This window comes from Candidatus Vicinibacter proximus, assembly GCA_016713905.1.
Taxonomy (GTDB): domain Bacteria; phylum Bacteroidota; class Bacteroidia; order Chitinophagales; family Saprospiraceae; genus Vicinibacter; species Vicinibacter proximus.
Genome location: JADJOE010000002.1, coordinates 1 through 57,671, shown reverse-complemented (window position 1 = coordinate 57,671; position 57,671 = coordinate 1). Strand labels below are relative to the sequence as shown.

37 protein-coding genes and 2 pseudogenes (1 of these 39 running past the window's edge) are annotated in these 57,671 nt (G+C 38.7%); 25 read left to right on the top strand and 14 right to left on the bottom strand.

Annotated features, from left to right (window positions below; translation table 11 throughout):
- A protein-coding gene (locus tag IPJ83_06675; GenBank protein MBK7880227.1) for an Rrf2 family transcriptional regulator crosses the window boundary here: on the top strand, positions 1-282 show its 3' portion. It extends 186 nt beyond the left edge of the window; only the last 282 of its 468 coding nucleotides appear in the window; the start codon falls outside the window, past its left edge; its stop codon occupies positions 280-282.
- Here the strand turns inward: IPJ83_06675 and IPJ83_06670 are convergent.
- Positions 275-604: a DUF4286 family protein gene (locus IPJ83_06670; protein ID MBK7880226.1), complete on the bottom strand. Its 330-nt coding sequence runs from the start codon at positions 602-604 to the stop codon at positions 275-277. The genes IPJ83_06675 and IPJ83_06670 overlap by 8 nt on opposite strands.
- A 119-nt stretch (positions 605-723) precedes the next feature.
- Between IPJ83_06670 and purH the strand changes: the two are divergent.
- From purH to IPJ83_06655, 3 genes and pseudogenes are all read left to right on the top strand, one after another.
- A pseudogene (purH, locus tag IPJ83_06665) lies at positions 724-2,210 on the top strand (bifunctional phosphoribosylaminoimidazolecarboxamide formyltransferase/IMP cyclohydrolase).
- Between the two features lie 10 nt (positions 2,211-2,220).
- Positions 2,221-2,952 (top strand): type III pantothenate kinase, encoded by a 732-nt coding sequence (locus tag IPJ83_06660; protein ID MBK7880225.1) that lies wholly within the window; start codon positions 2,221-2,223, stop codon positions 2,950-2,952.
- Positions 2,936-4,264, top strand: a complete 1,329-nt coding sequence (locus IPJ83_06655; protein MBK7880224.1) for a hypothetical protein — start codon at positions 2,936-2,938, stop codon at positions 4,262-4,264. The genes IPJ83_06660 and IPJ83_06655 overlap by 17 nt, the downstream gene beginning before the upstream one ends.
- A gap of 130 nt (positions 4,265-4,394) precedes the next feature.
- Here IPJ83_06655 and IPJ83_06650 read toward each other — a convergent pair whose 3' ends face one another.
- The 5 genes and pseudogenes from IPJ83_06650 to IPJ83_06630 all read right to left on the bottom strand — a co-directional run bounded on the left by IPJ83_06650 (position 4,395) and on the right by IPJ83_06630 (position 8,024).
- Positions 4,395-4,862 carry an SRPBCC domain-containing protein gene (locus IPJ83_06650; protein MBK7880223.1) on the bottom strand — a complete coding sequence of 156 codons (468 nt, stop codon included), beginning with the start codon at positions 4,860-4,862 and terminating at the stop codon, positions 4,395-4,397.
- Positions 4,863-5,108: 246 nt separating this feature from the next.
- A complete protein-coding gene (locus IPJ83_06645; GenBank protein MBK7880222.1) occupies positions 5,109-5,933 on the bottom strand; it encodes an energy transducer TonB in 825 nt (274 codons plus the stop codon).
- A 47-nt stretch (positions 5,934-5,980) separates the two neighbouring features.
- Positions 5,981-6,554 (bottom strand): annotated as a pseudogene (locus IPJ83_06640) (biopolymer transporter ExbD).
- A 30-nt stretch (positions 6,555-6,584) separates the two neighbouring features.
- Positions 6,585-7,187 (bottom strand): biopolymer transporter ExbD, encoded by a 603-nt coding sequence (locus tag IPJ83_06635; GenBank protein MBK7880221.1) that lies wholly within the window; start codon positions 7,185-7,187, stop codon positions 6,585-6,587.
- 18 nt (positions 7,188-7,205) lie between these two features.
- Positions 7,206-8,024, bottom strand: coding sequence for a MotA/TolQ/ExbB proton channel family protein (locus IPJ83_06630; protein MBK7880220.1), 819 nt, complete (start codon positions 8,022-8,024; stop codon positions 7,206-7,208).
- Between the two features lie 545 nt (positions 8,025-8,569).
- Here IPJ83_06630 and IPJ83_06625 point away from each other — a divergent pair.
- The 14 genes from IPJ83_06625 to IPJ83_06560 all read left to right on the top strand — a co-directional run bounded on the left by IPJ83_06625 (position 8,570) and on the right by IPJ83_06560 (position 37,229).
- On the top strand, positions 8,570-14,320 hold the full coding sequence (locus IPJ83_06625; GenBank protein MBK7880219.1) for a T9SS type A sorting domain-containing protein: 5,751 nt from the start codon (positions 8,570-8,572) through the stop codon (positions 14,318-14,320).
- A gap of 282 nt (positions 14,321-14,602) precedes the next feature.
- Positions 14,603-17,875, top strand: coding sequence for a carboxypeptidase regulatory-like domain-containing protein (locus tag IPJ83_06620; protein MBK7880218.1), 3,273 nt, complete (start codon positions 14,603-14,605; stop codon positions 17,873-17,875).
- Between the two features lie 344 nt (positions 17,876-18,219).
- A complete protein-coding gene (locus IPJ83_06615) occupies positions 18,220-20,688 on the top strand; it encodes a gliding motility-associated C-terminal domain-containing protein (GenBank protein ID MBK7880217.1) in 2,469 nt (822 codons plus the stop codon).
- Between the two features lie 73 nt (positions 20,689-20,761).
- Positions 20,762-25,111, top strand: coding sequence for a gliding motility-associated C-terminal domain-containing protein (locus IPJ83_06610; protein ID MBK7880216.1), 4,350 nt, complete (start codon positions 20,762-20,764; stop codon positions 25,109-25,111).
- A gap of 435 nt (positions 25,112-25,546) precedes the next feature.
- Entirely contained in the window at positions 25,547-26,890 is a 1,344-nt protein-coding gene (locus tag IPJ83_06605) for a sigma-54-dependent Fis family transcriptional regulator (protein ID MBK7880215.1), read from the top strand.
- A gap of 164 nt (positions 26,891-27,054) precedes the next feature.
- Positions 27,055-27,342 carry a hypothetical protein gene (locus IPJ83_06600; GenBank protein MBK7880214.1) on the top strand — a complete coding sequence of 96 codons (288 nt, stop codon included), beginning with the start codon at positions 27,055-27,057 and terminating at the stop codon, positions 27,340-27,342.
- Positions 27,343-27,507: 165 nt separating this feature from the next.
- Positions 27,508-27,585: a potassium-transporting ATPase subunit F gene (locus IPJ83_06595; GenBank protein ID MBK7880213.1), complete on the top strand. Its 78-nt coding sequence runs from the start codon at positions 27,508-27,510 to the stop codon at positions 27,583-27,585.
- A gap of 3 nt (positions 27,586-27,588) precedes the next feature.
- The gene (gene kdpA / locus IPJ83_06590) at positions 27,589-29,280 is read left to right on the top strand and encodes a potassium-transporting ATPase subunit KdpA (protein MBK7880212.1); all 1,692 of its coding nucleotides are present in this window, start codon (positions 27,589-27,591) and stop codon (positions 29,278-29,280) included.
- A gap of 10 nt (positions 29,281-29,290) precedes the next feature.
- A complete protein-coding gene (gene kdpB, locus IPJ83_06585; protein ID MBK7880211.1) occupies positions 29,291-31,327 on the top strand; it encodes a potassium-transporting ATPase subunit KdpB in 2,037 nt (678 codons plus the stop codon).
- A gap of 13 nt (positions 31,328-31,340) precedes the next feature.
- On the top strand, positions 31,341-31,892 hold the full coding sequence (locus tag IPJ83_06580) for a K(+)-transporting ATPase subunit C (GenBank protein MBK7880210.1): 552 nt from the start codon (positions 31,341-31,343) through the stop codon (positions 31,890-31,892).
- Between the two features lie 17 nt (positions 31,893-31,909).
- Positions 31,910-32,986, top strand: a complete 1,077-nt coding sequence (locus tag IPJ83_06575) for a porin (GenBank protein MBK7880209.1) — start codon at positions 31,910-31,912, stop codon at positions 32,984-32,986.
- The gene (locus tag IPJ83_06570) at positions 32,987-34,111 is read left to right on the top strand and encodes a sensor protein KdpD (protein MBK7880208.1); all 1,125 of its coding nucleotides are present in this window, start codon (positions 32,987-32,989) and stop codon (positions 34,109-34,111) included.
- Between the two features lie 2 nt (positions 34,112-34,113).
- Positions 34,114-35,841, top strand: coding sequence for a HAMP domain-containing protein (locus tag IPJ83_06565; protein ID MBK7880207.1), 1,728 nt, complete (start codon positions 34,114-34,116; stop codon positions 35,839-35,841).
- Between the two features lie 233 nt (positions 35,842-36,074).
- A complete protein-coding gene (locus IPJ83_06560) occupies positions 36,075-37,229 on the top strand; it encodes an aminopeptidase (GenBank protein MBK7880206.1) in 1,155 nt (384 codons plus the stop codon).
- Positions 37,230-37,319: 90 nt separating this feature from the next.
- Here IPJ83_06560 and IPJ83_06555 read toward each other — a convergent pair whose 3' ends face one another.
- On the bottom strand, positions 37,320-38,663 hold the full coding sequence (locus IPJ83_06555; GenBank protein ID MBK7880205.1) for an FAD-dependent monooxygenase: 1,344 nt from the start codon (positions 38,661-38,663) through the stop codon (positions 37,320-37,322).
- 35 nt (positions 38,664-38,698) lie between these two features.
- Complete coding sequence (kynU, locus tag IPJ83_06550) at positions 38,699-39,952, bottom strand: kynureninase (protein MBK7880204.1); 1,254 nt, start codon at positions 39,950-39,952, stop codon at positions 38,699-38,701.
- Between the two features lie 115 nt (positions 39,953-40,067).
- Here kynU and IPJ83_06545 point away from each other — a divergent pair, with 115 nt between their 5' ends.
- Entirely contained in the window at positions 40,068-40,988 is a 921-nt protein-coding gene (locus IPJ83_06545; protein MBK7880203.1) for a tyrosine recombinase XerD, read from the top strand.
- A gap of 142 nt (positions 40,989-41,130) precedes the next feature.
- Positions 41,131-43,089 (top strand): KUP/HAK/KT family potassium transporter, encoded by a 1,959-nt coding sequence (locus IPJ83_06540; protein ID MBK7880202.1) that lies wholly within the window; start codon positions 41,131-41,133, stop codon positions 43,087-43,089.
- Positions 43,090-43,138: 49 nt separating this feature from the next.
- On the opposite strand, the gene IPJ83_06535 is transcribed toward IPJ83_06540, so the two are convergent.
- The 6 genes from IPJ83_06535 to IPJ83_06510 all read right to left on the bottom strand — a co-directional run bounded on the left by IPJ83_06535 (position 43,139) and on the right by IPJ83_06510 (position 48,920).
- Entirely contained in the window at positions 43,139-43,912 is a 774-nt protein-coding gene (locus IPJ83_06535) for an AMP nucleosidase (GenBank protein MBK7880201.1), read from the bottom strand.
- Positions 43,913-43,962: 50 nt separating this feature from the next.
- Entirely contained in the window at positions 43,963-45,759 is a 1,797-nt protein-coding gene (locus tag IPJ83_06530) for a tetratricopeptide repeat protein (protein ID MBK7880200.1), read from the bottom strand.
- 106 nt (positions 45,760-45,865) lie between these two features.
- The gene (locus tag IPJ83_06525; protein MBK7880199.1) at positions 45,866-46,723 is read right to left on the bottom strand and encodes a TonB family protein; all 858 of its coding nucleotides are present in this window, start codon (positions 46,721-46,723) and stop codon (positions 45,866-45,868) included.
- A 56-nt stretch (positions 46,724-46,779) separates the two neighbouring features.
- Positions 46,780-47,193, bottom strand: a complete 414-nt coding sequence (locus IPJ83_06520) for a VanZ family protein (protein ID MBK7880198.1) — start codon at positions 47,191-47,193, stop codon at positions 46,780-46,782.
- Between the two features lie 8 nt (positions 47,194-47,201).
- Positions 47,202-47,594 carry a glycine cleavage system protein GcvH gene (gene gcvH / locus IPJ83_06515; GenBank protein ID MBK7880197.1) on the bottom strand — a complete coding sequence of 131 codons (393 nt, stop codon included), beginning with the start codon at positions 47,592-47,594 and terminating at the stop codon, positions 47,202-47,204.
- Between the two features lie 12 nt (positions 47,595-47,606).
- The gene (locus tag IPJ83_06510) at positions 47,607-48,920 is read right to left on the bottom strand and encodes a citrate (Si)-synthase, eukaryotic (GenBank protein ID MBK7880196.1); all 1,314 of its coding nucleotides are present in this window, start codon (positions 48,918-48,920) and stop codon (positions 47,607-47,609) included.
- A gap of 240 nt (positions 48,921-49,160) precedes the next feature.
- Between IPJ83_06510 and pckA the strand changes: the two genes are divergently transcribed.
- From pckA to IPJ83_06485, 5 genes are all read left to right on the top strand, one after another.
- Positions 49,161-50,762 (top strand): phosphoenolpyruvate carboxykinase (ATP), encoded by a 1,602-nt coding sequence (gene pckA / locus IPJ83_06505; protein MBK7880195.1) that lies wholly within the window; start codon positions 49,161-49,163, stop codon positions 50,760-50,762.
- Between the two features lie 291 nt (positions 50,763-51,053).
- Positions 51,054-51,599: a T9SS type A sorting domain-containing protein gene (locus IPJ83_06500; GenBank protein MBK7880194.1), complete on the top strand. Its 546-nt coding sequence runs from the start codon at positions 51,054-51,056 to the stop codon at positions 51,597-51,599.
- Between the two features lie 69 nt (positions 51,600-51,668).
- Positions 51,669-53,144: a T9SS type A sorting domain-containing protein gene (locus tag IPJ83_06495; GenBank protein ID MBK7880193.1), complete on the top strand. Its 1,476-nt coding sequence runs from the start codon at positions 51,669-51,671 to the stop codon at positions 53,142-53,144.
- Positions 53,145-53,347: 203 nt separating this feature from the next.
- Positions 53,348-56,641, top strand: coding sequence for a VCBS repeat-containing protein (locus IPJ83_06490; GenBank protein MBK7880192.1), 3,294 nt, complete (start codon positions 53,348-53,350; stop codon positions 56,639-56,641).
- A 4-nt stretch (positions 56,642-56,645) separates the two neighbouring features.
- Positions 56,646-57,671, top strand: a 1,026-nt coding sequence (locus tag IPJ83_06485) for a VCBS repeat-containing protein (GenBank protein ID MBK7880191.1), incomplete at its 3' end; no start/stop codon positions are given.

Sequence of the window (57,671 nt, the reverse complement as noted above, 5' to 3'; positions counted from 1 at the left end):
AACGGGGGTTTTGCATTCAATCCTTCAACCTTAAAAACCCCACTGGCTGAAATTATCGAATTAACCGATTCTAAGGATTACTTGAATACTTGTGTATTAAATTTTCATGCCTGCAATGCACGCAATCCATGTCCCATGCATCATATGATAGGTAATATCAATGCGGAAATCAGAAAGCTATTGGAAAAAACGTATTTTGAAGAATTGCTTTTGAATGACAGAAATCTATTGCTCAATCAAATAAAGGATAAAAATTATAAACCGGCTGTTTTGATCAGTTAACTGAAACCTGCGGGTAAATTTCTTCTACTACCTGAAGAATGGTTCTAAAGGCTACAAAGCTCCCTGCGTATTTTTCTATGTGTTTTTTTTGTAATTCCGGAGCACACAGCATCATGTATTTATTTAAATGATCCATTGACGGACAATCATATTGGAGTGCATAGGTATGTCCATCTTCTTCATTCAAGTCAAGCTTAGACAATCGGCACTTAACGAAAAAACCGGTATTGAGGACTTCAGGAATATGATGATGTTTCATCCAGTGTAGCCATTCGTCTGTTTTGTCCTTATCTATTTTTACGGTCACATTATAAATAATCATATATTTTTTATTTTTTTAGTTGATTGGAATCTGTAAAAATACATGGAATTGCCTTTTGGCTGTTAACTGAATCAACTTGCCAATTTGTTTATACCTTTGCACTCCTAATTCAAAATTACATGAGCGCTACCAGAATCAATTCTGCGCTAATTTCGGTATACAACAAAGAAGGTCTGGAGCCATTGGTCAGATTGATCCATGATCTCGGAATTGTCATTTATTCCACAGGAGGAACCCAGGAATACATTGAAGCATTGGGGATACCTGTGGTAAGTGTAGAAACCATCACCGGATACCCATCCATTCTTGGAGGAAGAGTTAAAACCCTTCATCCAAAGGTATTTGGTGGTATTTTGGCCATCAGAAATGAAGATCATTTAAGCCAGCTAGCACATTTTCAGATACCGGTTATTGACCTGGTAGTAGTGGATTTATATCCTTTTGAAGAGACTGTAAGAAATACAACAGACGAGGGGGAAATTATTGAAAAAATTGACATAGGCGGTATTTCCTTGATTCGTGCAGCGGCTAAGAATTACAAAGATGTAGTCATCATTGCTTCAAAAGAACAATACCAGCATCTGCAGGACATTCTAATGAGTAATGCCCTCAGCCGGATCGAAGAGAGAAAACTTTTAGCAACAAAGGCTTTTGGAGTTACAAGTCATTATGATACCCAAATAAGAAACTATTTTGAAGGGAAGGATAAAAGCCGAACCTTACGCTATGGAGAAAACCCACATCAAAAGGCCTGGTTTTCGGGAGATCTGAATCTGGAATTTTTACAGGGGAAAGAATTGTCCTACAACAATATTCTTGATGTGGATGCAGCGATGTTGCTGATGGAAGATTTCAGGGTTGGAAATCCTTGTTTTGCAGTATTAAAACACAATAACGTGTGCGGCATTTCTGTTCGCAATACGCTGCTGGCTGCCTGGAAAGATGCCTTAGCCGGAGATCCTGTCTCTGCATTTGGAGGCGTACTTATCTGCAACAAAACCTTGGACCTGGACACCGCTAAAGAAATCGATCTGTTATTTTATGAGGTGCTTATAGCCCCTGATTATGAAGAGGCTGCACTTGATTTATTAAAGGGCAGAAAAAACAGAATTTTATTGAAGATAAAGAGTTGGCCGAATCAAAATATTCTCACCAAGTCAGCACTGGGAGGAAAACTCTATCAGGAAAGAGATACACGTACACTCGTTATTTCTGATTTGAAGCCTGTGACCAAACTCATCCCTTCTGCAACCCAGATGGATGATTTAATTTTGCTGCACGATGTACCAAGCATTTAAAATCAAATGCGATAAGCCTGGTGAAATCTGCTCAATTAATCGGAATGGGTTGTGGTCAGACCTCAAGAGTAGATGCTACCGTTCAAGCAATCGAGAAAGCGAAAAGAATGGGTTTTGAAACAGAAGGAGCAGTGATGGCGTCAGAAGCTTTTTTTCCGTTCCCTGATTGTGTAGAACTTGCTGCAGCCGCCGGGATAAAGGCAATAGTCCAACCGGGCGGGTCCGTAAACGATCAAAAAAGTATTGACCGTGCCGATGAATTGGGTATAGCGATGGTTCTCAGTGGAACCAGACAATTTAAGCATTAAATAATTTATCTTGACCCTCGCTATAGACATCGGTAATTCCAGAGTGAAGTGTGGTATATTTCAAGGCAAAAACCTGGAAGAATTTAGAGTTTTTGATATCGGTGAAGAGGTGCTTTTTTTTGATTGGATAACTGAAATCAAATTCGATAAATCAATTCTGGCCTCCGTCAGAAAAAATACGGACCCATTTCTTTTAAAAATCCAATCTGTAATACAACCTGTTAGGTTTGATGGTTTGAGTAAATTACCCATTAATTTGTCCTACCTGTCCCCTGAAACTTTAGGGCAGGATCGTATTGCTGCACTATGTGGAGCATATTTCTTGCATCCTGAGAACAACATCCTGGTGGTGAATGCTGGAAGTTGCATTACAATCGATCTGTTGGAAGCCAATGGAACTTTTCTTGGAGGTAATATTGCTCCGGGGATGAAGATGAGGTGGAAGGCAATGCATGAATTTACCGGGAGGCTGCCTTTGGTGGAATTTGCAGAAGTAGGAGATCAAATTTTAGGCAACGATACCACATCAGCCCTCAGACTTGGTGTCTTAAAGGGAATATTACACGAAATACGGGGATATTTTACTGAGCTTCATTCAAAATACAGTTTTTTAAAATGCGTTATGACAGGTGGCGACGCACCACAGCTGATTCGTCATTCCAAAATGGAAATAATAGAAGAGCCCTACCTTGTCTTGCACGGTCTCAATCAAATTTTAATTGCTAATGAAAAAACTTTTTAGTCTACTAATAATCGTTCTATTATTCACCGAAGTCTTTGGTCAGAATATTGAATTTTCGCCATTGTCCCGTTATGGTTTCGGTGAATTGAATAAAAACCGGGCACCTCTATCCTTACATTGTGGGGGTGCGGGAGTTGCCTACTATAATACAGAGGAGTTTAATCCAAATAATCCTGCATCATTGGGATTTCTAAAGCTAACGGATGCAGAGATTGGATTTCATGCAAAGTACAAGGAGATTACGGACAAACAAGATAATTTGGCTGACGATTGGTCCGGAAACATCAGCTACATACACATAGGCGTTCCTTTAAGAAATACCATTAATGAGGTTTTAGAACGCAAGCAGTATAAGCATAATTATGGAGTTAGTTTAGACCTCAGTCCATTTTCAACTACAGGTTATCATTACGTGGTTCAGGACAGTGCAAATGACATAGGATCCACCACCAGAATCCTGGATAGTTATGGAGGCTTAAGCCGTTTTTCGGTAGGATTCGGATATCGATATAAAAATTGGGGATTTGGATTAGCGGCAGGTTATATTTTTGGAAATGTGAAATATTATCAATCCCTCACCTTTAATGATTTTACCGGAGTTGCCAATAATTTTTTGGATGATCAGTACCATGCTTCAGGATTTACTGGTGACTTTGGTGTGATTTATACCAGGAATCTGAATCAAAAGCAAATTGATAAAGACAAATCCATTAAGGCCAGAAGTTTAAATTTTGGTTTGCATCTGACCACTCCTTCTACATTAAATATGTCTAAGACTTCCTTATACATTACCAGATTAAACACATCGAATTCCATTGTAGATACCTTGTTGTATGAAAAAGATAAATCCAGTAAGGCTGATTTGCCATTAAAATTAGAAGCTGGCGTTTACTACAACCACAAACAGAAATACGGGTGGTTATGTGACCTGAGTTTTGAAAATTGGTCTTCTTCCACACTTTTTGAAGGGGCTAAGGGTACCCTGACTAATCTAATCGGAATTTCAGCAGGAGGGTGGTGGAGACCTGGAACTACAGGATATGGTAATTTGCTAAAGAGGAGTCAATACCGTTATGGTGCTTTTTACGAGACGGGTTATTTATCCATTAATGGCGAAGGTTTAGGCAGGACAGGATTTACTTTGGGCATGGCATTGCCTTTTAGTTTTCAAAGACAGACTGCTGTGATCAATTTAGGTGTAGAAGCTGGATTTATTCAGGCAAAAGATTTATTTTCTGAGCAGTATGTGAAGTTTAATATTGGTTTCAGATTGAATGACAACGAATGGTTTTTGAAAAGGAGATACAACTAATTGTATTTACCAGGAAATAATATTATTCATCTTTAACTGCATTTTGTTCGGAAAGATATTCCGTAGTCCAATGGACTTAATCATTCAGTTCCGAGGAAGAGAAGACAGTATTATTTTTCAGAACTTATATTTAGAGTGTGGTATCTGATTCCACTAAATTTTTAATTTGGACTAATATTGGATTCCAACCTTCTCCATTGTTGTAAGAATCCTGATACCTTTTTTCTCCATCTGCAACCTTTGAATAGTCACCCTGAGTTACGGTTAAAATAGTTTGGTTATGCTCATGGCTCAGACTATACGTTACCGTTAAATAGTTTTCAGGAAGGTCCGGTATTTCAGAATTGTTTGGATCAATAACTGTGTAGGCTAAAAATTTTTCAGGATCCAATGCGATGATGTGTCCTTTGACAAAAATGATTTTTTGTCCATTGTATTCACCTTGCCAAATCAATGAACTTCCTACATTCCAATCAGAAATGGCTTCACATCCGAACATGTATTTTTTCGTTTGCTCTGGATTCACTAAAGCTTCCCAAACCTTTGCAGGAGGCGCAATAATTTGAATGGTATTTTTAATAATTTTTTCTTCCGCCATAAAAGCTTTTTTCGTAATGAAAAAAAATCCTGCAAGGAGCTCTTGCAGGATCACAAAATTTTATCCAAATTTTTTACATTTTTATTGCCCTATACATTCGCCAACTACCATAAATCACAAACAGTCCCGCGAGGATTTGATCCCATGGAAAAAGTCCAATTACTTTTCTGAAGAATAAGAATATGCCCAAAGCAATATAACAACCGCCCAGAAGTAAAAGAAATCCCTTTCTTATGGAATCCGACATTACCCCTCTAATTTAAATTTTATCGGTAGCGTAAAATTTACGGGAACAGCCCTTCCATTGTGTTTACCTGGTTTCCAATTTGGCATAGACCTGACCACTCTGGCAGCCTCTTCATCACAACCACCACCGATTCCTCTGGCAATAGTTACTTTAGTGATGTCACCACTTTTAGTGACTACAAACTGAACCACAACGGTACCCTGAATATCGTTTTCACGGGCTATTGCAGGATATTTCAAATTGGTCTGAATATACTTCATCATTGCTGCAGCTCCATCCGGGAATTCAGGCATCTGTTCAACAAATTTAAAAGGTTCTTCCTCTTTCTTTTCTTCTTCTACCACCGGGGGAGGAGGAGCTTCTACCAAAGAAGCATCCACACCACCTTCTTCACCTTTACGATTTTCCGTAGAGATATCTTTATCTTTAATTTCCTCTATCGTTGGTGGTGGTGGTTCCTCTTCTTTGACCTCCTCATCTTTCATAACCTTAGGAGGAATGAATTTAATTTGGTCTTTAATCGGCGGTGGATCCACTTTTGGCGGAGGTGGCGGAGGTGGCTTGTTGGGGTCAATTGGTGGCGGCTCTGCCAGGGTAATTTCCTTCATGGATAAGTCTTCCTTATCGGTAGGCATCATTTCCCTCACTGCCTTAAGGATCATTGGCATAGAGATCAGCAACAGGGCCAGGATACTTCCAATGATGATGGCCCTGGTCATATTCTTATCATAAAGCCTTCTCAAAAAATACGCTCCGTAAGTCTTGTTACGGTTCTCAAAGACGATGTCGTCCATGGCGTATTTAAGAATTTGATTGTCTGCCATGTTTATTGTTTTTTATTACTTATTAGTATAACAATCTTTTATAAAAATTATTTCCTGGATTGACCAACTTGTAAAGCAACCAGTGAATCAATAGGATCATTAGGCTGAAGAATGGCATATCTGGTAACGCCATTTATCGTCATCTCATCCAAAACATCCACTGTATTTTTCACTTTACTTTTAGGAAGTGGTTTAATCATCACAAACAAGTCGTCTTTTTTTACCCCATTGTGCCTGAACCTCGTTTTGTCGGCGTTGGATTACTTTTCTCAAGCCGGTTGGACTGTAGTCAACACTATCCAGGGTTAATTGGGTATTGGCATCAATTTCATCAGGAGATATGTACCAATAAACCTTGTCGTTATCGCCCAGCATTAGGCTCACGGTTTTTGACATTTTTATTGGAGGTTCATCTTTTTTATCGATCTTATCTTCTTTGGCTGGTTTGTTTACCTCCATAGTTTTTGGCTTATTGAAGGTGGTAGCCAGCATAAAGAATGTGATGAGCAAGAATCCAAGATCCACCATTGCTGTGAGGTCCACTCTGGTGGACATTTTTTTAGACCTTACTTTTTTGTGACCTTTCTTACCCCCGCCCTGGGGGATATTCATTTCAGCCATTGTTATTTAGTATTTATGCTCTTACAAAAATTATTCTTTTCCTGCACGCGCTGAGGTAACGATATTGAACTTGTTCACCTTACGGTTCTGAAGTGCTTCTATCAGTTTGTCAAACGACTTGTATTCTGTACTTTTATCTGCCTTGATGGCAATTCTAAGATTGTTGTTTTCTTGTCTGGAAAACAAAATCAGGTCTTCTATCTGTGCACCACCTGTTGTGTCTATTTTTAATCCGGGTTGAATGGTGTTTGCCCTTTCATTAGGATCCTTATCCAGGAATCCAGGAAGTAAACGGATGTCCATGCCCCATAATTCAAGGGTACGGAAGGCATCTTTTTGTTTAGGCGTAAATTCAATCTGGTAAGCATTTGCCAAACGGTCTAATAATTTCAATCTGGTATTCTGGTCGTCCAGGCCAAAGAAAATTCTTCCGTCTGTGGCAATGTTAAACATCATGATATCCTTATCGGGAATTGGCACCTGTGCGGTAGATGGCGGTATTTCTATCTGCACAACTTCCTGAGCCCTGAACTTTGTGGTCAGGATAAAAAAAGTAAGCAATAGAAAAGCCACATCGCACATGGCCGTCATATCAATGGTAGTACTCTTCCGAGGAATTTTAACTTTAGGCATATTTATGCTTCAGTTTGATTAAGCGTTTTTGGATGCAAAGTTCTGCGCAATGCTAAAGCCTGCTTCATCAATACCATAAGTAAGTCCATCGATTCTGGTCGTGAAGTAATTGTATGAAATTACCGCAATTGCAGAAGATGAGATACCCAAAGCGGTGTTGATCAAGGCTTCAGAAATACCGGTAGAAAGCGCTACCGCATCCGGTGCTCCTGCAGTAGCAATAGCAGAGAAGGCTCTGATCATCCCGAATACTGTTCCAAGTAGACCAAGGAGTGTAGCAACTGAAGAGATGGTAGCCAGGATCACCAGGTTTTTTTCCAACATAGGCAATTCCAGAGAGGTAGCTTCCTCAATTTCTTTTTGGATGGCTAAAACTTTCTGTTCTTTATCCAGTCCTTGATTAGAGGACATTTCCTTGTATTTATGTAGTGCCTCACGAATAACATTTGCAACTGAACCTTTTTGTTTGTCGCATTCAGCAATCGCAGCATCCACTTGATTTCCGTCTAATAATGATTTTATTTTTCGAACAAAACTAGGGATGGAGCCTTTACCACTGGCTACGCTCAAAGTGTACATCCGCTCGATAATCACACATACCACAATGATGAAAACCGCCATAAGTATAGGTACCAGGATACCCCCTTTATACATCATTCCCAAATAATCACCCGGATGAGGATGTTTTGTCGGGTCACCGCCCTCAAAATGACTTGGATCACCAAGAATAAATTTGAAAATAAAAATACCCAAAACAAGTGCTATCGGAATAATAGCTGCGGCAAACATGCCACTGAACTTTCCTGGGGTTGCAGAACTGGTTTTTTGATTGCTCATAATCTGAAAATTAACCGTTTAATGAATTTTTTGATTTAAGAATGATTTTAAAAATAAAAGCCATACCACGATACAAAAAGGACACAGGCCTACAATTATACCTTGTTGGCGTTTCGAGGCGTAATAATAAAACGTTTTGTTAAGAAAAAGGTGGATTGTATGTGAATAAAATTTTAAATAATCACTGTATTGAAAAATTTAATTTTTTAATTATTGTTAATCATACCTATATATATGTGAGGGAATATTAATCTGTTGGGGTGTAAAAAAATATAGATTTAATGAATTCTTTAATCTCCTTATTTAAAGGTGGATTTGCATTGACTTAGTCAAAACTGCCAATAGAATGGCGCACTTTTCTTAAAACAGTACGATTAGCTTTAAATAGTCAAAAAAAAAATTAAAATAAATATTCATTTTTTCTATAATATATAATAAATATGTATATTTGCCCTGAATTACTGCCACCCAAGGGCAAAAACAGTTCTTTAGATCATAGCGAATAAAAGCGATTAAACTCGAATTATTCACAAAAGCTTTTTGCTATGTATCTTATAAAACAGATTTACACACTTTTTCTTACCATGTTATTATGGAGCGTAGTGGCGCCTAGCCTTCATGCAGGCATTGTATTTGAAGGGTCTCCAGGCACAAATGCCCCTCCTCCAACGTTGGGTGGTTTTTTAATGACAAATCCAAATTTGGATCCTAGACCATTGTCAACCACTGTATCCGATGTTGGATTTCCATTGCCAAATAATCCGGCCATCAGTTTTTCCAATCCTTTGGTTCACTACCAAATTGGCAGTGGATGGAGTACATGGAGTCATGGGTATACGGGAGACGTATATTTTAACAACTCCAATACGGTAACCATTACTTTACCAGTTGGTACCAGGGCCTATTATTTGTATATTGAAGGCAATAGTTTTACTTCTGCCAACATCACAGCCACTGCAAATGACGGTACCACGTCCGGTGCAATTCCTGTGAATGGTTTTGCTGGAGCCAATTATTATGGTTTTTATACCACCACTGCGGCTTGTATGCTCACAACCATTACCATTACAGCTGATCCAACTGCATTAGGTTTTGCCATCGGAGAATTTGGATTAAACGTATGTCAATCATCACTTACCTGTCCTGCTTCTCAGACCATTGCTCTGGGGCCAGGTTCATGTGACACCAGTTTGTTTTGGGCTCCAATAGCTTCCAGTACTTGTGCGGATACATTTATGGGCATCAACAGAGGGACTCCTTTGGATGCTGATAATTGGACGACATCCCCTTCTCAAACCGGCTTTACTTTTTACATTCCGGATTCAATCAGGGTAGAAGGAAATTCTGTTTCGGGAAATCGTGATTTGTGTCTTCCTTTTGATTGCGCAGGGAGGATATCATTTACCATCAGAGCTTACCGAACCGGAGCATCCCCTTTTGGATTTAATGGAGATCATGTTTATATAGGTATCAATGGGGTGTTTACCCAATTTACTCCGAACACAAATGGAAGTACCCTTTTTATCAATAATTTTTCAACCAATGTACAGGTAGGTGACGTGGTTTGTGTCCGAGTTTCATCCAATGGGCTAGGAGCTCGTACAGTCGCTACCTTGAGTGCAATTACATATTCTAATTTATTACTTACACAAACTGCAGGACCATTGCCTGCAACTGCTCCAGGTTTAAACAATGGTACATTCCTGAATCCAGGAACTCATCTGGTTACCTATTCGCTAAGCGATTGTTATAACAACAATTCACAATGTTCTTTTAACATTACAGTAACGGATGCAGCGCCTACCATCACTTGTCCATCTAATACTACTATATACTTAGATAGTTTGGATTGTTCCAGGGTGTATTGTTACAATGTGACGGCAGCTGACAATTGTGTACAAACCAGTTTGAGTATTCCTGGAATGCAATATATTGGAGTGTACAATGGAAATACATATTATATTTCCCCTCCCGGATTAGCCAATCATTTGCATTGGCTTCAAGCCAATGAAATGGCTACTGCATTAGGAGGACATTTGGTCACCATTGAAGATGTTGCCGAGAATAATTTCTTAATGAACAACATACCATTCGTATTGGGTGTTGCAGACAATCAATATTGGATAGGCATGCGATATAGCCCTTCTCAAGATCAATTCAAATGGGTTACCGGAGAACCGGTCAATTATACCAATTGGGGCCCGGGTCAACCAGGTGTCATTCCAGGCGATTTTGTTTGGTATTGGGATCCTATAGCGGGCACATGGTATGACTCTCCATCACTGTTGTTTAGAAGGTATATCATAGAGTTTGAAGATGGATTTCAAGTTAAGAGACTTGCTGGAATCCCGAGTGGAAATCCATATCCTCCGGGTGTGACTACCAATGTGTATCAAGCTATGGATGAATACGGAAATATGGCACAATGTTCTTTTACTGTGAATGTACTTGGATCATCAAGCCTTTCCTGTAAAAATGTGAATGTATCCCTGGATCAGAATTGTGAAGTGACCATAACCCCTCAAATGCTGTTGACAGGTTATTACGCATGTTATGATGTTTTTGATGTTACCTTAAGTCATTACAATCACCCGATTCCGAATCCGGTGGATTCTCATTATTTGGGTAAAACCATAATTGCAACAGTGACCGATCCGACCACCGGCAATTCATGCTGGTCGTATGTGACGATAGAAGATAAACTGGCCCCTGAAATTATCTGCAGGGATCAGGACATGAGTTGTATTCAATTCAATTTGAATGCAGCCAATCCTGCGGTGATAGAAGATTGCAGCAGATATACGGTGACCTTACTGGATGAATTGACGACGAAACTGGATTGCAATCCGGAATACATCAAAGAGGTAAGAAGAACCTGGATTTCTACAGATTTGTATGGTAACATCAGCGATACATGTGTACAGCTGATCAGAGTAAAAAGACCGGACATCAATGCAATTGTATTTCCGGATCAGATAGTAGACCTTGAGTGCAGCAGAATCTCGAGATTTGATGCAAATGGTAATCCACATCCGAGCATTACGGGGATACCGACCTTGGAAGGTTATAGGATATGGCCGAATATAGATTTCATCTGCAACATGTATGTAGATTATGAAGATCAGGATCTGGGCGACATCGGATGCGTGCATAAGATCATGCGAACCTGGAGAGCCAGAGAGTGGTGGTGCAATCAGGAATTTACGGTATTGGGTATACAATTTATCCAGATCAGAGACACCGAAGGTCCGATCATTACACATCGCCCATACGATTTTGATGCAACCACAGGACACAGAGATTGCGAAGCGGATGTATTGTTGCCTGCAATAGATGCATACGATATATGCCATGACAAATTGCGGGTGGACATCAGCTATCCGGGCGGATCTTTAATAGGAAAGAATGGAGGAAAAGTAATTTTACCTGTTGGACGAGATACGGTGATATACAGAATCTATGACGGTTGCTATAATGTAACGACCGATACATTGATAGTTACAGTAAAAGACGATACAGAACCTGTGGCAATATGCGACAGAAGAACAGTGGTGGCACTGAACGATGCAGGAATCAATTGGGTGCCTGCAGAAGTATTTGACGATGGAAGTTTTGATGAGTGTCACTTACATCATTTTGAAGTGAGGAGAATGGATGCCGATGCCTGTGGCATAGTAGGAGAAGATGATTGGGGTCCTGAAGTGGGCTTTTGTTGTGAAGATGTGGGAAGAACAATCATGGTAGCCTTCAAAGCAATAGACGCAAGCGGAAACGAGAGTGTGTGCATGGTAAGTGTGGAAGTACAGGATAAAGATGTTCCATTGATCAGTTGTCCACCGGATATCTCAGTGGATTGCAGATTTGACATAGACTTAAATAATTTGGGCACCTCATTTGGTAAAGTAGTGGACAATGAAGCAGATCGTGAGAAAATAGTAATAGATCCGATCTACTGGCATTACATAAACGGACATCCACAGGATGGCATAGCGTATGACAATTGTAGTCCAAGAGTAAGTGAGCGGATAGATACGAGTGGAATGAATCAGTGTGGAATGGGTCTGATCATCAGAGAATTTACAGTAACGGACGGACAAGGCAACAGTGCAAGCTGTGCACAGAGAATAGAAATATCCAATCACCATCCAATGACCTATCTGTCCATCAGCTGGCCAGCGGATCTGGATACGAGTGGAATATGTAATCCTGATTTGTTGATCCCAGAGCGATTGAGTGCCCCATATAATTTTCCAACGTATGTGGACGATGAGTGTAGTCTGGTGGGCTTAAGTTATCATGATCATGTATTTTCACAGACCGTACCCGGAGATCCATGTTTTAAAATTTTCAGAGTATGGAAACTGATCGACTGGTGTCAGCGGGATAGATTAGGAAACATAGTCATCTTCAGCGATACACAGATCATCAAGGTGAGCAATCTGATAGATCCGGTCATTACCAAATTGTGTCGGGATACGACGATCTGCAGCTACGATGTACAATGCAGACCGATCCCGATCAGTCTGAGCATAGATGCCATAGACGATTGTACGGATGTATCAGAATTGTTGTACCGATACAAAGTAGATTTGAACAGCGACGGCACGATCGATATAGAAAGAGCAACCATAGGAGACAATACAGCAAGTGGCACATGGCCATTAGGCAGACACATCATCAAGTGGGAAGTGGAAGACCGATGTGGTAATACCGCGAAGTGTCAGTCAGAGGTGAATTTGTTGAATTGCAAATCACCTACAGCCTACTGTCACCGGGATCTTTCGATAGGATTGACAGGGATGGATACAGATGGAAACGGAACACCGGACACGAAGATGGCAGTGGTATGGGCCAGTGACCTGAATGTAAACTCAGGCCACAGCTGCGGCTATCCGGTGACCTTTAGTTTCAGTGCGGATACGAGTGATAAATCCAGAACGTATACCTGCGACAGCATAGGACCTAGAAATGTGGAACTGTGGGTAACAGATATCAATGGCAATACTTCAGTGTGTAAGACAGTGATCATCATCTGGGACAATCCACAGAGTGAGCCACAATGTCCACAGACCTTGAATGTGACGGTGAATGGACAGATCAAAACAGAGGGAGGTAGTAAAGTAGAGAAAGTAGGGGTATTGCTGGAGCAATCCACGATGCCTGCAACGAGTACAAACTTTGAAGGAGAGTATGCATTTGGACCAATCGCTACAGGTGGATCGTATGCAGTAAAACCTGGGAAGAACGATGACTGGTTGAATGGCGTCAGTACAGCGGATATCGTAAAAATACAGAAGCATATATTGGGAACAGAGCCGATCACCTCACCATACAAAATGGTAGCTGCGGATGTAAACCGAAGCAAGACAGTGACCGCACGAGACATTGCAGATCTTAGAAAACTGATATTGGGATTGACACAGGAAATCAGTGGCAACACGAGCTGGAGATTTGTGGATGAGTATTATAGTTTTGCGAGTGCGGAAAGTGCGTTGACGGAGAATTTCCCGGAAGTGTATAGCATACCGACGATGTCATCGAATACCGTAGGAAACTTCATCGGCATCAAGATAGGAGATGTAAATGAATCGGCGAAGACGCGAGGGTACCAGAACACGACCAGCCGAAGTGGCAAGGTGATGGATCTAAGCTACAGAGATGAGGAGATGAAGAAGGGCAATGTGTATGAGATAGAATTCAACTCAAGCAACATAGACCAGTTCAGAGGCTTCCAGATGACGATGGAATGGAATGCAGAGATGATGGAAGTGATGGAAGTTACGGGCAACAGAGGTAACCATTTTGGAGAAGAGCATTACAGTATGCACAGGGCCAATGAAGGAAAAATCACCTTCAGCTGGGATGGCAGTTCAAAGAGTGGAGAGCGATTGTTTACGGTGAAAGTAAGAGCCAAAGCAGATGCACGGGTATCCGATGTGATGCACCTGGGCAGCAGCATAACCCCTGCGATGAGTATAGGGGATGGATTGGAAGAGGGAAGGATAGAGTTGAGATCACAGGGTAGATTGCAGAATGAATTTGTGTTGTTGCAGAATGAGCCGAATCCATGGAATGGAACGACCGTGATAGGTATGTTACTACCGGAGAAGGGAGAAGTAAAATTAACGATCTACGACATGACCGGAAAAGTGTATTTCCGCAGTACAAAGGAAATGAGTAAAGGATATCAGGAATGGATCATAGAAAAGTCCATGTTGGGTACCTCAGGCGTGTATTATTATCAGGTAGATTTTGATACCAATACCCAGACCAGGAAGATGATAATTTTGGAATAAATGAATGGTGAAAATTAGATTTAGAAGGGGGTTGATTTCAACCCCCTTTTTTTTATTTACCCAAACTAAACGAGATAGATTTTAAACCATATTTTATCCATTAAAAAATGAATTAAAGGGTAATTCAGGATGATAAATAGATTTATATTGCTGATTTAATTGATCTAAAATACAGAAAGTCAATGTATTAATGTATTCATAATAATTTTATAATAACTTAATAGATATGTAATTGAGCAAGTTTACCTTTGTAAACCATATTTTTAAAACTAAACCTTTATTATGAAACGAAGCTTAATTACTCATTTGCTTAAAGTCATACCTTTGGTATTGATTTTAGGACTGTTCACCAAAAACCAGATCCAGGCACAGAGCGTCACCAATGCACAAATATTGGGTGTTGTGACGGACGAAAAAGGAGAGGCACTTGTAGCGGCCACGGTACAAGCTAAGCACATTCCATCAGGTACCATTTATGGTGTTTATACCAGGGAAGATGGCAGGTATAATATTCCAAATATGAGGGTAGGAGGTCCTTATACAGTGACTGTAAATTATATAGGTTACAAGACGCATGAGGAAGCGAACATTTACTTGTCTTTGGGACAGAATTTAAGGTACAATGTAAAATTAAATCCGGAAGCTGTTTCCTTAGATGAAGTCGTGGTTACTGCTAAGACGAACGATATTCTTAATTCAGATCGCACAGGTGCAGCAACCAACATAAAAAAAGAAGCTTTGGCAGCGCTGCCTACACTGAGCAGAAGTTTAGATGATTTTACCAGACTTACTCCACAGAGCAGAGCCTCTTCAGTGGCATCCACTACCGGTTCAGGAACTTCATTCATAGGTCAGGACAGCAGGTATAATAACCTGACGATAGATGGGACTATTTTTAACAACAGTTTTGGTCTTGCTTCCACACCGGGAGGTCAGGCAAACTCAACGCCAATAGGCTTGGATGCGGTAGAAGAAATACAGGTTAACCTGGCACCATACGATGTAAGACAAGGCGGATTTACTGGTGCCGGAGTGAATGCAATTACTAAATCAGGTTCCAACAATATATCCGGAACTGCATTTTACAACATGCGTAATGAAAGTTTTGTAGGAACAAAAGCTTCCGACAAATCAGTGGTTGTACAAAATTTCGATGTAAAACAATTTGGATTGAGTTTAGGTGGACCTATTATTAAAGATAAATTATTCTTTTTCATCAATGCCGAAGGAGAAAGAAGAGAAGATCCTGTGCAATTCAGGGCATTCAGAACCGGCGATGTGGTGGGAGGAAGTGTGACCAGAGTTAGAGCATCAGCTTTAGATTCCTTGAAGGATTTATTGATCAATAAATATGGTTATGATCCTGGAGATTATGATGGTTATACTTTGCCGACTTTTAGTAATAAAGCATTGGCTAAGTTGGATTACAATTTAGACAGCAAGAATAAAATTAGTTTGAGATATAATTATCTTAGATCTTACAGAGACGTTCTTGCAAGTGGTAGTGGAGCGCAGGGATTCAGAAATGGAAATACGAATGCATTGAATTTCAGTTCCGCAAATTATACCATCAACAACGACATTCATTCCGCTATTTTAGAATTAAACACCATTGTCAATTCAGGTCTTTCCAATCAATTGCAAGTGGGATATACGGCCAATAGAGATTACAGAAGCAGTCCTTCATCAAGGCCTTTTCCATTGGTCGATATTAGAGAAGCAGGTAATACCTTTACATCTTTTGGATATGAGGCGTTCACACCAAATAACAGGTTAAATACCAACACGATTCAATTTCAGGACAATCTGACCTGGTATAGAAATAACCATACCCTTACTGCAGGAATTAACTTTGAGTCCTTCACCTTTGAAAATACATTTACGCCAAGATGGTATGGAAATTACACCTATAATTCTTTGAGTGATTTTTACAAAGCCACCAATGGAGATACCGTAACCTTAGCTATTTTTGAACAACAATATTCTGTATTGCCGGGTAAGGAAATTCCTGTAGATAAAATCACGATTCACCAACCTGGTGTATATGTACAGGATCAGGTAAGTGCACTTGACGATAGGTTAAATGTTACTTTTGGTGTAAGAGTAGATGTACCTATTTACGAAAGTGATGCTGCATATCTTAATGAACAGGCTGCCAATCTCAATTTTAGAGATGCGGATGGCAGCACCATAAAATTAAGAACCGATAAGCTGCCAAAAACACAGGCAATGTTTTCGCCAAGAGTTGGTTTTAATTATGATGTTATGGGTGATAGAACCTTTCAGCTTCGTGGAGGTGTTGGGGTATTTACCGGTAGAGTTCCTTTTGTTTGGCTGGCAAATCAAATCAGTAACAATGGAGTGACAAAAGGTTCAATAAGGGATCAAAATGCAGCAACCAGAAAGTACATATTCTCAGATGATGTCACCAAATACATACCGGCTGATCCAAAATTAGCACCAAGTTATAATCTTGCGGTTACGGATGAGAACTTTAAGTTTCCACAATTGCTCAGATTTAATTTTGCTGCGGATCATCAGTTGATGTACAATGTAGTCGGATCTATTGAAGGTATTTTTAACAAGACCATCAACAACATTTATTACATCGATGCCAACCAGAAAGGATCGATAGGAAGCTACTCCGGCGCAGATGCAAGACAAATTTACAGTGGCGGAAGTGCCAACAGAATTAATTCTTCGGTGACGGATGCAATCTTATTAAAAAATACGAATCAAGGTTATTCATTCAGCATCACACCTAAATTGGAAAAGCAATTTAAGAATGATTTCTATTTGATGATGGCGTACAATTTTTCTGTAGCTAAAGATTTATTAACAGGTGGTTCTATAGCAAACTCATCCTGGACAGACAATCTTAGTTATGCAGGTAACAATTATCCTGATTTAGCTTATTCCAATGATGATCAAAGACATCGTTTCATTACTGCATTATCTTACAAGTTTAAGTATTCTAAATATACTTCAACACAAGTTTCATTATTCTATCAATATTTCAATCAAGGCAGATTTAGCCTTACCGTTAATGGCGACATTAACCAAGATGGATTAACCCGTAACAATGACTTGATGTATGTACCAAACGATGGCAGTGAAATCGAATTTAAAGATGCAGCAACAGCTAATGAGCAAAGGGAGGCATTTATGAATTTTGTAAACAGCAATGAACAACTTTCAAAATTTAAGGGTGGATATTTTCCTAGAAATGGAGGATTACTACCTAATATTCATGGATTGGATTTTACTCTAATCCAGGAATTTAAATTAAATGTAAATTCCAAAACACATCGTTTACAATTAAGAGCAGACGTTTACAATTTGCTCAACATGGTCAATCCGGATTGGGGTGGAGGAAATCAAGTTGTGGTAAATACAACTCCTTTAAAGTTTGAAGGAAAATCTGCAGACAATAAGCCATTGTATTCTTTTGCAAAAGACAATAATGGAAAATATCGAACCAATTTATTGGAAAAATCTGCAAGGCTTGCTGATGTATGGCAACTGCAAGTCGGATTGAGATACATCTTTAATTAAAATTTTTATTCCATTTTAGGAAGTTAAAATCCTCTCCATTTTTTGGGGAGGATTTTTTTTTATACTGACTTTTTGAACAGTTGCCAACACGTCAACACTCCTTATAAGTAAGAAAATGTGTTAAATATAAGTGTGGGTTTTTATTTATGTTTTGAATCAAGTCAATATACGGCAAATATTATTTGGGGTATCCTGTAAAATGTTTATATTTATGCAGCAAATCAATCTTTTAGCTACAATTGGGCAACAGGCCGCTTCTTCTTGTTTTTTTATTTTGTGTTTACCAAGGTGAAGCAATTAGTACAATATTTTGCAGAAATCAACCACTATGTGGACCTTTTGAAGTGTTAAATTACAAAGAAATTTCTGAGCTGGTTTTTGCAAGCCAAGCCCAAATAGGTAAAACCACTGGGTGCAACATTTTATGCAATACAGATTTCGAAGATGATATATTGGTTGGCTTAGGTAATTTTGGTTTTTTTCATGAGGACAGAGTTACTTGTTGGGGTACTACAGCAACGGACCGACAGATAGAAATATGGGGTAGTGGATTTGGTGGCGTGCCGGCATATTCCGGTAACCAATTTGCAGAATTGAATGCAAACATGGTATCCACTCTTTATCAGGAATTCGATGCTTCGCCAGGGAGTTCTGTAACGATTTCATTCGCTCACCGGGGAAGAGCAGGGATAGACGCATTGCAAGTTGAAATAGGCCCCTTGGGGGGTCCATATGTTAATTTAGGTGAATTTTCTGCAGGAACAGATTCGTGGGTTTATAACACTGTGAATTACGCCTTTCCAAAAACTATTCAAAGCAAATACACCCTAAGATTTAAGTCCGTAAGGGCAGCGGGTGGAGCTACAGTTGGTAATTTTCTGGATGCTATTTCGATTACACTTTCAAAGCCAATAACTGACTTTAGCCTGGTCCATCCGGTATGTCCCCAAGACAGTGCCGGCTCTATTGCAGTTCATATTAAAGGTGGATTGCCACCGTATACGTTCAACTGGTTGCCGCCGATAAATTCAACTGATTCTATAGTATCCGGCTTACTTGCAGGAGTTTACAAAGTAGAAATCAGAGATTTTTATGGGTGTGGAGAAGATGTCACTTTTGATTTAACATCCAAGTACGGAATGGATTCCACTGGGATAAGGAAGCAAGTTTGTAGTTCTTTCTTCTGGCCGGTCACCGGAAATTCTTATGATTCAAGTGGAAGATATCCTGCGCATTTTACCAATGTGCATGGATGTGATTCAGTAATTATTTTGGATCTTGAAGTACTGCCTTCCTATAAACACGAATACAAAACCTCAGCATGTGGTTCTTATTTGTGGCAAATGAATGGAATTAATTATACAAAAAGCGGAGTTTATACTTTTTCGAAACCAATTCCGAATGGTTGCGATTCTGTTTTCATACTTGATCTTCAAATATTGCCAATTTTTTACCGAACAGAAATCAAGAGTGTATGCGATTATTATGTATGGCCGGTGAACGAGAAGGAATATAGATTTAGTGGTGTGTATTATGATTCCTTGCAGACCTCTTCAGGCTGTGATTCCATTATTCAGTTAGATCTAGTGGTGTCCAATAGTTTTCAAAAATTTGAGAAAGAAGTACATTGTGAATTTTATACATGGAAGGTCAATCAAGTTACCTATACGGAAAGTGGAATTTATACAACCACTTTTAAAACCACTTCCGGTTGTGATTCAATATATACACTTGACTTAACGATACACCCAAAAGTGAATACTATTGAATCCCACAAATCATGCAATTCATATACCTGGCCGTTAAATGGAATTACTTATTTCAAAACTGGTACATATTCCTATACTTTAAGTAGCTCCAATGGTTGTGATTCTGTGATCCTTCTTGAGTTGGAAATTTATCCAAATTATCAGAAGGTAGATACTGTAAAAGTTTGTGAAGAATATTTTTGGCCTGCTAATGGAAAAAGTTATTCTGCAAGTGGATTATATCATGTGGATTATAATAATCAGTTTGGATGTGATTCAAATTTTACACTTTACCTCACCATTCTTAAAAGCAATTTTCAAAAACAAATTGTAACATCTTGTAAATCTTTTAACTGGACTGTGACCGGATTGAACTATCAAAAGAGTGGTGTTTATGAAGCAAAATTCATAAATAAAGATGGTTGTGACTCCACCATATTATTGGACTTAACCATTTATCCGGAATATTTTCTGGAAGAAAATGTGAGGGTATGCGATGCATATTTCTGGCCTGTGAATGGAAGAGAATATACGTATAGTGGCGTATATAAATCAAACTACCTTACTAAACAAGGATGTGATTCCATTTATATTTTGAATTTATCCGTGGATAAATCCTTTATCATTTATGATACCATACAAGCGATAGAAAGCTACACCTGGCCTGTAAATAGAGAAGTTTATAAAGAGTCCGGAACATACAATTTAAATTTTCAAACCAAAGAAGGATGTGATTCCATGCATATACTAATCCTTGAAATTAAATTAAGGGGAGAAATTTTTGTCCCCAATGTTTTTTCGCCAAATGGAGATGGAGTAAATGATCACTTTACAATTTATTCAAGTCCGGAAATTAGAATTATTGATAGATTGCGATTATATAACAGGTGGGGTGAATTGATGTTTGATCGATTGAAATTTGAACCTAATGTAGGCCATAATGGTTGGGATGGATATTTCAAAGAGCAGCCGGTAATACCCGGTGTTTTTGTTTATGTTGTGGAGTGGACAGACCTTAAGGGCGATCGACATGCAAAATCAGGTGATGCAACTTTAGTCAGATAATTATTGGAAAAATCAGTCTCTTAAAACTGGTAATTTATGAAAGAATATTCAGCAAATTCATGACATGCACAAAATGAAATATTTGATCTTGATGATTGTATTTCTTGTTTTCATAACAGGAAATCCTTTTGATATGAAGGCGGTGTATGGTCATGGTTCTGAAGGATACAGAACAAATTTTCTGCGATCTAAAGTTGCGTGCGATTTGAAAATTAGTAAAGTTGTTGTAGGAGATTGCGAATATGGAATGCATACAGGAAATCGTTCAAAAGTTTTGGTGGCAGTTTTTCTTGAGTGGACAGAACCAATAGTGGGTTCAAAAATTCAAGTTAGTTTAAAAGGTCAGACAAAATTGTACAATCCTTTCATGAAAGGTTGCCCTCCTTATGTGCAGTTTATTTTGGATCCTGATGGAGGGAGTTATGTTGTGGATGCTGAGTTCACCTCTGGAAGTTGTAAAGCCACAGGAATGAATGTTTTGCTTCCTTCCAAGTGTGATCCTCCTGGCTGCTCAGGGACACAAACCATCGGAGGAAAAGTTTATTCAGATTATAACAACAATGGCATTCAGGATATTTCAGAAAGCGGCAGGCAGGGAATAGAGGTAAGATTATTTAATGACAACAAACAACTGGTTGCAACAACGACTACGCGTACAGAAGGAAAATGGTCTGTAGGTGGAATTCCTTCGGGTACAAAACTAAGGGTGGAGTTCCAGGTACCAACAGGACTATTTGATGCAATTCCGGGACCAGACAACCATACACGGACACAGATATCCACTGTAGGTAATTGTAATGTTAGTCTGGGTGTTTTTAATGTGTTTGATTTGGTAGATGAAAATCCATGGATTGTTACTTCCCGATTTACAAAAGGCAATTCTTTGGATACTACCAGCCCTGCATTTATTGAGCCGGCCATCATAGCAAACAGATACAATACTACTGAAGGAGGACCTCGCATAGGTCCAAATGGCAATTATCATCCGGCAAGTGCAGGTGAGATAGGTGCAGTATGGGGACTTGCCTATCAAAAACAAACAGGTTTATTGTATTCCAGTGCATTTCTTAAAAGACAGTCTGCTGTAGGACCTGCGGGATTGGGGGCTATTTATTATTCGGATTTAAACGGTTTTTTGCCGAACCCACCATTTAGCCCCGGATATAAATATTATGGGAACAGCAAATTATTGCTTAACCTCGATGATTTTGGCATAGAAACCGGGGATGAGAAATTAATGGTACGTAATCTGCCGTTAAGTCCGAATCAGGCAACTCATGATTCCATTGCATTTGATCTTGTTGGTAAATGGGGCATGGGAGATCTCGACATAAATGACACAGGCGATACGCTCTATGCTGTGAATTTGTATAACAGATCCTTAATTGTTATTGCCATAGGTAATCCATTAAAACTTCCCATTACTTTGGACAGAGTCAAAGAAATTCCAATTCCGGATCCGGGATGTTCCACCGCAGGAGACTGGCGTCCATGGGGATTGAAATACAAGTATGGAAAATTGCATGTAGGCGGAGTGTGTTCTGCTGAATCCACACAAAAGCGGGATGATCTTAAGGCAATTGTTTACACCTTTGAAAGTGGAGCGTTTACAGAAATTGTTTCATTTGATTTGAATTACATAAAAGGGAGTTTATATGATGTGCATTGTAATTATTTCAGACCCTGGACCTTTGACTTTTATGGTGCACATTTGAATGGCGAGGTAGTATGTGGTCCTGTACCAATATTGTCTGATATTGAATTTGATTCAGATGGTAATATGATTTTAGCTTTAGGTGATCGCTATGGTTATCAAACAGGAGGAAGAGATTACGGGACAAAGTCAAATGATAATTTTCGATATTTAACTTTTGCCGGAGGAGATGTTTTAAGACTTTTTCAACTGAAAGGAAATTATTTATTGGAGCAAAATGCAACCTCAGGATTTTATACCACTCTTGGGGCCAACAATGGCCAGGGAATTTGTGATGGAGAATTTTATTATCAGGATGGATTTTCCGGACATCAGGAAGGTGCCTTAGGGGCCCTAGCAGTGCATCCAAGTTACAACACTGTTTTGTCTACACTTATGGATCCAAGTAGCGTGTGGTCTAATGGTTGGAGTCAACTGGATAATTCCAACGGTACTAAAAAAGTGAACTATAATATTTTTTCCGGAGAGAATGGAACATTTGGAAAGTCATCCGGATTGGGAGATATTGAATTACTCATCGGTTCTTCTCAAACCAAAGGCATTGGCGTTTCGATTGGAAATTACATTTGGAGTGATGCAGATCAGGATGGGATCCAGGATCCTGGTGAAAAACCATTGGAAAAAATCCCAGTGCAACTATATGATTCTGCCGGTCAGTTCATTAAAGGTACACTTACGGACGCTAACGGACTATACATCTTCCAAGACCTTGAGCCAACGACAGAATATTTTCTGCAGATTGGTGCAGACTCCGATTATGTCAAAAATGTATTGGTAATTGACAGCGTGCAATATGTTGCAACCACATTCAGGTCAAGAATTAATTTTGGAAATTCAGAAAATGATTCTGATGCATCCAAAAACTTACCACTTCCCAGTTATTTTAATGGCAAGATCGTACTGAATTATAAAACCGGAAAGGAAGGAGAAAATGATTTTTCTCTGGATTTTGGTTTACATTCCTGTTATCCATGGTCTGTGCAAAAAGTGACAATAAGTTTATGTCCAGCAGATTCACTTTTTTTGGGAGGTGTTTGGTTCTCTAAAGAAAAAACATTTGACACAGTAGTCATTCATGGAAATTTGACGGATGTTTGTGATTCTATTCTTGAAGTTAATGTAGAAATACTTCCCCTAACAAATTTCACTTTTAACACCATGATTTGTAAAGGAGATTCAATTACAATTGGCAACACCAATTTTAATGAAGTCAATCATAGTGGGACAGTGATATTGAAAGGAGCAAATCAATTTGGTTGCGATTCAGTTATAGAGGTTTATGTTGGATTTCATCCAATTCCAATGTCAGTTTTTGATACAACCATTTGTTCCGGGGCGAAAATTAACCTTGGTGGCATTACATTTGACAATAGCAATCCCAAAGGACTAATGAAGCTTCTGGGAGTAAGTCAATATGGTTGTGATTCTTTGGTCACGGTTAATTTGGATTTTTACCAAACGCCCTCTTCAATTTTGGATACTACAATTTGTAAAGGTGAAAAAATAACGGTAGGCAATAAAGTATTTAATGAAGCAAATAGCAATGGTAAAGTTATCTTTTCATCTGCCGGTCAGAACGGATGCGATTCTTCTGTTGTCGTAAATGTTTCCTTCTACCCATTGCCAATTGGTGAATTGGATACAATTATATGTTTTGGTGAAAGTATGAAAATTGGAAACACTATTTTCAATGAAGCAAATCAAAGCGGAACGGTGATTTTTCCAGGTGCAAGTCAATATGGTTGTGATTCTGCAACTTTAATAGATCTTAGATTTTATCCCGTTCCTGAAGGGAATTTAGATACTACTGTTTGTGCAGGACAAAGTGTTTCCATCGGGAATACGGTATTTAATGATTCAAAGAGAAACGGTAAGATTATTATTAATAATTCCAGTATTAATGGATGTGATTCCATTGTATCTGTTAATTTGAAATTTTATCCGATACCTGTTTCAAGAATAGATACAGCAGTTTGTCCAGGGGAGAAAATAATCATTGCAGGTAAATCATTTGATGAGCAAGTAGGTTCAGGATTTGTACAATTACCCGGTGCAAGCAGCAGAGGTTGTGATTCTGTAGTTGAAGTAAATCTTAAGATTCGATCAGGGTATTTAAACACTGAAGTGGTAGAAAATTGCAAGGAATATATCTGGCCGGTAAATGGTAAAACTTATAGAAAAAGTGAAGAAATCACCTTAGACTATAAAACCAAATATGGATGTGATTCTGTATACCAATTGAAATTGACCATTTTGCCGGATTACACTTTTTATGACACGCTGTGTGTGTTTGAGAAATATTTTTGGCCTGCAACAAATGAGTTTTATGAAGAAAGTGGATCCTATATATCTAGTTTAAGATCTTCTCAAGGCTGCGATTCACTCCATTTTCTCTATTTGCTGATTCGTAGGAACGATGATGTTTGGGTTCCTAATGTGTTTTCTCCCAATGGGGATGGTGTGAATGACAAGCTATCGGTATTTTCCAGTCCTGAAGTAAAGAAGATAGACAATTTCATGATTTTTGACAGATGGGGGGAAATGGTTTATAGTCTAAGAAATTTTCTTCCAAATGATCCTCAACTTGGGTGGGATGGAAATTTTAGAGGTCGTGAGTCCAGTCCTGCTGTATATGTTTATTTGGTTGAATGGCGTGACAAAGCAAATGAAAGTCATAAAATTTCTGGAGATGCAACATTGGTGCGCTAAATTGGATTTAAAAGTTATCAATGATTTTTTTTGATCCTGCAATAAAAATCGTAAGGCTATATGAAAAATTTATTTTAGCAATCTATTTATTTGGTTTGTATTGAAATTTTGAAATGAGATTTTCAATAATTATTCAACAGGCATTTTTAGGAATTTGGTGGAATGCTATTTGATTTCAAAATGATTATATTCTTTTTATGGTTTAAAGACTTATGGATTTGAAGTTTACTTTTGATTGCTTTTTAAAAATTAATGATTGCAACCTTTACTCATAAAATTATTATAAATGGTTTGTAAAATTCAACGTTCTGAATCCATGGTATTTTTCTTGAGAATCTTTGTCTTGTCAGAAGCAATTCTTTGAAATCAATTATGCCTTTTAATGTTTTGCATAATTGAATAGTATTAACTTTGCAAACAAAGAATTAATCTGATTTGAATAAAGTATTGATCATTGACGATGAAGACAAGCTTAGAACCTTGTTGGCTAGGATAATTGGTCTGGAAGGTTTTTTGGTTACTGAGGCTCCTGATTGTAAGTCCGCAAATAAAAAATTGGAGGCAGCGGATTTTGATGTAGTGTTATGCGATGTGAGATTGCCGGATGGAAATGGTGTGGAGTTTGTCAAAAGTGTAAAAAGCAGATTTCCGCTAACTGAGGTAATACTGTTGACCGCTCATGGTAATATAAATGATGGGGTACAGGCGATTAAAAATGGCGCATTTGACTACATTACTAAGGGAGACGACAATAATAAAATAATACCCTTGCTTTTCAGGGCAATGGAAAAGGTGGAATTGGCTAAAAGAGTAAAGCATTTAGAGAAGCAATTGGGTGATAAGCACAGCTTTAATAACATTGTAGGCACATCCAAAGCCATCCAAAAATCTATTGAGCTCGCTAGAAAAGTGACGGAGACGGATACAACAGTTTTGCTTACTGGGGAAACCGGCACAGGAAAAGAAATTTTTGCACAGGCTATTCATCAGGAGAGCAAGCGAAAGCAAAAAAGTTTTGTGGCCATAAATTGTTCTGCATTTAGCAAAGATTTATTGGACAGTGAAATGTTTGGGCATAAGGCCGGTTCATTTACAGGGGCACACAATGATCAAAAAGGGCTGTTTGAAGAGGCCAACAATGGGACTATTTTTTTAGATGAAATCGGTGAAATGCCCTTGGATCTTCAAGTCAAATTACTACGGGTGATTGAAACCGGAGAATTTTTGAAAATTGGCGAAAGCAAGCCAACCAAAGTAAATGTTCGAATTATAGCAGCGACGAATCGTGATTTACAGAATGAGATAAATGCAGGGCATTTCAGGCAGGATTTATTTTATCGAATCTCTGTATTTCAGATTCATTTGCCTGCCCTTCGGGAGAGAATTTCAGATATTGAACTTTTAGCAAATTACTTTCTCAAGATATATTCAACCAGAAACAATAAAAAAATTAATCACATTTCAAATGATTTTTTAGAATCTTTAAAGCATCATCCTTGGAATGGCAACATTAGAGAACTTAAAAATATTATAGAAAGAAGTGTAATATTAACCAGTGGAGATACTCTTGATCTGGACTCACTTCCACAAGAATTTCATCAAATTACATTGCACAGTAAGCAAAGTCAACTTTCTGCTTTCGATCTGGCGAGTGCGGAAAAAATACATATACAGAAAGTACTAAACTATACTAACGGTAACAAAACCAGAGCAGCTGAGTTACTTAATATTGCTCTAACCACCTTGTACAGGAAAATTGAAGAGTATAAAATTAGTTAAACCATAGCAAAATGCTATGGTGAAGGCTGTCATTTTGAAAGGGATTTAGAACTGTCTTTTTCTAAATAATTATATATTGTATTGAATTACAGTGAGTTTGATACAGGGATCACTTTTTGGATTATAATTTGGACTGTCTAAATAGAATTATTTATATCTCAATTATGGAAACCAGGAAAGGTTCAAAACACATTTATAATCAAATCCAAAAATTTGCCGAGGATACAATTTTCTTTATAAAAAATGGTAATCTTAAAGAAGTGAAAAATTGTCTGCTGAAAATGGAGACAATATTCAAATCCAGTTCCACAGAAATTAGAGATGCCATAGCTATTGAATATGTTTATTCTGTATCTATTTTATTGGAGATTTATCATTATGATGTGAAGGAATTTTTTCCTAGTACATTGAAATTTGAATATGATAAACAAATCTATTCACCAGGCTTATAGAACAAAAACTCTACAATGGCATAAAATTCATTGTGGGATAAATAGGAAAAATGTTTAATTAAAAAAATGAGTTTATAATGATGACTATTTTATTCTTAATAATTGGAATTACGGGCTTTATAATATTTTTTAAACTAATTGATTTCTTTGAAAAAATTTGAAACCATGATATTATTATTCTTTGTCTCCTTGGCTGTATTCGCTTATATGTGCTATGTGTTGCTTAAACCAGAAAAATTTTAACAAATGAACGCAGAAATTATTGGTGTAATATTGATGTTTTTGATTGTAGTGGTATTAGCCATACCACTTGGAAGATATATTGGAAAGATCATTAATTACGAACCCACTTGGTTTGATTGGTTGTTTGGTCCATTGGATAAGTTATTTTTCAAATTGGCCGGGATAGACCCATCCAGGGAAATGAACTGGAAACAACATTTGGTTGCCTTGTTAACCATCAATGTATTTTGGTTCATTCTTTCAATGATGGTACTGACCAATATGGCATGGTTGCCACTTAATCCTGACCAAAACCCAAGTATGAGTCCAGATTTGGCATTCAACACTTCTGTAAGTTTTGTCACCAACACCAACCTTCAACACTATTCCGGTGAAACTGGCATATCTTATCTTGGCCAACTTATTCTTATGCTTTGGCAATTTATCAGTGCCGGTACCGGAATTGCAATTGCAGTGGTGGTCTTTGTTGCCATGAAGGAAAAGACATTATCCACATTGGGAAATTTTTATTCCTATTTTATTAGAAGCTGTACGAGGATTTTATTGCCTTTAGCTTTTGTAGTGTCAGTATTATTAGTATTCAATGGAGTTCCTATGAATTTTGAAGGGAAGGATACCATGATCAGTTTGGAGGGAGATACCGTTCAGGTAAGCAGAGGTCCAGTAGCTGCATTTGTTGCCATAAAACATTTGGGCACAAATGGTGGAGGTTTCTTTGGTACAAATTCTGCACATCCTTTAGAAAACCCAAACTACTTTACAAATATTGTAGAGATGGTTACCCAAATGCTTATACCAATAGCATTGATTTTTGCACTTGGATTTGTAACAAAAAGGCGCAGATTATCTTGGATGATTTTTGGTGTAATGACCGTAGGTTTTTTATTACTTTCTATTCCTACTATTTATTTTGAAATGCAAGGTAACCCTGCACTTTATAAAATGGGCATCTCTCAAGAAATGGGAAGTATGGAAGGCAAGGAAGTTCGTTTTGGTTCTGTTGCATCGGCCTATTGGAGCATTGCAACTACTGTAATTTCAACCGGTAGTGTGAACGCCATGCATGATAGTTTTACACCAATAAGTGGTATGAATCAAATGATTGCCATGATGATAAATTCCTTTTATGGGGGTTGTGGTGTAGGGATATTGAATTTTTACATTTTTATTATTCTTGCTGTCTTTATAAGTGGTCTAATGGTGGGAAGAACACCTGAATTTCTTGGCAAAAAAGTGGAGGCTAAGGAAATGAAAATAGCCATGATCATTGCACTACTGCATCCATTTCTTATCTTAGTTGGTACTGCCTTAGCTACTGCATTTCCAAATTTAACATCTTCTACTTTAAGTAATCCTAATTTTCATGGATTTAGTCAAATGCTCTATGAATTTACTTCATCCAGTGCCAACAATGGCAGTGGTTTTGAAGGTCTTGGAGATAATACCCCTTTTTGGAATATAACGTGTGGTATTTTAATGTTGTTGGGAAGATACATTCCAATCATTGGACCCGTAGCTATTGCAGGTATTTTGGCAAGTAAAAAATACATACCTGAAGGAAATGGAACTCTAAAAACCGATACGGCAACTTTTGGCTTAATGGTATTTGCAGTAATAGCAATTGTAGCAGCATTGGCTTTCTTTCCTGTTTTGACCCTTGGTCCAATTGCAGAATATTTTTCAATGATTAAATAATTTAATAAAAATGACAAAAAGTGCATCTTTATTTCAAAAGGATCTGATGCGTGAAGCATTTAAGCATTCTTTTCTAAAACTTAATCCAATTAAAATGTACCGAAATCCTGTAATGTTTACGGTGGAGATAGGTACAGGTGTTATGTTTTGTGTTTGCTTGTGGATATTGGCAGGTGAGAAATCTCAAGGTAGTATCATCTATAATTTTTTCATATTTCTGGTTTTATTGCTTACCTTATTATTTGCTAATTTTGCGGAAGCTATTGCAGAAGCCAGAGGAAAAGCACAGGCAGATAGTTTGAGAAAGACAAGAGAAGAAACACCGGCCAAAAGAATTTCCGCTATAGGAAAAATTCATTCTGATGAAGTACAAATTATTCCTTCATCACAATTGCAAAAAGGTGATTTGTTTTTTTGCAAAGCTGGTGATATCATTCCGATGGACGGTGAAATTGTGGAAGGCTTAGCCACAATTGACGAAAGTGCTATTACTGGTGAAAGTGCACCTGTTATTCGTGAAGCAGGCGGTGATAAAAGTTCGGTAACCGGCGGAACAAAAGTCTTGAGTGATGGCATTCAGGTAAGAGTTACCACCGAAGCAGGGGAAAGTTTTTTGGATAAAATGATTTCCTTAGTAGAGGGAGCAAGCCGACAAAAAACACCCAATGAAATTGCCTTAACCATCTTGTTGGCGGGGTTCACCTTAGTATTTATCATAGTTACCATCACGCTCAAACCTTTTGCAGATTATTCCAATGCACCGATTACCATTGCAGCATTCATTTCGCTATTTGTTTGCTTAATTCCTACTACAATTGGTGGGCTACTCTCAGCGATTGGGATTGCAGGAATGGATAGAGCATTAAGAGCAAACGTAATCACAAAAAGCGGTAAAGCAGTAGAAACAGCTGGGGATGTTGATGTATTATTGTTAGACAAAACCGGAACGATAACCATTGGAAACAGAAAGGCAACAAACTTCTATCCTGCAAATGGAATCGAAGAAAAGCACTTTATAAAATGCGCAGTATTGAGTTCAATAAGTGATGATACCCCGGAGGGAAAGTCTATTGTTGAATTATCTAAATTAAACCCTTCTGATTTTACTTTAGAAAATGCAAGATTTATCAAATTTACTGCCGAGACAAGGAGTTCAGGAATTGATTTTGCAAACTACCGGATTAGAAAAGGTGCATCCGATGCCATTCAGAAATTATCAGAAAAATCCGGATACACCTTTCCTTCAGACACTGCCGATAGGGTAAAAATCATTTCCAGTAATGGAGGAACACCATTAGTAGTTTCTGAAAATGAAAAGGTGATTGGTGTAGTAGAATTGCAGGACATCATTAAACCTGGTATTCAAGAGCGATTCGAGCGTTTACGTAAAATGGGTATTAAAACGGTTATGGTTACCGGTGACAATCCTTTGACCGCAAAATTTATTGCTGATAAGGCTGGCGTAGATGATTTTATTGCAGAGGCTAAACCGGAAGATAAAATGAATTATATCAGAAAAGAACAATCAGAGGGCCGCCTGGTAGCAATGATGGGTGATGGAACCAATGATGCACCGGCATTGGCACAAGCAGATGTCGGCGTAGCAATGAACAGTGGAACACAAGCAGCGAAGGAAGCCGGTAATATGGTAGATTTAGACAATGATCCCACCAAGCTCATAGAAATAGTCGAAATCGGCAAACAATTATTGATGACCAGGGGAACGCTTACCACCTTTAGTATTGCCAATGATGTAGCAAAATATTTTGCCATCATACCAGCACTTTTTATTGTAGCTATTCCATCACTGCAAGGTTTAAATATTATGAATTTGCACAGCCCGGAAAGTGCAATACTATCCGCAGTAATTTTTAATGCGATCATTATTCCGATGCTTATACCATTGGCTTTGAAAGGCGTGGAGTATAAACCTATCGGAGCTAGTGCATTGTTGCGTAGAAATTTGTTGATATATGGCTTAGGTGGTGTAATCATTCCATTTATCGGCATTAAAGCCATTGACCTCTTAGTTTCAATATTCATTTAATAAATCTCCTTTCATGAAAAGTAATATCATTCCAGCCATTCGATTAACATTAGTTTTCCTGGTATTCTTCAGTGGCATTTACACAATTGCAGTTTATGGTGTTTCAAGACTTGCACCCAGTAGTATGTCGTTCTCAAAAACCAACAATGGTTATTATGAAAACCTCGGCCAAAATTTTACCAGCGACAAATATTTTCATTCCCGGCCTTCTGCAGTGGGGTATAATGCAGCTGGTTCCGGCGGTAGCAATAAAGGTTCAAGTAATCCTGACTATTTAGCTGAAGTTCAGTTGAGAATAGATTCTTTTTTGGTTCACAATCCCGATATTAAGAAAGAAGACATTCCTTCTGATTTAGTTACTGCAAGTGGTAGTGGACTTGACCCCAATATATCTGTGCAAGGAGCAAAAGTGCAGGTGAAACGTATTTCTAAAGTTCGCAACTTAAGTGAAAACACAATCCATCAACTTATTGCACACCACACTGAAACACCTTTTTTAGGATTATTTGGTACAGAAAAAATTAATGTGCTTAAATTAAACCTTGATTTAGATAATTTGAAATAAAAAACAAAATTAAAGCAATGAAAAGAATTCTTATCACATTACTTACCTTTTACACAGTAAGCACGTTTGCACAGGTGGACAACTCAAAAAACCCACTATCTATTAGCGGATATTTGGAAACTTACTACGCTTATGATTTTGGAAACCCTGACAATCATAATCGCCCGGGGTTTGCTTACTCATTTAATAGGCATAACGAAGTAAACATGAATTTGGGTTACATAAAGGCAGGCTACCAAACTGATAAAGTAAGAGCAAATCTCGCATTAATGACAGGTACCTATGCAAATGCAAATCTTGCAACAGAGCAAGGGGTTTTGAAAAACATATTTGAAGCGAATGCAGGTGCTAAATTATCCAAAAATGAAAATCTTTGGATAGACGCTGGAATATTTTCTTCCCATATTGGTTTTGAAAGTGCAATTGGAAAAGATTGCTGGAATTTAACAAGGAGTATATTAGCAGACAACACGCCATACTATGAAAGTGGTGTTAAACTCTCGTATACCAGCAAAAATGAAAAATGGTTTGTAAGTGGATTAATCTTGAATGGTTGGCAGCGCATTCAACGGGTCGAAGGAAACAATTTGCCGGCTTTTGGTCATCAGTTGACTTTTAAACCCAATTCGAAATGGACACTCAACAGCAGTTCTTTTGTAGGAAGTGATACACCGGATAGTATCAGACAGTGGCGTTATTTCCATAACTTATATGGCATTTTCCAGATGAATAATAGATTTGGTTTGACATTTGGATTTGATGTTGGGGCGCAGCAAAAATCAAAAAACAGTACAGAATACAATACTTGGTATTCACCCGTTGTGATAGCCAGATTCTCAGTAAATGACAAATTTAATGTAGCTGTAAGAGGAGAATATTATAGTGATAAAAATGGAGTGATCATTGGTACAGGAACACCCAATGGTTTTAAAACATTTGGTTACTCTGCAAATTTGGATTATAAGATATCTGATCTATTATTGTGGAGAATTGAAGCCAGAGGTTTCAGTAGTAAGGATGAAATATTTAACTTAGAACAGAAACCAAGTAAAGTTAATTACTTTGTAACTTCATCTTTTGCAATTTCTTTCTAAATGAGCGATAAGGATAAAACAGTCCAACATTTTTTAAATTTAATTAAAAAGTCCAGAAGAGGAAAATTTAAAATTTATATCGGAATGAGTGCCGGTGTAGGGAAGACTTATAGGATGTTGCAAGAGGCACGAACTTTGATGAAGAACGGAATAGACGTAAAAATTGGATTTATTGAAACACACAACCGAAAAGAGACACATGATCTTTTGGAAGGTTTGCCTTTGGTACCCAGAAGAAAACTTTTCTATAAGGGAAAGGAATTGGAAGAAATGGATGTCCAGGCAATTATTAATTTGCGACCTGAAGTAGTTATTATTGATGAGCTTGCTCATACAAACATAGAGGGAAGTAAGAACGAGAAGAGATGGCAGGATGTCATGGAAATTTTAGAAGCTGGCATAAATGTTATTTCAGCAGTGAATATTCAGCATATAGAAAGTCTAAATGAAGAAATAAAATCTATAACAGGAATTGAAGTCAAAGAGCGTATTCCGGATAGCGTGTTGGGGCAAGCCGATGAAGTAGTAAATATTGATTTGACTGCGGATGAATTAATCCTTAGGTTGAAGGAGGGGAAAATTTATCATCCGGATAAGGTTGAAACGGCGCTCAGAAATTTTTTTAAAAGTGAACACATTCTTCAATTGCGCGAATTGGCACTAAAAGAAGTTGCATCTCAGGTAGAAAGAAAGGTTGAAACAGAGGTTACAAAACCAAATGCTTTAAGGCATGAACGATTTTTAGCTTGCATCAGCAGTACAGATAAAACCGCTAAAAACGTAATTCGCAAAACATCCAGACTGGCCAATTATTATCACAGCAAGTGGTATGTTTTGTATGTACAAACGCCTAAGGAAAGTCCGGACAAAATTGCCTTGGACAAACAGCGCCATCTCATCAATAATTTTAAGTTAGCGACTGAGTTGGGTGCAGAAATTATCAGAGTAGAGAGCTCATCAGTTTCAAAAGCAATCATTGATATGGCCAGTGAAAGAAATATAACCACCATTTGTATTGGAAAGCCTCACATCAGTCTGTGGAGAATAATTTTGGCTACCAATATATTCAATAAGTTGTTAAAGCAGCTCAGTGCAAATAGCATAGACCTTATTATTTTATCATAACTATGAAAATTAAAACCAAACTGACATTAAGTGTGGGTCTATTATTTATCCTAATAATTTTCCTGAGTCTTGTAGGAGTACGATATATGTATGCCTTGAAATCAGACACAGATAATATTTTATTAGCCAACTATAATTCCCTAAAATATTCCAGAAATATGTTAAGTGCTTTGGAACAAGATTCTTCCAAAGCTATTGATTTTTTTGAACGTAATTTGGTTGAACAAGAGACTAATATTACCGAGGTTGGTGAACAGGAAGCAACTTCAAATTTAAGAACTGATTTTAACTTTTATAAAACGAATTTGTCAGACACGCTCATTTTGTCCCAAATCCGGGAAGGAATTTTTAGAATCATGGACTTGAATATGGAAGCCATTCAGAGGAAAAGCCAAATAGCCAAGATAACAGCAGATAGTGCGGTATTTTGGATAGCGCTGACCGGAACACTTTGTTTTTTAATTGCTTTTATTTTACTCATTAACCTGCCATCCAGCATTGCAAATCCGATCAGTGAGCTTACAGAAAGCATTCGGCAGATTGCAGCTGAGAATTATTCTGAACGGGTCAATTTTGAAAGCCATAGTGAATTTGGAGAACTGGCCAAATCTTTTAATACCATGGCAAAAAAATTAGAAGAGTACAGTAACAGCAATATGGCCAATTTGATGATGGAGAAAAAAAGAATTGAGACCCTCATCAATAATATGCATGATCCCGTGATCGGCGTCGATGAAAAACTAAAAGTTTTGTTTGCAAATGAAGAAGCAATAAAAATTATAGGGATAAAGTCTGAAGATTTAATCGGCCATTTTGCACAAGATTTAGCATTGACCAATGATTTAATCAAAACACTTATCTTTGATTTAGTTAATGTTAAGAGTAAATCCGAACATAGTGAGAAGACAATAAAAATTTACTCCAACAATAAGGAATGTTATTTTGAAAAAGAAGTATTGCACATTTCAATTACTCCAACGGGAGAAGAAACCACAGAGTTAATAGGTCATGTAATCTTATTGCGTAATGTAACTACATATAAAGAGCTTGACTTTGCCAAAACCAATTTTATAGCTACAGTGTCCCATGAGTTTAAAACGCCGATTTCTTCTATAAAGATGAGTGTGCAATTGTTGGAAAATCAAAAAATTGGTGATTTAAATGAAGAACAAAAAAACTTACTGGACAGTATAATGGAAGATGCGAATAGATTGCTGAAAATTACCAGCGAACTTTTGAATATGACTCAGGTTGAGACTGGAAATATTCAATTATCTATTCTGCCAACAGATCCAAAAGAAATTTTGTCCTATGCCATAAACGCGACTAAAACACAGGCAGACCAAAAATTGATAAAAATGGTTGTCTCTTGTCCTGAGAATATTCCTTTGGTGTATGCCGATATGGAGAAATCTGCCTGGGTTTTGACAAATCTATTATCCAATGCCATAAGGTACTCCTACGAACATTCTTCTGTATTCCTGAATGTTGCCATGATTCAGGACAAAGTTGAAATTTCGGTAAAAGACACTGGATTAGGTATTGCACCACAGTATAGAGATAAAATTTTCGATCGCTACTTTAGAATACCCGGAAGCAACAAGGAAGGGACCGGACTTGGATTGGCCATCAGTAAGGAATTTGTTGAAGCTCAGGGAGGAAGTATCACAGTGGACTCTGAGTTTGGGTCTGGCAGTAACTTTAAAGTTATTTTTAATAAATTGACTTAGGGTATATCATAGTGTTCTTATTTCACACTTTATCTTCTATTTAATCTAAGGACGTTTAAAGTGTTGACTTTATACTTTGTTAATTAAGGGTTTAACCCATATTCTTTATAAGGTTGACCTGCCCTTAGGTTTTGAATGCACAAATCACAAGATTTTGGAAAATTGCATTTTTTTTTAAAATAATTTGCAACTACGAAGAGATTCGTATTACATTTGTAAAAAAAATAAATCAAATGTATAAAATTGTCTGCTCCGTGTTCCTTGTTGTAATGGTCAATATTCTTATTGCCCAGGAATTACCCAATAAAATAAACAACTACAATTTCCAGGTCGTCAAAATGTTAGACCGCACTGGAGTTAAAAATCAAAATAAGAGTGGAACCTGCTGGATCTTTTCGACTCATTCTTTTCTGGAATCAGAGCTGATGCGAATGGGTAGGGGAGAATTTAATTTAAGTGAGATGTACATTGCCCGTGCCGGGTATTTGGAGAGGGGAGAGAATTACGTACGCAGACAGGGATCTACTGCATTTGGTCAAGGTGCAGAAAATCATGATGTCATGAGAATTTTTGATGAATATGGTTTGGTGCCGGAGGAAGCTTATGCCGGTTATCCTGATGGCCAGGACAAACCTATTCATGGAGAGATGGAAGCAGTATTGAAGGCAATGGTGGAAGCTATGGTTAAACTTCCTGATGGTAAACTTTCTCCAAATTGGAAGAAAGTCTATCAGGGTGCTGTGGATGGATATTTTGGAACACCTCCGGCTAATTTTACCTTCAAAGGTAAAAGTTATACCCCTCAATCATTTGCCGGCAGTCTGGGAATAAACTCCGGAGATTACATAGCGCTGACTTCCTTTACTCATCAGCCAATGAACAAACCATTTATTCTTGAAGTGGCGGATAATTGGTCCAATGGAATGTTTTATAATATTGCCTTGGATGAATTGGTTAATTCTGTAGATCAGGCTTTGAAAAACGGGTATTCTGTTTTATGGGCAACCGATGTAAGTGAAAAATCTTTTTCAGCAAAGAACGGCATTGCTATTAATCCTTATATGGCCTGGGAAGATATGTCGGATGCTGAACGGGATAGTCTTTGGAAATCTCCACATCCTGAAAAATATGTAACACAGGAAGAGCGGCAGATTGGATTTGACAATTTGAGTACAACGGATGATCATGGGATGCACATTGTCGGTATCATGAAAGATCAAAATGGAACAGAATATTATGTTGTAAAAAATTCCTGGGGAACTTCTGTTAATAAACTTACCGGTGGATACATTTATGTTTCCAAGGCCTATTTCCGCAATAAGACCATGTCCGTAATGTTAAATAAAAATGCTTTAGGCAAAGAGTTGAAATCCAAACTTGGCTTTTAGATTAAAAGGAAGCAAAGTAAAATACAATGATAAATGTGCTTTATTATATAGTTACTTATGGAAACAATATAATAAAGCACAAATCATAATCTATAATTGTTGAAGCTTTTGAAAGATTGCCGGCAATTCGGTATCTGTAATTGTTGCGTCTTCCTTACAAATATCCATCAAGAGATCATCTTGCTTTCTTCCTTGCGTCATCGCCTCATGGTAACTCACATCAGGCCTGAAGGTCACCAATGCATATTTCGAAAAATAGTTTGGAAACATTTTTTCAAGACGAGATTCCAATGATTTCTTTTTTTGAAAAATGGGATCTCCGACTTTATCTCTCATTTCAATAAAATTGTCTTCAGCAAGATCTGAGATGGCATCAGAATTTATTTTTCTAAGTTCGGTAAACTTTGCAAATAATTCCTCGCCTTCCAAATTCTGATCCAGCAATTTATCCAGCACCACTACATCTTCAAAACCACAGTTCATGCCTTGTCCATAAAATGGAATGATCGCATGAGCGGCATCCCCCAGCAACAACATTTTATCTTCGTAATACCACGGATCGCATTTTACGGAATATAAATGTCCGGTCGGATGATCAAAAAATTCCTTTTTTAAATCAGGGATTAATGGAATAGCATCCCTGAAATATTTTTGATAATATTGTTGTACATCCTCTTGCGTGACTAATTGTTCCAGGCTGTCTGCACCTTTATAACTGATGAATAAAGTTGCTGTAAAAGTAGCGTCCGGATTGGGAAGCGCAATCATCATGAAATTACCTCTAGGCCAAATGTGTAAGGCATTTTTATCCAATCTGAAAGAACCATCTGAACCAGGAGGAATCGTTAATTCTTTATATCCATAGTTCTGAAAAAATTGTTTGTAGTTAAATCTGATTTGCGCACTCAGATTCATCAGTTCTTTTCTTGCCGCTGAATTTGCGCCATCGGTTGCAAGTAAAGTAGCGTTTTCTTTTCTTATAATTTGTCCATAATTTGTTTGAAACTGGCAAGTTCCAGTCTGTGCATCCCATCCAATCAATCTGGTGTTAAAATGTATGGTAGAACCGGGTATTTTTTCCAGCGCATCCATGAGGTAAACGTTAAGCGTACGGCGGCTGATCGAATTTATACATTCACCCGGACGTTCACTATAACTTTGGAACAATAAATGTCCTTCCAGATCATGAATCATCCTGCCCTTCATTTGGACTGCATGGGAAAGGATTTCTTTTTCCAGACCTACAATTTTTAATCCGCCAATACCGCGATCTGAAAGAGCAAGGTTGATGGAACGCCCCGCTGACATTTCAGTTTTTCGCATGTCCGGTCTAGATTCGTATATGCTTACTTTATATCCCCGTTGAGCCAATCTTAATCCTAATAGACTGCCAACCAATCCTGCACCTGCAATGATGATTTCTTTATTTTTCATGGATATACACTTTTGCCAAATATGAACTTAAATAACTATTTAACCAGAATATTTTTTAAGGATTGATACAAATTCCAGGCATCTTCATAGGAATTATACAAAGGCACCGGTGCAACTCGGATGACATCCGGTTCCCGCCAATCTGCAATGATATGTTTCTCCGATAATTGTTTGTAAATGCGCTTATCGCCATCTTTAATCTGAATGGATAGCTGACAACCTCTTTCATCTTCTGATGCTGGGGTAAGAATGCGTATAGATGGATGGTCTATGGATTCAATTATTTGGCGAAGATAATTGTGTAGCCTTATTGATTTATGGCGAAGCGAATTCATACCGGCCCTTTGGAAAATTTCCAGCGATGCCATGAGACTGGCCATGGGTAATATTGGAGGGTTACTGAGTTGCCAACCTTCTGCGCCGCTCATCAACTTTAGGACAGGAGACATTTTAAAGCGATTGGTTTTGTCATGTCCCCACCAGCCGGCAAAGCGAGGGAGTTCAAAAGATTCTGCATGTCTTTCATGTACAAAACATCCGGAAAGACCTCCGGGGCCTGAGTTCAGATATTTATAACTGCACCAGACAGCAAAATCAGGTCCGTCTTCATGTAAATTTAACAACAGGTTTCCGGCACCATGCGCCAGATCAAAACCTACTTTGCAACCATGCGAATGTCCCAATTCCGTAATAAACTTTATGGGGTAGGCTTGTCCTGTATAATAGTTTACGGAACCAATCAGAATGAGCGCAATCTCTTCACCATGCATTTTGATGGTTTGCTCAATTTTTTCTTTGGAAATGTAGACCTCGCCCTCATCAGGTGTCAGAATGATCAGACTTTCCTCCGGGTCATAACCATGGAATTTGATCTGTGAATCCACGGCATAACGGTCTGAAGGAAACGCGCTGTATTCAATAAGAATTTTATGACGTTTTGGAGTAGGAACATAGAAGGATACCATCATCAGATGAAGGTTTACAGAAAGTGTGTTCATAACCACCACTTCTGAAGATTTTGCCCCAACTATTTCTGCCATAGGTTCGGTCAGAAATTCATGATACCTCACCCAGGGAAATTGTGCCATTTCATGTCCGTGAACGCCATGCTTTGCCCAGTCATCCAATTCTCGATTCACATAATTTCTGGCATTGTTTGGTTGTAAACCGAGAGAATTGCCACAGAAATAGTGGTAAGGAATTCCATTTTCATCAGAAGGAAAACTGAATTCTTTTCGGTAGCCGCTTAGTGGGTCCTGCTGGTCAAGTTGCTGATAATCGTTAAGCATAGGAGCGAATAGATTAAGTTATTACTGCAAATGTACAGAAAGGAAATTGATGTGTGTGGCACTAACACATGATAAATAATTATAATATATTATAATTTGAATGTAATTTTGTTACATGGATTGGGTCAGTGCAATAAAAGGTTTTAAAGCTTATCTTCAGTTGGAGCGTTCATTATCTGCCCATTCACTGGATGCATATTCAAGGGATGTGGCGAAACTTTCTATGTTTGCTGCCGAAGAATTAGACCATAAAGGGCCGCTAAAAATAGAATTGCAAGATCTGTTGCAATTTATTGGCTGGTTAAATAAAGTTCAGTTGGACAGCAGATCCCAGGCCCGGATATTATCCGGAGTGAGGGCTTTTTATAAATTTCTTTTAGTGGAAGATTTATTGAACGATGATCCCACAGAATTACTCGAAGGTCCCAGACAGGCAAAATATTTACCTGACTTTCTAAGTGTTGAGGACGTTGATCGGGTCTTCGAGGCAGTTGATCTGAGCGAAGACAAGGGGCACAGAGACAGGGCAATTTTAGAGACCTTGTATGCCTGTGGGCTAAGGGTAAGCGAATTAGTTAACGCTAAATGGTCGGACCTCATGGAAGATCTGGGAATTCTTAAAGTTATTGGAAAGGGAAACAAGGAGAGGTTAGTTCCGATAGGAGAGCAAGCGCTGCATCAATTGTTTATTTATAAAGAAGGTTTCAGAAGAACTCTTCCGGTCATAAAAGGTCATGAGGATTTTATTTTTCTGAACAAATTTGGTAAAAAATTATCCAGAATTACTGTGTTTAGTTTGGTGAAGGCCTATGTTGCCAAAGCAGGGATACATAAAAGTGTCAGTCCCCATACTTTCAGGCATTCGTTTGCAACACATCTGGTTGAAGGTGGGGCAAGTCTTCGTCTGGTGCAGGAGATGCTTGGTCATGAATCCATTACCACCACAGAGATTTACACGCATTTGGATATACATTATTTGAGGGATACGATCCTGCGTTACCACCCAATGAATCAATTACGAGAGCCGGTTCAATAATTTGATTTTATTGAAATAAGCTCCAGAAATTCATCAAAGATTTCAAATCCCGGATGGATTTTATTGGATATTTTAAGTAATCGGACTTGAATTTTAAGAGTACAGCTATATTTGAGCCGATTTTTAACATTTAATCTGGATAATGTCTAACACAGCTCATTCTCATAAACTAAGTGCTGCAGGTTTATTAATCACCCTTGGAATAGTGTTTGGGGATATTGGAACTTCACCATTGTATGTTATGCAAGCCATAACAAAGGGGAAGGTTATTTCTGAAGAATTAGTGCTCGGAGGGGTTTCTTGTGTGTTTTGGACACTGTTGTTATTGACTACACTTAAGTATGTCTATTTAGCTTTAAATGCGGATAATAAGGGAGAAGGTGGAATATTTGCTTTGTATGCATTGGTTAGAAGGTACAAGAACCCTTATGTAATTTACCCGGCCATCATTGGTTGTGCTACATTGATTGCGGATGGATTTATCACGCCACCTATATCGATTTCATCTGCCATTGAAGGTTTGGTTATTCTTTATCCGGACATAAAAACAGTCCCCATCGTAGTTACCATTATTGTTGGAATATTTGTTTTCCAACAAGTAGGCACCCAGGTAGTAGGAAAAACGTTTGGCCCTGTAATGCTCATTTGGTTTGGAATGCTCGCTATTTTAGGCCTCAATCAGGTAGTTCAACATCCTGAAGTACTGGCCGCTTTGAATCCTTCTTATGCCATCAATTTGCTGGTGAAATATCCAGGGGGGTTTTGGTTGCTGGGTGCTGTATTTTTGTGTACCACCGGAGGTGAGGCATTATATTCTGACTTAGGACATTGTGGAAAAGCGAATATCAGGATTTCGTGGACTCTTGTGATGTTTTGTCTGGTACTCAATTATTTTGGACAAGCCGGTTGGCTGATTGGTAATTTGAATGGTCAGGCCATACAATCGGATACTAAAATTTTCTATGAATTAATGCCGGATTGGTTTTTACCAATTGGAATTGGAATTGCTGCTGTTTCTACAGTGATTGCCTCGCAAGCATTGATTTCGGGTGTTTTCTCTCTGGTGAATGAAGCAATGAAAATGCACCTTTGGTTCCGAATGAAAGTCAATTTTCCTTCAACTCTTAAAGGGCAAATTTATATTCCTGGTATCAATTGGTTTCTAATGTTTGGATGTATAGCAGTGCAATTGATTTTTCAAAACTCCGAACACATGGAAGCTGCATACGGAATGGCCATAATTTTGAATATGTTGATGACTACATTATTGCTGGCCTACTACTACAAGATCAGGTTTCACAGGACATGGCTTGGAATATTAATTTTGGTGGTATTTATTTCCATTGAAATTATATTTTTCCTTTCAAATCTGGACAAGCTGGCTCATGGCGGATGGTTTACCCTGGTCATTGCCGTATTCATCGCCATTTTTGTATTTGTCCTTTACAAAGCCCAGCAAATACGACAGAAGCACACCATGTTTGTCGAATTCAAAAATTACATACCCATACTGCAAGATCTTCAACACGATCAAACCATTCCAAAGGAAGCCAGTCATTTAGTTTATCTGGCACTTGCAGAAGATAAGCGACTCATTGATTCCAATATCATGTACTCTATTTTGCGCAAGCGCCCCAAGCGTGCGGATGTCTATTGGTTTGTACATGTTGAAATCGGAGATGAGCCCTATAAAAAATCTTACCATGTGGATACTATTGTTCCAAAAGAAATATTTTTTATTCACTTAAAATTTGGATTTAAAGTTCCTCATCGTGTGAATGCAATGTTTTATGAAATCGTGGATCAGATGGTAGCCGCAGGTGAGGTGGACACCATAAGTCCTTACCCTTCTCTTAGAAAACACCAGATGCCTTCAGACTTTAAATTTTTATTATTGCACACCAGGGTTTCAGCAGATACTGAATTGAATGCTTTTGAACGTTGGGTGGTAAGATCTTATCGATTAATTAAAAGATTCAGTTTACCTGCCTTTGAAGATTTTGGTTTGGAAGTTTCCAATGTAGAAGAAGAAGTAGTTCCAATATTGGTAGGGCCTAAAGCGGAAATGAAATTGAAGAGAGAAAACAGCAAAATTTTTTAATTCTGTATTGGATTCCAATCAGTTTAAAACCATCTGTCGCAGATTAAAATCAAAATTTAAGATGTCTTACGGTCTGGGCATTGGTGATGAGTTTCTTCAAGGAATCAATCCCAATTTTAAGATGTGTAACTAAAAATTCTTCCGTAACTTTTTTATCACTCTCTTCCGTTTTAACGCCTTCCGGAACCATAGGCATATCGGAGACCAATAAAAGTGCGCCTGCAGGAATTCTATTTTTAAATGATGCAATAAATATGGTTGCGGTTTCCATGTCAATCGCCAGAGCGCGAAGTTCCGCCAGATATTTTTTAAAATCTTTGCGGTGTTCCCATACTCTTTTATTAGTGGTGTAAACGGTTCCGGTCCAATAGTCTTTTTCGTATTCACGAATCGTTGTGGATATGGCTTTTTGTAAAGCAAATGCAGGCAATGCCGGAACTTCAGGAGGTAAATAGTCGTTTGATGTTCCTTCTCCCCTTATTGCAGCAATAGGAAGAATCAGATCCCCGATTTTATTTTTTTTGATTTTCAAACCTCCGCATTTACCAAGGAATAGAACTGCTTTGGGCATGATCGCGGTAAGTAAATCCACTACAGTTCCTGCGTTAGGACTACCCATTCCAAAATTGATGATGGTGATATTATTTGCTGTGGCGTTTTGCATTGGGCGGTCTTTACCATTTATCTTGACCTTATGCCATTTGGAAAACAGATCCACATAATGACTGAAATTGACCAGAATGATGTATTCCCCAAAATCTTTTAATTGGGTACCCGTATATCTGGGTAACCAGTTTTCTACAATCTCCTGTTTGGTCTTCATTCGATAAAGATACTGACCGAATAGAACTTTAGTAAATTCTATCTATGATTTTATTGAACTGCATCGCCTCTCAGCTTGCGAAACCGTTGTCTTGCTTCAATGGCAAGTACACTGCCGCTGTAATCCAGAAACAATTTTTCATAAAGTGACATCGCCTTTTCTTTTTGTGCCAATTGATAATCATAAATTTTTGCCAGTTCAAAAATGGCATTGTCTGCTCTGATTTCCTCTTTATGGTTTTCTATGATCTGGTTGTATTTTTGAATGGCCAAGTCTGTTTTTTTCTGCTTGTTCAGAATGTTGGCCTGCAGATAAAGAACATCATCCAGTAAACTATTTTCTTTATATTCAGAAAGTATACTGTCCAGCATTACCATCGCTTCATCGTATTTGTTTTGAAAAACCTTTAGCTCTGTCTGTGCATAATCAGATAATGCCAAACCAAGGGTATCCTGATTCAGATTGTCCAGAATAAACACCGACATATCGATGGCATCATTACTGATTAAGCGCGTAGTGGCTTGCTTAAGGATGTCAAATTGTTCCTGAGCCCAACTGAAATCTCCCGCAAAATAAGAAAGCCTGGCATTTTTGAATCGTGCCAATTCCCCCAACTGATCTTCCTGAAAATCTTTGTCCACCTGAGAATAAAGCAATGTAGATTCCCATCTTTCACCCTGTATCAGGTAATAGTCTGCAAGATCCAACTTTGCCATTGCTTTGGTATGTGGCTCAATAACGGGGTTCTTAACAATGGAAAGGAGGATTTCAATGGCTTTGTCTACATTATTTAAATACCTTGCCTCTAATTCTGCAAATTCAATCATTATGGGTGCTGCCAATCTGCTGCCGTTGTATTCATTGCTGAATTGTTGGTAATCCGATTCCAGTGCTTTTAAATCTGTGGCAGTGTAATTGTTCTGTTCTACAATTTGTTTACGGCGACTGATCAGCAATTGTCTGTAAGCTTCCAGATAATATCCGCCCGACTGACCGAGGTTTTTTACATAGTCATAACCATCGATTGCGGTCTTGTAGTCTCCTTCATTTGCAGCAATATTCGCTATGTACATGACTCTGGAACCATTTTCACCCGTTCTTTTGTCCAGGGCTTTTCCCTGACGTAGGGCATTGAGAAAATCTTTTGACTGGATAAAAGTCCATTGGAGAATTTCTATCACCGGGATGAAGTCAGGCTTTGATTCCAGTTTTTCATAAAGCAGTGCCTGTAGATCTTTATGCTTATCTGGTTCCAGATAAGCAGCCAGTACATTCTGCAAGCTCATTGAGTTAATACTACCATCTTCTAATCCATCTACATAATATTTCAGCATGGTCATAGTCTCTCCTTTCCTACGGTATAGGTCTGCAAGATTGTAGGTAAAATGAAACTGACCTTTCATTAGTTTTTCTCCCTTTTCGTAGGTGGCAATAGCCAGATCATATTCTGATTGTTCGATGAAAACATTGGCAACCCGGTGGATGCTGATTACATCTGCGGGTAGGTTGTCGAGCGCATACTTATATTGCTTTTCCGATTTACCGGCTTCTCCACGTTTGGCTAACATCTTTCCATATACGATATAAAGGTAGGAGTCCTTTGGTCTGCGGGCTAATTCCTTTTTGACAAGGGCTTCTGATTCTTCTGTTTTACCGAGGGCCTCCATGCAACTTAAGAGGTTAGTAAAATAGGACTCACTTTCCGGGAATTTTTGATAGAGGGATTGGTACAAAGCTGATGCCTTTTCAAACTCTCCATCGCTATAGTATTGCAAGGCAAGTCGGGGGTCCTGGGCATTTACCCAAAGAGGAAACAGCAAAACGACCAAACCAAATAAAAATCTCATGGTGTATTAACTGATTTATGACAAAAATAGTTTTTGGAGCGGAATAAATTTGAAGTGTAAAGATAAATACAGAATTCGGCTGTAAAATGTCAAAGATTTCGCAAGCCTACCGGGCTGTAAAGACAACTGGCAAGGTGTATTGTACCCTTACTGCGGTTTGACCCTGAAGACCGGGAGTCCATTTGCGATTCATGCCATTCATGAGCTCGATCACCCGTCTTGCTTCCTGGCCGCAGCCATCACCAATATCCTGAAGTATTTTAATGTTACTGACCGTACCGTTTTTCTCCACAATAAATTGAACCATTACTGTACCCTCCGTTTTATTTTGTACCGCAAGATTTGGATAACGCAGATTGGTTCTCAGGAAATCCCGCAAACTTTTTTCTGCACATTTTCTTCGTTCTGCATAACTGATATCCAGTTGTTCGCATCCCGGAAATAAAGGCATATGACTCACATAACGAAATACTTCCTCTGTTCCGGTACCTTCTCCTGCTTGTCCGGGAGATTCTTCTTTTCCGCTATTCAATCCAGTGTCCTTACTGCTTTCTTCTATCGGAGGAGTTTCCTCTTTGACCACTTTAGGGGTCGAGCTTGCACTAAAGTTTTTATCTTTTTTAACAAGCGTTTTTGGTGGAATGGACTTTGGTTTTTCAGATGATTTAGTTTTGCTTCCTGATGGTTCAGGAATATCAAAATTTGGTGTTCCAATGGAAACTTCCCTCATCAATAAATCCGATTCCTTCAAAGGCTCCTCAGAGTCCCAGAAGGAAACTATTTGAGGCCAAAAAAGAAAAAATAGAATCAACAAAATGGCTATTATGATAGCCCTTGACATATGGTGGGTATAGCGCCTTCTCAACAGGTAAGCACCATAATTTTTGTTGCGTCCTGCAAAGACAATGTCATCCATTTCGAGTCTGGAGATTGGGGGCGATTTTTTTTGCTCAAAACGGTTCATGACAAGAACTTAACGAAATTTATCCGGGCTTCTTACCTGTAAAGCTGATTTTATCATCATTGGTTCAAGTCCTGTTGTGCTGATGGAAAATCGAAAACATTCCATTTGAAAAGGATTAAAGCAAAAAGCACCCCGATAACATTGGCCAGCATATCGAAATAATCAAAACTTCTTCCAAGCAACGTTGCTGCCTGGAATAGTTCCATAAGTAATCCAAGTAAAATCAAAGGGAGACAAGTTCTAAATAATAAACTCCATCCACGGTAATCATTTGACCTGCCGAGAAGAAAGAAAAAACAGGCGTTGCCATAAAAGAACAAATGGCCCAACTTATCAATACCTACAAAATCTTTGAAACTAAATTTGGGTAAGCTGTTGGCCGGAACCAAAGACAGCAACACAATGGCTACTGTAAATGACCAGGCAATTTTTAATGCGTATTTTCTGATTTTTATAAAGTGCGCAAGCAAGGCAATATTTATTTGCCCAACAAGGATTTATAGGCTGCGGCATCCATTAATTCATCCAATTCAGATGGATTGGTCAATTGAATTTTTACAATCCAGCCCTTACCAAAAGCATCGGAATTAATTAAAGTAGGATCGTTTCCTTCTTTTTCATCGAGGTCCGGATTAAATTCCAATATTTTACCACTCACCGGCATAAAAAGATCAGAGGTAGTTTTAACAGCCTCTACAGTTCCAAAAATTTCATCCTTTGGAACTTCTTCACCTACAGTATCCACTTCGACATATACGATGTCACCTAATTCGGATTGGGCGAAATCAGAGATTCCTACATAAGAGATATCGCCTTCCACTCTTACCCATTCGTGTTCTTTGGTGTAGCGGACATTTTCAGGAAATTGCATGATGGTTATGTTTTAGTTTGAAGAATTTTGAATAAACTTTTGAATTTCCTCAGTGGTGAGGGATTTTGGTCTCTCCAATGGTAAATTAAGTGCTCTGTCCCAACAAAGCTGAGCAAGTACACCCAATGCACGGGATACGCCGAACATCACAGTATAAAAATTATGTTCCTTGATGTTAAAATGCTCTAACAGAGCGCCTGAATGGGCATCCACATTAGGCCAAGGATTTTTAATTTTACCGATGCTGCCAAGTATAGGTGGTACCACTTCGAAAACATTCCAGACAATTTTTACCATGGGATCGTCTGCGCAGTATTCTGCAGCAAATTCTTTCTGTGCAGTAAATCTTGGATCCGGCATTCGCAACACGGCGTGGCCGTAACCCGGTACTACGATTCCCTGGGCAAGTGTTTTCTTAACGTAGTCTGCAATTTGTTCTTTGGTAGGCTCATTGGTTCCCAAATCCCGGATCATGTCATAGATCCAATCCATCACTTCCTGATTGGCAAGACCATGCAGGGGACCTGCAAGAGCATTCATACCTGCTGATAGCGAAAGGTAAGGATCGCTCAAGGTGGAACCTACCAGGTGAACTGTATGAGCAGAGGCATTACCCCCTTCATGGTCTGCATGAATGGTGAGGTATAATCTCATCAGATCTTTAAAAACAGGAGATTCAACGCCCATCATGTGGGCAAAATTCGCACTCCAGTCCATGCTTCTGTCCGGATATAGGAATTCGCCTTTAAAAAATACTTTTCTGTAAATGTAGGCTGCCACAATAGGAACCCTGGAGATCAGGTTCATGGCATCTTCGTACATATATTCCCAGTAGGAAGATTTAGAGACTCCCTCCTCATATTTATGAGCAAAAATACTGTCGCATTGCATGGCCATAATGGCGATGCTGAATTGAGTCATTGGATGGATGCTATTGTCCAGGTGATCAATTGAGTGGATCACATGATCGGGAACCTCAGACCTTCTCATCCATTCACGGCTGAGCCATCTCACGTCGTCGTCCGTAGGAATTTCTCCGGTCATCATCAACCAGAACAATCCTTCAGGAAGTGGTTCTTTAGCGCCATCAATACATGGAAGCTTTTCTCTTAACTCAGGAATGGAATATCCCCTAAATCGGATGCCCTCCTGGGCGTCCAATGAAGAAGTCTCCCAAATCATGGATTTGATACCACGCATCCCTCCGTAAACCTGTTCGATTTGAACCTGGTCTATCACTTTGGTGCCGTGCTCCTTTAAAATTGTCTTGATCTCTTCAGATGCAACGGTAAACTTTGCCTTAAATAACTCTTTTAGCCTGTCCATAGGACTCAATAATTCTGGTAAATCTATTTTCAAAAAAACGTCTGCAAAACTATAATTTTTTATTCCAAACCAAATAAATTTTGGTTCATTAACAAGATGTTAGCGCGGAGGGTTTAAAAAATCGCTATTTGACCTGATTTTTATTCAAAAGTCATATGTAGGTTAATGATTATTTAATCCCCGGTATGAATCCATAAAAAAGCTAACTTTGCCCACCATTTAATATCAAAATCAGGTATTATGAACCTTCAAGGTATCCTACCCAAGCAGGCTTCAATAGAGTCTTCCGGGGTCCAATGCAAGAAAACAGTCTTTGCCAACCTCAGCCCGGCCGAGTTAGTGCAAATCAGTTTGGACCGCCAGTTGGCAGTTTTAAGTGATCAGGGAGCACTGGTGGTGAAAACCGGAAAATTTACAGGACGTTCACCGGAAGATAAGTTTACCGTTGACAATGAGATAACCCACCACAGCGTTGATTGGAACAAGTTCAATAAAGCATTTCCGGAAGACAAATTTAACTTTCTCTATAAGGACTTGGTTTCTTACCTGGAAGACCGCGATATTTTCGTTCAGGATAATTTTGCTTGTGCAGATCCTGAATATCGCATTGGAGTTCGCGTCATTGCAGAGATCCCCTGGAGCGCTCAGTTTGCCGGCAATATGTTCATCAGACCTAAGGCCGGTGAATTAGATCATTTTGTACCGGATTGGACCATCTATTGTGCACCGGGATTTCACGCGGAGGTGGAACTTCACGGCACACGTCAGGAAAATTTCAGCATCATTGATTTCAAATCAAGGAGAATACTCATCGGCGGTTCTGCCTACACCGGAGAAATTAAAAAATCCATTTTCACCATCCTTAATTTCATACTCCCTCACGACAAAGGTGTGTTGTCCATGCACTGTTCAGCCAACAAAGGTAAGGAGGGAGACACCACCATTTTCTTTGGCTTAAGTGGTACGGGTAAGACAACCTTGTCCGCAGATCCTGAGCGAAGTCTGATCGGTGATGATGAACATGGATGGAGTGACAAAGGCGTTTTTAATTTTGAAGGAGGATGTTATGCTAAATGCATAGACCTTACCGAAGAAAAAGAGCCGGATATCTACCGGGCCATTAAGCCCGAAGCCATTCTGGAGAATATTGTATTTCACGAGGGAACCAACATACCCGATTTCAGCAAGGCACACATCACAGAAAATACCAGAGTATCCTATCCTCTGGGGCATATCAGAAATTCGTTGATCCCCTCCATAGGTGGCCATCCCAAAAACATCTTTTTTCTGACCTGTGATGCCTATGGCATTTTGCCTCCGATCTCCAGGCTTACCAAGGCTCAGGCCATGTACCATTTCATTTCCGGCTATACTGCAAAGGTAGCCGGGACTGAAGCCGGAGTTACGGAACCAAAAGCAACTTTCTCTGCTTGCTTTGGTGCTCCATTTTTACCCCTTCATCCTACCTTTTATGCAGAGATGTTGGGCGAGAAAATCGAAAAACACAATCCCCACATTTGGTTGATCAATACCGGTTGGACCGGTGGACCCTATGGCGTTGGATCCAGAATGAAGCTATCCTACACACGTGCCATGATCACCGCGGCACTGAAGGGTGAGTTGGATCATTTGTCCTACGACACCCACGGAATTTTTGGCTTGCATTATCCAAGCCATTGTCCTGGAGTACCTGCAGAAGTTTTAAATCCACGAAACACCTGGAACGATCCTGCAGAGTATGACAGGAAAGCTGCAGACCTTGCCAGAATGTTTGTGGAAAATTTCAGCAAGTACAGCAGCAAGGCATCAGAAGAAATTCTGAATGCGGCACCAAGAGTGTGAGGTATCAGTTTTCTGATGTATTTTCAAGGGATAGCCTCAACATTTGTTTAAGGGAAAATTTTTAATTTATTTTCTTAGATTTATTAGTAATTTATTGTTCTACTCTAGTGGAAATAAATAACTTTAGATATATTTTGAATCTACTTAATAAATTATTATATTTGATTCTGAAGTAAATGCATTTTATTTTTTCTTTATCTGCCTTTTAGCAAAAATTAAATTAGTTAATCGACATTATTCATTCTGGTTTGCTTCAGGTAGATGTGTAGAATTAATTAAATTATACAGATTATGGATCAATGCATAGCTGAAGAATTACTAGAAGTTAATGAATCATTAGGAGCCACACTGGATTGTGAGAAGAATGAAAAATTCCTCAACAGAATTTATTTAAATCAGATACTGGGTCAAAGTCCATCAGCTTACGAGATGGATACGTTGGATAGTCTGGCAAGAAGCTGTGTAAATGAAGTCGGCAAAGCTGCTTTATGGGCACATACATTTTTACCGGATTCAGTTAATTTTTACAGGGCGCCCTTGATGTTTTGTGAAGAAACTGAGGAATTAACCACTGGAACGAATAATGATAAAAGTGGAGAGGAATTGCAACTTTATCCTGTGCCATGTCAAGATTTGATACAAGTTCATTCACAAAAAATTGATGGTGTGAACAAAGTAGCCATTGTAAATGTGGATGGGTTTGTAGTGTACGAACATTTCGTCAACCATTCAAATGTATTTGAAATGGATGTACATCATATTTTACCAGGTGTGTATTGGATAAAATTCATATGCAATAATGGCAAGACGATTATCAGAAGAATTGTGAAAGTTTAATTCAATCCTCACTCAACATTCATGAAATTTATTTTTTCTGTAGGACTTATAATGATTTTAAACTGTATTATGACAGCTCAAAAATACGATCATATATGGCTGCTGGGATATGGTTCGGAAGACCCTATGTATGTCCCAAAATTTGGTTTTTCCTTTTTGAAATTTGGGGCAAATTCTTTAGAAATAGAATATCAACTTAAAGGAAATGAAAGAGCAGACAATTGGTTAAATTATGTAAACGTAAGTAATCAAGAAGGAGAGTTTGCATTTTACACCAATGGGGCTTGTGTATTTAATAGAAATCACGAGGTGATGGTAAATGGAGATACTCTTAATCCTGGGAGTATCTGGAACGGGTATGAGGGATATACATATCCTGTACAAAATGGATCAATCGTGCTTCCGCATCCCGCTGACGATCAAAAATTCGTAATCATTCATAAAGGATTAAAGCTAGGGGGAACGGTTAAGGAGGGATATAATTATTCCGATGTCTTGTACTATTCCATCGTGGACATGACTTTGGAGGGTGGATTGGGGGCTGTTACAACCAAGAACCGGGTGCTTATCCGGGATACCTTAAACAAAAGCCAGACTGCTGCGTGCAGACATGCCAATGGTCGGGATTGGTGGATACCCATCCGTCATGGTGTGTACAACCTGTACTACCTATTTTTGCTGGATCCTTCAGGTATTCATCTGCATCATCAGCAAGCCATAGGTTTGGCAGGTCCCGGACCGGGCGATACCTTTAATGGCAATGCCTGCTTTAGTCCGGATGGCACAAAATATGCGAGTTGTTTGCGAGAAGACCATGCCCAGATATTTGATTTTGACAGATGTACAGGATGGTTCAGCAATCCTGTACATCTTTATCCCCGGGACAGCATGAATTATGCGACGAGTGTATGCTTTTCCCCCAACAGTCGCTTTTTATATTTCAATGATGTGTACCGATTGTGGCAATATGATTTGAGTAAAAGATACATTCAGGAAAGCGAAGTTCTGGTAGCGGTATGGGATACTTTTTATTTCCAGGATATGTTTGGCACTGCATTTTTTCAGACAAGGTTGGCGCCGGATGATAGAATTTATATGTCTATTTTTGGCAGTTCCAACATCTACCTGCACAGGGTCAATCGACCGGATGAAAAAGGAAAAGCATGTAATTTTATACAAAGAGATGTAGCGCTTCCAAATTATCATTCGGGTATCTTGCCTTATTTTCCTAATTTTAAATTAGGCCCCATGGTCGGAACCTCCTGCGACAGTTTGTACAGAGTGGACCTCGGTAAATCATTTTTGGTAAGCCCGAATCCGGTACGGGAATATTTGCACATTGAATTTTTATACGAGTATCCATTCAGGATTAATTATGAGTTTGAATTGTTTAATCTGCAAGGTGTCCGCACATTCTACAAAGAGCTGGACAATTCCACCAGGACACATCAAGTACCCACAGAACAAATACCTGATGGCATGTATCTGTATCGGATTGTTTCGGAAGGCGTGACTTACCAATCCGGTAAGATCTTCAAAGGCTGAGTATTTTCTGTATGGGTCCAGATGAAGGAATATTCTATCCTTAACAGTTTGGTTTAGTCAATTGGAAAAAATTACATTAGGCTAAGTACTCATGTATAAAGGCACTGTCCCTCAATCATAATGTTGAAAATCAGGAGATTGTATCGTTTTGGTCATGATTTTTGGTGCTTTCTAAGTATTTTTGCTTTTTAAGTCGACCATCCATGAAATCCGGCCATTTCTTAAGTCACTGTTTGTTTTTTTTATTTTTGTTGATTTCCTGCAAACAAGGGAATCAATCCGGACCTGCCGGCATGCGATTCACCAAAATGGAAGCGGGGCAGACGGGCATTTTGTTTAACAACAGCATTCAGGAAACCATAAACGAGAACATTTACTATTCTGCTTATATGTTTAATGGGGGTGGCGTTGCCATAGCAGATTTCAACAACGATGGCAAGCAGGATTTGTACTTCACAGGAAATCAAGTGGCCGATAAACTCTACCTCAACAAGGGGGATTTCAGATTTGAAGATATTTCTGAGTCTTCCGGAATTTCAAAATTTAAAGGTTGGAAAAATGGCGTGAGTGTAGTAGATATCAATGCTGATGGTTGGATGGACATTTATGTGTGCAGGGGAGATCATTTTCAGGACCCGATAGAAAATACAAATTTATTGTTCATCAATCAGGGCGATTTAACTTTTATCGAAAGCGCCGCAAGCTATGGGATAGAAAACAATGGTTACGCCATCGCCTCTGTTTTTTTTGACATGGACAACGATCATGATTTGGATCTGTATGTCACCAATCGTCCGGAGCGATTCAATAAAACTTTTGCACAGTTTGAAGCAGAGAAAAATGTGAACAGCTCACTTTCCCGACACCGACTTTACCGCAATGAAGGGAATGGTAAATTTTCGGACATCTCATCTGCTGCAGGTATTCATCCCAATTTCGGTTACGGACTGAATGTAATTGCAGGAGATTTTAATCAGGATGGATTTCAGGATCTTTATGTCTGCAATGATTTCCGCTGGCCGGATTTTTATTTTGTCAATCAGAAAAACGGCACCTTTAAAGAATCCATCAATGAATTTTCCAATCACATTTCGTTCAGTTCGATGGGCGCCGATGCAGGCGATGTGAACAACGATGGACTGGAAGATCTTATGGTCCTTGAAATGAGACCGGAGGATTATAAAAGATCCAAGACTTCCATGCCTGCCATGAATCCTGCGGTGTACGATACAATGAGTCGTTTGAACATGCATGTACAATACATGCACAACACCTTGCAATTAAATCGTGGCAACGGATTTTTCTCCGACATCGCACAGATGACCGGACTTGACAAGACAGATTGGTCCTGGGCACCTTTGATGGTTGATTTTGACCATGATGGCCTGCGCGACATTTACATTACCAATGGTTTCCGGCGTGACTTGAACGATCAGGATGGTGATAAAATCGTGGATGCACTTATTCAAAAGGGTGAAAAATTTAATACGGTGGAAGAATTGTTCAGTCACTTTCCTACGGTTAAAATTGTGAATTATATGTTTCACAATGAAGGCAATCTTCATTTTAAAAAAGTGATGAAGGAATGGGGAATGGATGAACCTTCCTATTCCAACGGTGCTGCAGCAGGGGATCTGGACAACGATGGGGATGTGGATCTGGTGGTCAATAATCTGGACGGCACTCCTTTTGTTTATCGCAATGATTTGAAGGGTGATCAACATTATCTGAGGATTCAATGCGAAGGGCCCTCCACAAATGCACAAGGAATTGGCGCAAAAATAAATCTTCAAATAAAAGAAAAAGTATTCGGTGCAGAAATGCGTACCACCCGTGGATATCTCTCCACCAGTGAAGCCTTTGTACATTTTGGTTTGGGAAATGAAAATTCAGTAGATCAGTTGGAGATCATTTGGCCTGATGGGCGGATGGAAAAATTGAAAAATGTTAAAGTAGACCGGGTACTAAAACTGAAGTATAAGAATGCCAAAGAAAAATTTGTTTTCAATCATAATATCAAAAGTCTTTTTAAAGAAAAAACCATGGAGCTCATCCAACCTGTTTTTAAGCATCAGGAGAACGAGTTTAATGACTACCGCACACAAATACTCTTGCCACAACGCATGAGCAGACTGGGGCCATTCATGGCCGTCGGGGATGTAAATGCAGACGGTCGCGAAGATTTTTTTATTGGCGGTGCAAAAGGCCAGGCAGGAGCCTTGTATGTGCAGTCTGTTGATGGAAATTTTTCACAAAGTTCTCAGCCGGCATTAGCATCCGATCAGGCGTATGAAGATATGGCTGCTTTATTTTTTGATGCCGATGGCGACAAGGATTCGGATCTTTATGTAGTGTCAGGGGGCAGTGAATCTCCGGAAGGAAATGCTTATCAGGATAGATTGTATTTGAATAATGGAAAAGGGAATTTTAATGCCTCCAAAAATCTTCCTGCCATTTCATCCTCAGGTTCCTGTGTGGTGGCCGGAGATTTTGATGGGGACGGTGATCTTGATTTATTCAGGGCAGGGCGATTAGTTCCTAACCAATATCCTATGGCTCCCGAAAGTTATATCCTGATCAATTCCGGAAACGGAAACTTCATGAATCGTACCCAGGAATTTGCACCCGGATTAAAAAAAGCAGGGATGATTACCAGTGCTGTATGGTGTGATGTGAACGGTGATAAAAAAAATGAATTAGTGATTGCTGGTGAATGGATGCCCATACAGATATGGGAATTTTCAAATGGACAATTTCAATTGGCATCCGCTGAAAAATATCAGTTACAAAATACGGAAGGTTGGTGGAATAAGTTGGTGGCAGAAGACATAGATGGCGATGGTGATGTGGATTTGTTGTGTGGAAATCTGGGTGAAAATTATAAGTTTCATGCCTCTCAGGAAAAACCTTTTTCTGTCTATGCGATGGATTTTGATGGAAATAAAACCATGGACATTGTGCTGGCAAAATTTGATGGTGACCGCATGGTACCTGTGCGTGGAAAGCAGTGCAGTTCTGAGCAGATGCCTTTTATCTCAAAAAAATTTCCCAGCTTTCATCAATATGCTGATGCAACTTTGGAGGACATCTACGGAGAAAATCTAAAAAAAGCCATGCATTTACAGGCAAAGGAATTTAGTTCCATAATACTCATGAATCAAGGAGGAAAATTTGAGCGACTGTCATTGCCTGTGGAAGCACAATTTTCTGCAGTTAATGGCATCGTGACCGGAGATTTTGATGGCGACGCAGTAAAAGATTTGCTACTTGCAGGCAACCAGTTTGACACAGAGGTAGAAACGACTCCGGCAGATGCATCCATCGGATTGCTGTTGTTGCAAAAAAGTGGAAAATTTATACCACAGACGGTTTTGAATTCAGGTGTATTTTTAAAAAACAATGTACGCGATGTACAAAAAATTAAAGTGAATGGACAGGATATGATATTGGTTGCCAACAACCATGGCAACCTTCAGGTACTGGCTAAAAACAATTAGAAAAATGATCAGGTTAAATACATTAATTATTTGTGCTTTGGTTACAGCTTTTGCAATGAGCATCCCCTCTTGCAACCAGAAAAAAAGCAGTCCCTCAGGCCCCTTATTTGAATTGGTGGATCCTCAAAAATCAGGTGTATTGTTTGAGAATAAATTATTCGAATATGCAGAAGAGCATATCTTTAATTTCAACTATCTATACAATGGCGCAGGTGTAGGTCTGGGTGACATCAACAATGATGGTTTGCTGGATATTTATTTTACCGCCAATCGTGCCAAGGATAAATTATACCTGAACAAGGGAAATTTTAAATTTGAAGACATTTCTGAATCTTCCGGTATTTCAGCTTTCAGTGGATGGAGAAGCGGGGTGGCCATGGCGGATGTAAACGGAGATGGCTTGCTGGATATTTATGTCTGTCGTGGAGGTTTTAAAAATGAACCAACCAATAATGCCAATCTGCTTTTTATAAATAAGGGCAACAATAAATTTTCTGAAGAAGGTTCCCGATATGGAATTGCGGATATAGGATTTTCGATAGCGGCCTCTTTCTTTGATTACGACAAGGACAATGATTTGGATTTAATTGTGACCAACCGTCCTGAAAAATTCTACCTGAACATCGATCAGGTGATGGAGGGAAAAAAGAATGGAAGTTTGCTGAGCAGAAATAATTTGTATCGCAACAACGGTGACAATACCTTCAGCATGGTTACAGAAGAAGCCGGTCTTACAGGAGGATTCGGTTATGGACTCAGCGTGACCACTGGAGATCTCGATCAGGATGGAGATGAGGATATTTACATTTCGAATGACTTTGTCGAAAACGATTACTACTACCAGAACCAGGGGAATGGAACTTTTAAAGAAGCCATCAAGGACATCGTAAGACATACCGCTTATTATGCGATGGGAACAGATTTTGGAGATGTAAACAATGATGGTTGGGAAGATATTTTCAATGTGGAGATGCGTCCGGAGGATTATAAGAGGTCCAAGACTTCAATGCCAGTCATGAATGCAAAACTT

Excerpts from the sequence above, each read along its gene's own strand:
- IPJ83_06670 (MBK7880226.1), bottom strand. The coding sequence starts at position 604 with ATGATTATTTATAATGTGACCGTAAAAATAGATAAGGACAAAACAGAC.
- IPJ83_06655 (MBK7880224.1), top strand. The coding sequence starts at position 2,936 with ATGAAAAAACTTTTTAGTCTACTAATAATCGTTCTATTATTCACCGAA.
- IPJ83_06650 (MBK7880223.1), bottom strand. The coding sequence starts at position 4,862 with ATGGCGGAAGAAAAAATTATTAAAAATACCATTCAAATTATTGCGCCT.
- IPJ83_06645 (MBK7880222.1), bottom strand. The coding sequence starts at position 5,933 with ATGGCAGACAATCAAATTCTTAAATACGCCATGGACGACATCGTCTTT.
- IPJ83_06635 (MBK7880221.1), bottom strand. The coding sequence starts at position 7,187 with ATGCCTAAAGTTAAAATTCCTCGGAAGAGTACTACCATTGATATGACG.
- IPJ83_06630 (MBK7880220.1), bottom strand. The coding sequence starts at position 8,024 with ATGAGCAATCAAAAAACCAGTTCTGCAACCCCAGGAAAGTTCAGTGGC.
- IPJ83_06625 (MBK7880219.1), top strand. The coding sequence starts at position 8,570 with ATGTATCTTATAAAACAGATTTACACACTTTTTCTTACCATGTTATTA.
- IPJ83_06620 (MBK7880218.1), top strand. The coding sequence starts at position 14,603 with ATGAAACGAAGCTTAATTACTCATTTGCTTAAAGTCATACCTTTGGTA.
- IPJ83_06610 (MBK7880216.1), top strand. The coding sequence starts at position 20,762 with ATGAAATATTTGATCTTGATGATTGTATTTCTTGTTTTCATAACAGGA.
- IPJ83_06600 (MBK7880214.1), top strand. The coding sequence starts at position 27,055 with ATGGAAACCAGGAAAGGTTCAAAACACATTTATAATCAAATCCAAAAA.
- IPJ83_06595 (MBK7880213.1), top strand. The coding sequence starts at position 27,508 with ATGATATTATTATTCTTTGTCTCCTTGGCTGTATTCGCTTATATGTGC.
- kdpA (MBK7880212.1), top strand. The coding sequence starts at position 27,589 with ATGAACGCAGAAATTATTGGTGTAATATTGATGTTTTTGATTGTAGTG.
- kdpB (MBK7880211.1), top strand. The coding sequence starts at position 29,291 with ATGACAAAAAGTGCATCTTTATTTCAAAAGGATCTGATGCGTGAAGCA.
- IPJ83_06580 (MBK7880210.1), top strand. The coding sequence starts at position 31,341 with ATGAAAAGTAATATCATTCCAGCCATTCGATTAACATTAGTTTTCCTG.
- IPJ83_06575 (MBK7880209.1), top strand. The coding sequence starts at position 31,910 with ATGAAAAGAATTCTTATCACATTACTTACCTTTTACACAGTAAGCACG.
- IPJ83_06570 (MBK7880208.1), top strand. The coding sequence starts at position 32,987 with ATGAGCGATAAGGATAAAACAGTCCAACATTTTTTAAATTTAATTAAA.
- IPJ83_06565 (MBK7880207.1), top strand. The coding sequence starts at position 34,114 with ATGAAAATTAAAACCAAACTGACATTAAGTGTGGGTCTATTATTTATC.
- IPJ83_06560 (MBK7880206.1), top strand. The coding sequence starts at position 36,075 with ATGTATAAAATTGTCTGCTCCGTGTTCCTTGTTGTAATGGTCAATATT.
- IPJ83_06555 (MBK7880205.1), bottom strand. The coding sequence starts at position 38,663 with ATGAAAAATAAAGAAATCATCATTGCAGGTGCAGGATTGGTTGGCAGT.
- kynU (MBK7880204.1), bottom strand. The coding sequence starts at position 39,952 with ATGCTTAACGATTATCAGCAACTTGACCAGCAGGACCCACTAAGCGGC.
- IPJ83_06545 (MBK7880203.1), top strand. The coding sequence starts at position 40,068 with ATGGATTGGGTCAGTGCAATAAAAGGTTTTAAAGCTTATCTTCAGTTG.
- IPJ83_06540 (MBK7880202.1), top strand. The coding sequence starts at position 41,131 with ATGTCTAACACAGCTCATTCTCATAAACTAAGTGCTGCAGGTTTATTA.
- IPJ83_06535 (MBK7880201.1), bottom strand. The coding sequence starts at position 43,912 with ATGAAGACCAAACAGGAGATTGTAGAAAACTGGTTACCCAGATATACG.
- IPJ83_06530 (MBK7880200.1), bottom strand. The coding sequence starts at position 45,759 with ATGAGATTTTTATTTGGTTTGGTCGTTTTGCTGTTTCCTCTTTGGGTA.
- IPJ83_06525 (MBK7880199.1), bottom strand. The coding sequence starts at position 46,723 with ATGAACCGTTTTGAGCAAAAAAAATCGCCCCCAATCTCCAGACTCGAA.
- gcvH (MBK7880197.1), bottom strand. The coding sequence starts at position 47,594 with ATGCAATTTCCTGAAAATGTCCGCTACACCAAAGAACACGAATGGGTA.
- IPJ83_06510 (MBK7880196.1), bottom strand. The coding sequence starts at position 48,920 with ATGGACAGGCTAAAAGAGTTATTTAAGGCAAAGTTTACCGTTGCATCT.
- pckA (MBK7880195.1), top strand. The coding sequence starts at position 49,161 with ATGAACCTTCAAGGTATCCTACCCAAGCAGGCTTCAATAGAGTCTTCC.
- IPJ83_06500 (MBK7880194.1), top strand. The coding sequence starts at position 51,054 with ATGGATCAATGCATAGCTGAAGAATTACTAGAAGTTAATGAATCATTA.
- IPJ83_06495 (MBK7880193.1), top strand. The coding sequence starts at position 51,669 with ATGACAGCTCAAAAATACGATCATATATGGCTGCTGGGATATGGTTCG.
- IPJ83_06490 (MBK7880192.1), top strand. The coding sequence starts at position 53,348 with ATGAAATCCGGCCATTTCTTAAGTCACTGTTTGTTTTTTTTATTTTTG.